The organism is Pseudomonas sp. SWRI179 (assembly GCF_014268705.1).
GTDB lineage: Bacteria > Pseudomonadota > Gammaproteobacteria > Pseudomonadales > Pseudomonadaceae > Aquipseudomonas > Aquipseudomonas zanjanensis.
Genome location: NZ_JABWRA010000008.1, coordinates 1 through 54,638, shown reverse-complemented (window position 1 = coordinate 54,638; position 54,638 = coordinate 1). Strand labels below are relative to the sequence as shown.

Sequence of the window (54,638 nt, the reverse complement as noted above, 5' to 3'; positions counted from 1 at the left end):
AAGATGCCACCGGCGCCGTGGAAGTGCGTACCGAAAGTTCGGACCTGGGCGGCACCATGCGTCTCGGTGCCCAGGAATGCCTGCTCGAAGCCGGCTCCAAGGTGCACGATTGCTACGCCAAGGATGTGATCGTCGAGCGTCACCGTCATCGCTACGAAGTGAACAACAACCTGCTGCCACAACTGATCGAGGCCGGCCTGAAGATTTCCGGTCGCTCCGGTGACGGCGCGCTGGTGGAAGTGGTGGAGTCCCCGGACCATCCATGGTTCGTCGCCTGCCAGTTCCACCCCGAGTTCACCTCGACGCCACGGGACGGTCATCCGTTGTTCAGCGGTTTCGTGAAGGCCGCTTTGGCTCAACACCAGAAAAAGGCATAAGACGATGGCCCAGAAAATCATCCGCGTCGGCGATATCGAGATTGCCAACGACAAGCCCATGGTGCTGTTCGGCGGCATGAACGTACTGGAAAGCCGCGACATGGCGATGCAGGTCTGCGAGGAGTACGTGAAGGTCACCCAGAAACTGGGGATCCCTTATGTGTTCAAGGCCAGTTTCGACAAGGCCAACCGCTCGTCCGTGACGTCCTACCGTGGCCCGGGCCTGGAAGAAGGCATGCGAATCTTCCAGGACATCAAGCAAGCCTTCGGCGTGCCGATCATCACCGACGTCCACGAGCCTGCCCAGGCCGCGGTCGTCGCCGAGGTCTGCGACATCATCCAGTTGCCGGCCTTCCTGTCGCGCCAGACCGACCTGGTGGTCGCGATGGCCAAGACTGGCGCGGTGATCAACATCAAGAAGGCCCAGTTCCTCGCGCCCCAGGAAATGAAACACATCCTGAGCAAGTGCGAAGAGGCTGGCAACGACCAGTTGATCCTCTGCGAGCGGGGTTCGAGCTTCGGCTACAACAACCTGGTGGTGGACATGCTCGGCTTCGGCATCATGAAGCAGTTCGAGTACCCGGTGTTCTTCGACGTGACCCACGCGCTGCAAATGCCTGGCGGTCGCTCCGATTCCGCGGGTGGTCGTCGTGCCCAGGTCACCGACCTGGCCAAGGCCGGTATCAGCCAGTCCCTGGCTGGCCTGTTCCTTGAAGCCCACCCTGACCCTGACAACGCAAAGTGCGACGGCCCTTGTGCCTTGCGCTTGAACAAGCTGGAACCTTTCCTGTCTCAGCTCAAGTCGCTGGATGAGCTGGTCAAGGGTTTTCCGACGATAGAAACCGCGTAACGCGGTTTTCTCCGGTAAAGTACCGCTCGATTATCGCTCTGGCCCGCTGGCCGCACTGCTCTTGTGGGAGCATGGCTTGCTGTGGCGAGGGAGCTTGCTCCCATTCGGTCTCTTTTGGCTGAATCGCAACTGAGAGCGAGCACGTTTTCTGCAACGTCTAGTCAACTTTGGAGTGTTTACAACAATGGCAAAAATCGTCGACATCAAAGGTCGTGAAGTTCTCGACTCCCGTGGCAACCCCACTGTTGAAGCGGACGTGCTTCTCGACAACGGCATCATCGGCAGCGCATGCGCGCCGTCCGGTGCTTCCACTGGCTCGCGCGAAGCGCTGGAGCTGCGTGATGGCGACAAGAGCCGTTACCTGGGCAAGGGCGTGCTCAAAGCCGTTGCCAACATCAACGGTCCGATCCGCGAACTCTTGCTGGGCAAGGATCCTGCCGACCAGAAAGCCCTCGATCACGCGATGATCAAGCTCGACGGTACCGAGAACAAAGCCACCCTGGGTGCCAACGCAATCCTCGCCGTGTCCCTGGCCGCCGCCAAGGCCGCCGCCCAGGACCAGGACCTGCCGCTGTACGCCCACATCGCCAACCTCAACGGTACCCCAGGTGTCTATTCGATGCCGGTGCCGATGATGAACATCATCAACGGCGGCGAGCATGCCGATAACAACGTCGACATCCAGGAATTCATGGTGCAGCCGGTTGGCGCCAAGACCTTCTCCGAAGGCCTGCGCATGGGCACCGAGATTTTCCATCACCTCAAGGCCGTGCTGAAAGCCCGTGGCCTGAGCACCGCCGTTGGCGACGAAGGCGGTTTCGCACCGAATCTGGCGTCCAACGAAGACGCGCTGAAAGTGATCTCCGAAGCCGTGGCCAACGCTGGCTACAAGCTGGGCACCGACGTCACCCTGGCCCTGGACTGCGCCGCCAGTGAGTTCTACGAAGACGGCAAGTACAACCTGTCCGGCGAAGGCCAGGTGTTCACCGCCGAAGGTTTCGCCGACTACCTCAAGGGCCTGACCGAACGCTACCCGATCATCTCCATCGAAGACGGCCTGGACGAGTCCGACTGGGCCGGCTGGAAAATCCTCACCGACAAGATCGGCGAGAAAACCCAGCTGGTGGGTGACGACCTGTTCGTGACCAACACCAAGATCCTGAAAGAAGGCATCGACAAGAAGATCGCCAACTCGATCCTGATCAAGTTCAACCAGATCGGCACCCTGACCGAAACCCTGGAAGCCATCCAGATGGCCAAGGCTGCCGGCTACACCGCCGTGATCTCCCACCGCTCCGGTGAAACCGAAGATTCGACCATTGCCGACCTGGCCGTGGGCACCGCGGCAGGCCAGATCAAGACCGGTTCGCTGTGCCGCTCCGACCGCGTTTCCAAGTACAACCAACTGCTGCGTATCGAAGAGCAGTTGAATGGCAAGGCCAAGTACAACGGTCGCGCCGAGTTTCGCGGTTAAGCGGTAAATGGTAAAAAGACAGCGGGTTAGGTCGTAAAGGTCGCCATGACGGCGGTTTTGCCTCTAACCTGATGCCTTATCAAGCACAAGCCTGGGTTCTCCAGGCTTCGTGCTATCAGACGCTTCAAAGTTTGGCATGGCGGTCTTTTTTCACTGGATACCTGATATTCGATGCGCAGTCCCAATTGGTTGTTTCTTGTCTTGCTCCTGTTGCTGGCCGGCCTGCAGTACCGCCTGTGGGTGGGTAATGGCAGCCTGGCGCAAGTGGCCGACCTGACTCAGCAAATTGCCGATCAACACGCTGAGAACGAGGCGTTGCTGGAACGTAATCGGGTGATGGACGCCGAAGTGACCGAGTTGAAAAAAGGCATGGAGACCGTTGAAGAGCGGGCTCGCCATGAATTGGGCATGGTCAAGGAGGGCGAAACCCTCTACCAGTTGGCCCAATGAGCATTCGTCTACCGGCCTTCTGGGCCGTGATTCCCGCCGCGGGCATTGGTGCCCGGATGGCCGCCGACCGTCCCAAGCAATACCTGCAGTTGGGCGGACGCACAATTCTTGAACACAGCCTCGGCTGTTTCCTCGATCACCCCACCGTCAAGGGTGTGGTGGTCAGCCTTGCCCACGACGATCCTTACTGGCCGACCCTGGCCTGTGCCAACGACACACGCATCCAGCGCGTCGACGGTGGCGAGCAACGTTCGGACTCGGTACTCAATGCCTTGTTGCATCTTCACGAGCAGGGCGCCGATGATTTCGATTGGGTGCTGGTGCACGACGCCGCCCGGCCCAACCTGTCCCGAGACGACTTGGACACATTGCTTAGCGAGTTGGCGAACGACCCGGTGGGCGGCCTGCTGGCCGTCCCGGCGCGCGACACCCTCAAGCGCGTCGACAAGCATGGCCGTGTGCTGGAAACCGTTGATCGCAGCGTGATCTGGCAAGCCTACACGCCGCAGATGTTCCGCCTCGGTGCCTTGCATCGGGCCCTGGCTGACAGCCTGGTGGCGGATGCGGTGATTACCGACGAAGCCTCTGCCATGGAATGGGCGGGGCAGGCGCCTCGGTTGATTGAAGGGCGCTCGGACAACATCAAGGTCACCCGGCCGGAAGACCTGGAGTGGTTGCGTCAGCGGTGGGCGAATCGTCGCTAGTAAATTCCTATCTATGTTCGAACACCGCGTCGCGCCCTTCGCGAGCAAGCCCGCTCCCACAATAGGTCTATGTTGATCATAAGAGTGTGGCCAGACACAGGGTCAATGTGGGAGCGGGCTTGCTCGCGAAGGCGATCATGCAGGCACCGGATAAACTCCGGGCAGAAACTGGCCTAACCCCGATATTCAGGCTGCTCAGCCAACCCCCCCTTCAAATAATCCACCAACTTGCGCACCTTCGGCGATAGGTGCCGCTGCTGCGGATACAGAGCCCACACCGCCGTATTCGGCGGTTGATGCGCCTCCAGCAGCGAGATCAACGCACCGCTGTGCAAATGTTCCAGCACGTAATAGTCCGGCAATTGGCACAAGCCCACCCCTTGCAGCGCCGCGTCGAGCACCGCTTGCCCACTGTTGCAGCGCCAGTTCCCCTGTACTCGCTGGGAAAACTCCCGCCCGTTCTGCTCCAGTTGCCAGATGTCGGAGCTGCCGATCAGGCAATTGTGGCGGCTCAGCTCCGACACGCTATGGGGGCGGCCGTAGCGTTCCAGGTAAGAGGGTGAGGCGCACAAATACATGCGCCTTGGTGCCAGGCGCGTGGCGACCAGGCGCGAGTCCTGCAAGCGGCCAAGGCGAATCGCCAGGTCCAGGCCCTCATGCACCAGATCCAGCGGGCGATTACTCAGCTCGATGTCGACCCGCAGCTGCGGATAAAGCCCCATGAATCGCGTCACCAGCGGCACGATAAACCGCTCGCCATAGGCCACGGCACAGGTCATGCGCAGCATGCCCTTGGGCTCACTGGTCAGGTCGCCGACGGCTCGCAGTGCTTCCTCGCGTCCGTCCTGCAGGCGCTGGCAGTGCTGCAAAAAGGTTTGTCCGGCTTCGGTCAGTGTCACGCGGCGGGTACTGCGGTAGAGCAAGCGCGTCTGTAGACGCTCTTCAAGCCGTACGATTTGTCGACTGATATGGGAAGACGACACCCCGAGGCGTTCGGCGGCGGCAGTGAATTGGCTGCATTCGGCCACGGCGACAAACTCGTCGATGCCTTCCCAGCGGTTATCAGACATGCAGGATTATCCCTATACAGCAATAATGTTTTGCTTTTGGCTGGATTATTCATTGTCCGGTGGAGGATTACACTCCCGGTCTTGTTTTTATTTGCTGGAGAATCCGGATGATCAAGTCGCGCGCTGCCGTTGCCTTCGAGGCCAAGAAACCCCTGGAAATCGTTGAAGTCGACGTGGCCATGCCCAAGGCGGGCGAAGTGCTGTTGCGCGTGGTGGCTTCCGGTGTTTGCCACACCGACGCCTACACCTTGTCGGGCGCTGACCCGGAAGGGATCTTCCCGTCGATCCTGGGTCATGAAGGCGGCGCCATTGTCGAAGCCATCGGCGAAGGCGTGACCTCGGTGGCGGTGGGTGACCATGTGATCCCGCTGTACACGCCGGAGTGCGGCCAGTGCAAGTTCTGCAAGTCGGGCAAGACCAACCTCTGCCAGGCGATTCGCGCCACCCAGGGCAAAGGCCTGATGCCGGACGGCACCTCGCGCTTTTCCTACAAGGGCGAGACGATTTTCCACTACATGGGCACCTCGACCTTTTCTGAATACACCGTGCTGCCAGAAATCTCCGTCGCCAAGATTCCAAAAGAAGCGCCGCTGGAAAAAGTCTGCCTGCTGGGTTGTGGCGTCACCACCGGCATCGGCGCGGTGCTCAACACTGCCAAAGTCAAGCCGGGTGACACCGTGGCGATCTTCGGCCTGGGCGGCATCGGCCTGTCGGCCGTGATCGGCGCCGTGAAGGCCAAGGCCGCGCGCATCATCGCCATTGACATCAACCCGGCCAAGTTCGAAATCGCCAAGCAACTGGGGGCCACCGATTGCGTCAACCCGAAAGACTTCGACCGTCCGATCCAGGAAGTCATCGTCGACATGACGGACGGCGGCGTGGACTTTTCCTTCGAGTGCATCGGCAATGTCCAGTTGATGCGTGCCGCCCTGGAATGCTGCCACAAAGGTTGGGGCGAGTCGGTGATCATCGGCGTGGCCGGGGCCGGCCAGGAAATCGCCACCCGTCCATTCCAGTTGGTAACCGGGCGCGTCTGGCGCGGTTCGGCCTTTGGCGGCGTGCGTGGTCGCAGCGAGTTGCCAAGCTACGTGGAAATGGCCGGGAAGGGCGAGATCCCGCTGGATACCTTCATCACCCACACCATGGGCCTGGAAGATATCAACAAGGCGTTCGACCTGATGCATGAAGGCAAGAGCATCCGTACCGTCATTCATTTTTAAGGAGCAGCCGCAAGCTTCAAGCCATAAGCTGCAAGTTGGTTCACCGCCCACTTGCAGCTTGAAGCTTGTCGCTTGCAGCTGAAATGCCAATGAACCTCGAAAACATCTCTTGCCAGAAAAGCTTCGGCGGCTGGCACAAGCGTTACCGGCACCGTTCCGACGTGCTCGGTTGTGACATGGTGTTTGCCGTGTACCTGCCGCCGCAAGCGGAGCAGGGCGGCAAGTTGCCGGTGCTGTATTGGCTGTCCGGGCTGACCTGCACCGACGAGAACTTCATGCAAAAGGCTGGCGCCCAGCGCATGGCCGCCGAGCTGGGCCTGATCATTGTCGCGCCGGACACCAGCCCCCGCGGCGCTGACGTGCCCGGCGACCCGGACAATGCCTGGGACTTCGGCCTGGGGGCTGGTTTTTATCTGAACGCCACGCAGGATCCGTGGGCGCGGCACTATCGGATGCATGACTACGTGGTGCAGGAATTGCCGGCGCTGGTCGAAGCGCATTTCCCGGCTTCGGACAAACGCGGCATCAGCGGTCACTCCATGGGCGGCCACGGCGCGCTGGTCTGCGCCTTGCGCAACCCGGGGCGTTACCGTTCGGTGTCGGCCTTTTCGCCGATCAACAACCCGATGGATTGCCCATGGGGCCAGAAGGCTTTCTCCCGTTATCTGGGAGAGGACCGCTCGAAATGGCGGGAATGGGATGCCTGTGCATTGATTGCCGAGGCGCAGGAGAAGCTGCCATTGCTGGTGGACCAGGGCGATCGCGATGATTTCCTGGCCAACCAACTCAAGCCCGAAGCGTTGCAACAGGCGGCCAAATCCGCCGATCATCCGTTGGAGCTGCGCCTGCAACCAGGCTACGACCACAGCTACTTCTTCATCGCCAGCTTCATTGACGACCACTTGCAGCATCATGCGCGCGCTCTAAACGCCTAATGCAGGTAGAATCACGCCCTGACAAAAATCGGGGCGTTTTTTTATGCGTATTGGCCACGGCTACGATGTTCACCGTTTCGCTGAAGGCGACTTCATTACTCTGGGCGGCGTGCGGATCGCACACGGCTTCGGGCTGCTCGCGCATTCTGACGGTGATGTCCTGCTGCACGCCTTGAGCGATGCACTGCTCGGTGCCGCAGCCCTGGGTGACATCGGCAAGCACTTCCCCGACACCGACCCGCAATTCAAGGGTGCCGACAGCCGTGTGCTGTTGCGCCATGTGGTCGCGCTGATCCACGCCAAGGGCTGGAAAGTCGGCAATGTCGATAACACCATCGTGGCCCAGTCCCCAAAAATGGCCCCGCACATCGAGGCGATGCGCCAGTTGATCGCCGAGGATCTTCAAGTTGAGTTGGACCAAGTGAACGTGAAAGCCACCACCACCGAGAAGCTGGGTTTCGTCGGTCGCGAAGAAGGCATTGCCGTCCACTCCGTTGCCTTGTTGCTGCGCCCATGACCGAACTGGAATTGTTGGGGCCGCGGGCCTACGGCGAGTCGTTGGGCAGTGCGGTACTCAAGGCCAGCGCTGAAGATTTCCAGGTCGATGAAGTGCTCGATATCCCGTTGACCGGCGATGGCGAACACTTGTGGATCTGGGTTGAAAAACGCGGCTTGAATACCGAAGAGGCCGCCCGTCGAATCGCCAAGGCCGCCGGCGTGCCGTTGCGCACCGTCAGCTATGCCGGGCTCAAGGACCGTCAGGCCCTGACCCGCCAATGGTTCAGTGTGCAATTGCCAGGCAAGGCCGATCCCGACTTGTCGGCGGCAGAGAACGACACGCTGAAAATCCTCAAGACCGCACGCCATCGGCGCAAGCTGCAACGCGGTGCGCACTCGGCCAATGGCTTTACCTTGCGCCTGACTCAATTCAAGGGCGACGTGGCGGCGATCGACGCGCGGCTGCAACAGATTGTCCGCCAGGGCATCCCCAATTATTTTGGCGCCCAGCGCTTCGGCCATGACGGCGGCAATGTCGTCGATGCCCGTGCCTGGGCCGCGCGCAAGGCGTTGCCGGAACAGCGCAATGTACGCTCGCGGCTGTTATCCACCGCCCGCAGTTTCCTGTTCAACCGGGTGCTGGCGGCGCGGGTCGCCGACGGGACCTGGCAGCGTGCCCAGGTAGGCGACCTGCTCGCCTTTACCGACAGCCGCAGTTTTTTCCCCGCCGGGGAGGCTGAGTGCAGCGATCCGCGCCTGGCGATTCTCGACCTGCACCCGACCGGGCCGCAGTGGGGCGAAGGACCTTCGCCCGCCGCTGGCGTGGTCTTCGAGTTGGAGCAGGCTATCGCCGAAGGCGAAGCGGATTTGCGCGACTGGTTGATAAACGCGGGAATGAGTCACGAACGTCGCATCCTGCGACTGCCCATTGGCGGGCTGTCGTGGCATTATCCCTCGCCTGACATTCTGCAACTGGAATTCGTCCTGCCGGCCGGATGTTTCGCCACTGTCTTGGTGCGCGAACTCGTCGATCTGGTGCCGGTGGGGCAGACGGACAGCCCATGCGTATTCTGATTTCTAACGACGACGGGGTGACAGCACCCGGTCTTGCCGCGCTTTATGCTGCGCTGGCGGATTTTGCCGAGTGCGTGGTCATCGCCCCGGACCAGGACAAAAGCGGCGCCAGCAGCTCGCTGACGCTCGACCGTCCTTTGCATCCCTGCTATCTGGACAACGGCTTCATCAGCCTCAACGGCACCCCAACCGATTGCGTGCACCTGGGCCTCAATGGCTTGCTGGAGCGTGAGCCGGACATGGTGGCCTCGGGGATCAACCTGGGGGCCAACCTGGGGGATGACGTGTTGTATTCCGGCACGGTTGCCGCTGCCCTGGAAGGTCGCTTCCTGGAAAAGCCGTCGTTCGCCTTTTCGTTCGTTTCCCGGCAGGTCGATAACTTGCCGACCGCGGCCTACTTCGCCCGTAAACTGGTCGAAGCCCATGGCGAGTTGGACTTGCCGCCACGCACGGTACTGAACGTGAACATCCCCAACCTGCCGCTCGATCACATCCGTGGCATCCAACTCACGCGCCTGGGCCATCGTGCCCGCGCCGCCAAACCGATGCACGTCGTCGACCCGCGCGGCAAGGCCGGTTACTGGATCGCCGCCGCCGGTGATGCCGAGGATGGCGGGCCGGGTACTGATTTCCATGCGGTGATGCAAGGTTATGTCTCGATCACGCCGTTGCAACTCGATCGTACCTTCAACGATGCCTTCCGAAGTCTCGATGGCTGGCTGGAGGGGCTGCGCTGATGGCTCGTGAGCAAGACGATATGCTGCGCCGTGGAATCGGCATGACCTCCCAGCGCACCCGTGAACGACTGATCCAGCGTCTCTACGAAGAAGGCTTGTCCAACGCCCAAGTGTTGGAGGTGATCCGCCGCACGCCGCGGCATCTGTTCGTCGATGAAGCCCTGGCCCATCGCGCCTATGAAGACACGGCGTTGCCGATTGGCCACAACCAGACCATTTCCCAGCCGTACATGGTGGCCCGCATGAGCGAGTTGCTGCTGGAGGCGGGACCGCTGGACAAGGTGATGGAGATCGGCACCGGTTCGGGTTACCAGACGGCGGTGTTGTCGCAACTGGTCGAGCGGGTGTTTTCCGTGGAGCGGATCAAGGTCCTGCAGGATCGCGCCAAGGAACGCCTAGTGGAGCTGAACCTGCGCAACGTGGTGTTTCGTTGGGGCGATGGCTGGGAAGGTTGGCCGGCCTTGGCGCCCTACAACGGCATCATCGTCACCGCCGTGGCCACCGACGTGCCTCAAGCCCTGTTGGATCAGCTCGCCCCCGGTGGACGGCTGGTCATCCCGGTGGGTGCCGGCGAGGTTCAGCAACTGATGCTGATCGTGCGCGAGGAACACGGTTTTTCGCGACACGTCCTGGGGGCGGTTCGGTTTGTGCCGTTACTCAATGGGCCGTTGGCCTGAGCATTTATATACAGACGCTGAATTCCGTGGCCACGCCTGTGTCTTACAGCGGGATCGATTCGCTGAACAGAGCCCAATGGCGTCGAGCAAACGTGTGCGGTGGTGAGTTGCGCTTCATTAATAGAGGCGCAGTCGTCGCCAGCTATATTTGTATGAACGCTGCCTGGACAGGCAGCCTCCAATTTTTCAGCCACCACAAAGGGAGCGGCGGGTGAGTCTCACAGTCATTGCGCAGCGTATGGGTATCACGAGCTTTCAGCGCCTGGTGACTGGCCTTGTCTTGAGCACTTTGCTGGTCGGTTGTTCCAGTACGCCGTCGAGCAATGTCCGGGTTGTCGATCGCAACAGCGCAACACCTCAACGTCCTACGGTAACGACCGGCCAATATGTAGTCCGTCGCGGCGATACGCTGTTCTCCATCGCTTTTCGCTACGGCTGGGACTACAAGGCCCTCGCGGCACGGAACAACATTCCTGCGCCTTATACGATTCACCCCGGTCAGACGATTCGTTTCGATGGCCGTAGCGGTTCAACGCCTACCGCGGTGGTGACGCAGTCGGGTTCGACGCCTTCGTCGTCGAGCAAAACCACGGTCATCCGCCGGCCAGCGGGGGCTGGAACGGCTGTAGTACCGTCCGTCGCGAGCAAACCGACCCCTGCTCCGATGCCTCCCGCGGGCCCCGCCCCGACAGGCTGGGGATGGCCTTCTAATGGCGTTCTCATTGGAAAATTCTCTTCAAACGGTAGTTTGAATAAAGGAATTGATATCGCCGGGGATTTGGGACAGCCTGTTTTAGCTGCGTCTGATGGCACGGTTGTGTACGCCGGGAGTGGTTTGAGGGGCTACGGCGAACTCGTCATCATCAAACACAGCGATACCTACGTCAGTGCCTACGGTCACAACCGCAGGCTGTTGGTTCGGGAGGGGCAGCAGGTCAAGGTCGGACAGACAATTGCCGAAATGGGATCAACGGGAACAGACCGGGTGAAACTGCATTTTGAGATTCGCCGGCAAGGTAAACCAGTCGATCCGCTGCAATTCCTGCCACGTCGTTGATTTGATTGTCAGCCTGTTCCGTCACGTAGAGGGAACAGGCTCCAGCGTTGCCAAGGATAAAGGCGTCGCTCGAGCTTGAGGTCGAACTCACCAAAGGACTATAACAATGGCTCTCAGTAAAGAAGTGCCGGAGTTTGACATCGACGATGAGGTTCTCCTTATGGAGACCGGCATCGCTATGGATTCGATGTCGAATGATGAAGGGGCGACTCCACCTTCCGTTCGTGCCAAATCCAAACACTCCGCTTCACTTAAACAACATAAGTACATCGATTACACCCGGGCGCTGGACGCCACTCAGCTGTACCTCAACGAAATCGGTTTCTCGCCACTGCTCTCCCCCGAGGAAGAAGTTCATTTTGCGCGGCTGTCGCAAAGTGGTGACCCGGCCGGTCGAAAACGCATGATTGAAAGCAACCTGCGCCTGGTGGTGAAAATCGCCCGACGCTACGTCAATCGAGGGCTTTCGCTGCTGGACCTGATCGAAGAGGGCAACCTGGGCCTGATTCGCGCCGTCGAGAAATTCGACCCTGAGCGCGGCTTCCGTTTCTCGACCTACGCCACCTGGTGGATCCGCCAGACCATCGAACGGGCGATCATGAACCAGACCCGGACGATCCGGTTGCCGATTCATGTGGTCAAGGAACTGAACGTCTACCTGCGGGCCGCCCGTGAGTTGACCCAGAAACTCGATCATGAACCTTCACCTGAGGAAATCGCCAACCTGCTGGAAAAACCGGTGGGTGAGGTCAAGCGCATGCTTGGGCTTAACGAGCGGGTTTCCTCGGTAGACGTTTCCCTGGGGCCGGACTCGGATAAAACCCTGCTGGATACCCTCACGGATGATCGGCCCACTGACCCGTGTGAACTGCTTCAGGATGATGACCTGTCCCAGAGCATCGACCAATGGCTCTCGGAGTTGACCGACAAGCAACGGGAAGTGGTGATTCGCCGCTTTGGCTTGCGGGGGCATGAAAGCAGCACGCTTGAAGATGTCGGGCTGGAAATTGGATTGACGCGTGAGCGGGTCAGGCAGATCCAGGTTGAAGGTCTCAAGCGTTTGCGGGAGATCCTGGAGAAGAACGGCTTGTCGAGTGAGTCGTTGTTTCAATAACACCGAGGTAAGTGCATCAGAAACGCGCCCTTGCTGGCGGTGATGCTGTGCAGTTTGAAAAAGCGGTGCTTCCCAGAAATGGGAAGTGCCGTTTTTTTGGGCTTGGGTTTGGGGGTATATCCGTTTCAAAAACGATGTGGCCTTGTCGCCGACCTGGTTCTTGGTGAGACCGCATTTCCCCTGTGGGAGCGGGCTTGCTCGCGAAGGCGGTGTGTCAGTTTGCAGTGATGTGGAGGTGCCGGTGTCATCGCGAGCAGGCTCGCTCCCACAGGTGATCCAGGTGCCCATGAGTCTCGTGTCTGGCTGCAGGCCTATTGTGGGAGCGAGCCTGCTCGCGAAGACGATGTCACAGTCGATGAAGATGTTGGACGGGCTGGCCTCTTCGCGAGCAAGCCCGCTCCCACAGGTTTTGCGGTGCACATGAATTTTGTGTCCGCTGAAGATCCAGTGTGTGCGAGCTTGCTCGCGATAGCGGTGGCTCAGCCACATAAGTGCCGGCCTATGCCCCGTTTGCTCTTGCTCTTGCTTTGGATCTTGATCTTGATCTGGACGCCCCGTTAAACCACGCTGGCCGAACGCAGGCATTGCGTAGTGGGCATCCCGGCATGGATGCCGGGATAGCCGCGCTGGGCCATGGATGGCCCTTCGCGGCGGCCCACGGAGCAATGCCGGAGTGAGGGCACACCGAGCCTAAGCGAGGTGCCGAGTGGTGGGGCAAAGCGTTTTTGGTTACTTTTGGCTGGTCCGGCTCCCGGCTCTTCCAAAAGTGACCCGCCGTAAGGGCGGAACCCTAAGTGGCCGTTACCGCAGCAACGGATATACACACCACCCCTGACCCCCCCGCTCGTAAAACTATAGAACATCACGACTGGTTCGAATGCTTCTGCATATCTGAAGCATCGTTTCCCCAACCCAGCTCCATTTATAGGTTCAGCTTGTAAGCATTTGCCTAGTGTTGCGTAAGCGATCGGTTTCTCATCGCCAGGACAGACAGCTATAAATCCCGTGATCTTTTTATATTTAACTGATTTATAAGGAAAATTTGTTGATGAATATCGTGTTACAGAGCAAGCCACCTGTATCACCCGCGTTGCACTCGCCTGGGAAGACACTAATATCAGCCCTGTGTCGACGGACAGACACACCCGTCAAGGACGATGGGAACGGAAGGACATCGCAGGATGCGATTCATCAGGACGATGAATAGGATTAAAGGGATTAGGGAAAAAATGTGGGCGGGTCAAACCGCCCCTTTTTTTTGCCTGCGATTTCTTGATCCGAAAAAGCAAAAAGGCCCGCAAGGGGCCTTTTGGTGACGCCGGAAAGATCAGCGCTCGAGGTCTGCGATCTTGCCTGGTTTGCCATCCCACTCTTCAGCGTCCGGCAGGGCGTCTTTCTTCTCGGTGATGTTCGGCCAGATGTCCGCCAGTTCGGCGTTCAGCTCGATGAAATTCTCCATGCCGGTCGGCACTTCGTCTTCCGAGAAAATGGCATTTGCCGGGCATTCCGGTTCACACAGGGCGCAGTCGATGCACTCGTCCGGGTGAATGACCAGGAAATTCGGCCCTTCGTAAAAGCAGTCCACCGGACACACTTCTACGCAGTCGGTGTACTTGCACTTGATGCAGTTGTCGGTGACGACGAAGGTCATTTCTAATTCTCTCCTCAGGCGGCTGTCGCGAAGCCCCTTCACGGCGGGGTCGCGAGGTTTGGGAGCGGTAGTCTGCGAACCAGGCTAATAGTCCGCAGCATCCCAAACCGCGCGAGATTCTAACAGCTTGAAAGCCTGTGCGTTAGATCCGTGTCTTCAATGTATAGAGCAATTCGAGCGCCCGACGCGGAGTCAGGTCGTCCACATCGAGCTTGGCCAGTTCATCGAGCACCGGATGCGGCAGGCTGGCGAACAGGTCGCTTTGCTGTGGCGCGGCCGGTTTGCCTTTGGTCGGGCGTGGTGCTTCGTGGGGCAGGCTGGTGGTTTCCAGGCGGCTCAGGTGCTCGCGGGCACGGCTGATCACTTCGCTCGGCACGCCGGCCAGTTGCGCCACCGCCAAGCCATAGCTCTGGCTGGCCGGGCCGGGCAGCACGTGGTGCAGGAAGACGATGCGCTCGTTGTGCTCGGTGGCGTTGAGGTGGACGTTGGCCACCAGCGGCTGGCTTTCCGGCAACACGGTGAGTTCGAAATAATGGGTGGCGAACAATGTGTAGGCCCGCAGGTGCGCGAGGCGTTCGGCCGCGGCCCAGGCCAGGGACAAGCCGTCGAAGGTGCTGGTGCCGCGGCCGACTTCGTCCATCAGCACCAGGCTGCGTTCGGTGGCGTTGTGCAGGATATTCGCGGTTTCGCTCATTTCCACCATGAATGTCGAGCGCCCACCGGCCAGGTCATCACTGGAGCCGATCCGGGTAAAGATGCGGTCCACCAAGGACAATTCGCAACTGGCCGCCGGGACGAAGCTGCCAATGTGGGCCAGCAGCACGATCAACGCTGTCTGGCGCATGTAGGTGGATTTACCGCCCATGTTCGGACCGGTGATCACCAGCATGCGGGTGTTGTCGTCCAGGCTCAGGTCGTTGGCCACGAACGGCGTGGTCAGGACTTGCTCGACCACGGGATGACGACCCTGGCTGATGCGCATGCATGGTTCGCTGACGAAGCGTGGGCAGTTGAGGTCCAGGTTCAAGGCCCGTTCAGCCAGGTTGCTCAGCACATCCAGTTCCGCCAGGGCGCCGGCGGTGTCCTGCAGGGGCGGCAACTGGCTGATCAGATCCTCGAGCAGCGCTTCGTAGAGCATCTTTTCCCGGGCCAGGGCGCGACTCTTGGCCGACAGCGCCTTGTCTTCAAACGCCTTGAGTTCCGGGGTGATGAAGCGCTCGGCGCCCTTGAGGGTCTGGCGGCGGACGTAGTCGGCCGGGGCTTGCTCGGCCTGCTTGCTTGGCAGTTCGATGAAGTAACCGTGAATTCGGTTGTAGCCGACCTTGAGGTTGGCCAGTCCGGTGCGGGCTTTTTCCCGGGCCTCGAGGTCGATCAGGAACTGGCCGGCGTTCTCGCTCAGCGCTTGCAGCTCGTCGAGTTCGGCGTCGTAGCCGGTTTTCAGCACGCCACCGTCACGGATCACCGCCGGCGGGTTGTCGATAATGGCTTTTTCCAGCAGCGCGGCCAGCTCCGGGTAGGTGCTGGTGGTGCGTGCCAGTTGTTGCAGGTGCGGCGCTTCGAGGTCGGTCATCGCCACCTGCAGTTCAGGCAACGCGCCGAGGGCATCGCGCAAGCGCGCCAAGTCACGGGGACGGGCGTTGCGCAGGCCGATACGGGCGAGGATCCGCTCGATGTCGCCGATTTCCTTGAGCTGCGGTTGCAGCTGCTCGAAGCGATAGCGGTCCAGCAGGCAAGTAATGGATGACTGGCGCGCTGTCAGTACCGTCAGGTCCCGCAGCGGACGGTTCAGCCAGCGGGTCAGCAGGCGGCTGCCCATGGCGGTCTGGCAGCGATCCACCACCGATTGCAAGGTGTTGTCGCGCCCACCGGCCAGGTTGGTGTCCAGCTCCAGGTTGCGTCGGCTCGCGCCGTCCAGCACCACGGTGTCATCCAGGCGCTCGTGACGCAGGCTGCGCAAGTGGGGCAGGGCGGTGCGCTGGGTTTCCTTGGCGTAGGCCAGCAGGCAACCGGCCGCGCCGATGGCCAGGGTCAGGTTCTCGCAACCGAAGCCCTTGAGATCCTGGGTGGAGAACTGCTGGCAGAGACTTTTCAGCGCCGAGTCGCGCTCGAAATCCCACGGCGCCCGCCGACGTACGCCACGGCGTTTTTCCGCTGGCAGGTCTTTGGGCCAGTCATCGGGAATCAACAGCTCTACCGGATTGACCCGCTCAAGCTCCGCCAGCAGGTTTTCCCAGCCCTTGATTTCCAGCACCGAGAAATTGCCACTGGTGATGTCCAGGACCGCCAGGCCGAACAGGCGTTCGTCGCCCAGCACCGCGGCGATCAGGTTGTCCCGGCGTTCATCGAGCAAGGCTTCGTCACTGACGGTACCCGGTGTGATGATCCGCACGACTTGGCGTTCCACAGGCCCTTTGCTGGTGGCCGGGTCACCGACTTGCTCGCAGATCACCACGGATTCGCCGAGCTTGACCAGCTTCGCCAGGTAACCTTCCGCCGCGTGGTAAGGAATCCCACACATCGGTATCGCCATGCCCGCCGATTGCCCACGCGCCGTCAGGGTGATGTCCAATAGCTTGGCGGCTTTCTTCGCGTCCTCGTAGAAGATCTCGTAGAAGTCGCCCATGCGGTAGAACATCAGCTGGTCGGGGTGCTGGTTCTTCAGGCGCCAGTATTGCTGCATCATCGGCGTGTGGGAGGACAAGTCGTTCACGGCGGTATTCATGGGTGTCAGGGAAGCTCGTTGAAAGGTGTGGGGCAAAAGGAGGGGCATTGGCCCGGCTTTTCCGCGATGGGCGCAAGGTTAACATGGGTGGTCGGGGGGGACCCAGGGGATGACTGTTTTTGGGATTGGGTGAATATCCGTTGCTGCGGTAATGGCCACCTATGGTTCCGCCCTGACGGCGGGTCACTTTTGAGAAGCCCGGAAGCCGGCCCAGTCAAAAGTAACCAAAACGCTCCTGCCCCACCACTCGGTGCCTCGCCTAGGCTCGGCATGCCTGAACGAAGGCATTGCTCCGTGGGCCGCCGCGAAGGGCCATCCATGGCCCAGCGCGGCTAACCCGGCATCCATGCCGGGTTGCCCACTGCGCAATACCTTCGTTCAGCCAGCGTGGTTAATGGGGCGCCGAGATCAACGTCTACCGCGAGGCGGCCTGGTAGCCGACCTGGCTCTCCCGGTCGTACACCCATCATATCTGTAGGAGCAAAGCTTGCTCGCGAGGCGGCCTTACAGCCGACCTGTCTCTCCGGCTGTACCCCGATCCAATTGTGGGAGCGAGCCTGCTCGCGATGACGGCTGGCAATACAACTTAGTTGTAACTGGACTACCGCCATCGCGAGCAAGCTCGCTCCCACAGTGATGACTCGGGTTTCTCTTAGGTCTTGGCTTGCATCATGAGTGCTACCTCACCTCAACCACATCCAACGCCCGGTTCGCCAGCAACTGGCTCAACTCGATCATCTGTTGAACCCCCAGCAAGATATTCCGCCGCGAGCCCTTCAGGTCGAATGCCAGGTCACTGACCATGGCGTTGGCCGAGGCCAGGGTTTCGCTGAGGTTGGCGAGCAGGCATTCGGCGTCGACGTTGGGGGCGATGATGAAAAGGGTGTCGGGCGTGTCAGCGGTTTCCTTGTCGGTTTTCGGCTTGAGGTAATAGTCCAGGGCGCGGGTTGCCGCGTCGTCGAGTTTCTTGGCGTTGGCCGATTGGCTGCGGGAGACGTGATCGTCTGGGGGATTTGGGGTGTTCTTGCTCATGATGCTTGGATCCTCGAAGTGGGAGCCATCACCGATTCGCTACTAAACGAAATGGGTGGCAGCTGTACGCAGGTTAGTAGACCGGGGATCCAAGAAACCGGCGCACCCGAGGGCGCCCTGCGCACAGCTACCATCGAATGCAGGAATAGGAATACCTGACTTGGATGGAGCGATGTACATCTTGGAAATACCGGGCTACTAAACCCGATCACTGATGGGCAGTGACAGGATCAAAAGTACCGGTGGCCCCCAAGGCGCACAAGCCGGCGGATTCTGGCGTAGTTGTAGGCAGAGGCGCAAGAAAACGTAGCCTTGCGTCGCATATTTGAAGGACGGCTTTGGAGCCTTTTCCCAACGGCGTGTAGGGCGATTCCGTGGCGAGGGAGCTTGCTCCCGCTGGGCTGCGCAGCAGACCCTTTTGTGAGCGCTTCGCACTGGAGCGCCAGCCCGGTCAAGCGGGAGCAAGCTCCCTCGCCACAATGAATGCAACTGGTTGGAATTGCATATTTATGCAAAACAGCATTTGTCTTCTGCGAAAAGAACAAGCACTATGCGCGTTATGCAAAAACGCAACGTTTCGACCGTATTAAGAGCATTGCTCGATCAGCACGGGATCTCCCCCACGGAGCTTCACCGGCGTACCGGCGTGCCTCAGTCCACCCTCTCGCGGATCCTCAGCGGCAAGATCGTCGACCCTTCGGATAAACACATCTCGAAGATCGCCGAATATTTTGCCGTGAGCACCGACCAGTTGCGCGGGCGCGCCGACGTTGTGCCCGTCGGCAATGCCCGCCGCGACGAGCCGCATTCCGAACTCAAGGACATAAGCCTGTGGGACGACGAAACACCCGTCGAAGAAGACGAGGTGTCGGTCCCTTTTCTGCGTGAGGTTGAATTGGCTGCTGGATCAGGAAGATTCGTCATCGAGGAGAGCGAGCGCTCCAGCCTGCGGTTCGGCAAGCGCAGCCTGCGCCACAACGGTGTGCAGTTCGACCAGGCCAAATGCGTGACGGTGCGCGGCAACAGCATGTTGCCGGTGCTGCGCGACGGCGCCACGGTAGGAGTGAATGCGGGCAAATGCGGGATCGGCGACATCGTCGATGGTGACCTCTACGCCATCAATCACAACGGCCAACTGCGGGTGAAGCAGCTTTACCGCCTGCCCACCGGCATCCGCCTGCGTAGCTTCAATCGCGATGAACACCCGGATGAGGACTACACGTTCCAGGAAATGCAGGACGAGCAAATCGTCATCCTCGGTCACGTCTTCTGGTGGGGCATGTACGCCCGTTAACCCCTCCGCTGTCAGATAAAACCCGCCGCCGCGCGGGTTTTTTTTCGCCTCCTGAAACCCGCGACCCCGCATTTACAAGGGCTTCATGCATTTGCGCATTCGACACGCATAAATAAATGCATTTACGCATTGACTGTATATGCATCCATGCATATTCTGTGTCCAAGCCGCTCGACAAAGCGGCTGGCAACAAAGCTCTTTAGTTCCACCAACAGGCAGCGATGAACCGGCCTTAACGGTTCAGAGGGTTGGCAACTGGCCCGGGTGTGCAGCGTAAAGCACCAGAAGCAGTTATCCGGCGGGCAGGGACCGCGGCTGGAGGAACAATTTGAATGGATCCGTACCGCGCCAGTCGCGCCGAAAGATCAAGCGTATTACTGAAAAGCCTGGGCAACCGGGCTTTTTGGAATGCCTGTGCCGCGAGGCACTTCAAACCGCTGCCAATGGGAGGGCTTTCGATGCTGAAGGATTTCAGATGCGGTCACTGTAAAAAACTTCTGGCCCGCATGGGCGAGAACACCGAACTCCAGATCAAGTGTTCCCGATGCGGGACGTTGAATCATGTGAAGGCCGTTGAGCTTCGAGTGAACGCCGTCGAGCGACATGAGCGTTAAAGCCGCGCAGTTCAAATTATCCGACTCAAAAGGTGATCTCATGAAAAAACTTACGATTGCTGCATTGTTGGGCTTGTTTCTATTTTCTGGTGCATCCGTTAACGCTTGGGCAGAAACCGCCCTGTCTTGGAACTTGGCAAAAGATGTGATCTTCGCAAAGGAGCGTGTTGCGACAGGCTCGCCTTGGGCGTTCATGGAAAACGCCTCTGGCGTGAATAATCCCGACAACTACATCCTTCTGCCTTCGTTTACGGCCGATGTGTGTGGTGGAAAACCTGCGACCTGCTGGCAAGACATTCCATCCGGGGCTCATGTAACCGTTCACAAGGAAACCTATAACTACAGCGGGAACGGCAGCTTTACTGTTCCGCCAGGTAACGTGATTTTTCATCCAGGCATGAATAGTCAAACCATCATCCGCTGGACCAGCCCTGTCACGGGTGCCGTCAATATTCTGGGCCGCATCAACAGTATCCACAGCGCCTGCGGTGATGGTGTCGCATGGTCGCTTAATCAGGGCGGTGCAGTTTTGCAGTCGGGTAGCTTGGCCAAAGGTACGGGGGCTGTTTTTTCCCTTAACAATGTACCGGTCACCGCCGCTGCGCCCATTTACTTCGTCCTTGATAAAAAGACCAATTACTCCTGCGACTCAAGCACCATCGACATGCTGATTACCAAATAACATTCATCGATATATGAAAATACCGAACTCCAGATCAATGTTCCCGGTGCGGGACGTTGAATCATGTGAAGGCCATTGAGCCTCGAGTGAACGCCGTCGAGCGAACTGCGTGCGGAATAAACCGTGCTGCCAGTACTCAATGACACTCACCGAGGCAAGAAGATGAAACTATTGCAAAAAATCCTGATGGCGACGGTGTTTCTGTCGTCCTTCGTATCCCTGAGTGCCATGGCTGATACGGCCCTGTCGTGGAACCTGGCCCGGGACATGTACCTGATGACCGAAGCGGCAACGGCAGGTTCGCCTTGGTCGTTCATGCAAAACAAATCGGGCGTGAATGCCTCGGCCAACTACACGCTCTTTCCGACGTTCCAGGCCGAGGTGTGCAACGGTAATCCAACAACTTGCTGGCGGGACGACGTCCCGGCTTCCTGGATCGCTATTCCCAAGAAAAGCTTCACCTTCACCGGCTCGGGCACCAGTTTCGTGTTCAAGCAGGGTGATGTGGTCGCTCATCCCGGCACCAACAGCCAGAGCATCTTCCGCTGGGCCAGTCCTGTCACCGGCAATATCAACGTACTGGGCCGGGTTAATGACCTGCATAACGCCTGCGGGGACGGTGTCGGCTGGTCGCTGAACCTGGGCGACATCGTGCTTCAGTCCGGGAGCCTGGCAAACGGCGGTAGCGCCACGTTCATGTTGAACAGCGTCGCCGTCACGCCGGCGTCTTCGCTTTATCTGGTCATCGATAGGAAAGCCAACAACTCCTGCGACGCGACCAGCCTCGACATGCTCATCACTCGATAGCGTGATCGATTCTCTCGTTCTAACCCACCCCCCAGGAAGCCTGACATGACAAACGAGCAACAAGCGTTGCTGGACATGCCGATCTGGCTGGTCATCGTGCTCGCTCTGGTGGGCGGGGTGTCCGGCGAGATGTGGCGCGCCGACAAGGAGGGCGCCCGTGGCTGGCCGTTGCTGCGCCGCGTGGTTCTGCGCTCCGGTGCCTGCGTGGTCTGCGGCGTATCGGCAACCATGCTGTTGTACGCCCTCGGGATGTCGATCTGGAGCGCTTGCGCCCTGGGTTGCCTGACCGCCATGGCCGGTGCCGATGTGGCCATCGGTCTTTACGAGCGCTGGGTCGCCAAGCGGATCGGCGTGTGTGAAGTCCCTCCGCGAGACGTTCCTCCCGACCAGCCGTGAATCGACAGCGCTGATCCCTACACAAGGAGGCGATCAATGCCTGCCCTTATCGAAAAACCGTCGCAGTTGTTCTCGGCCATTGCCCAGACGCTGCGCGCCACTTATCCCACCTTGAAAGTCGGCAGCCCTCAGGAGTTCGATGGCACCGACGATCAACCCTGGGTACTGATTGCCATCGAGCGTGATGCACCCGGCCACCGCGCCAACGATGGACGTATCGCCCATGTCCTGACGGTTTCCCTGCAAGTGGTCATGGCCGTTCCGGGATGGGAGGCCTGCGATTTGGCCGCTGAGCTGAAGCACTTGGTCATGGATAACCGCTGGGGTCTGTCGGGCGATCAATGCGACTTGCCCACGGAGATCGATGGCCTGCCATCCACGTTTATCAACCCGACAAGGTCATACACCGCCTGGACCCTTTCCTTCAGCCAAACCCTGTACCTCGGCCCGACGCTATTGGATGACCCGTTGGGCATCCCGAAATTCGCCCGCACCTGGGAAGTGTCGAACATCGACGACCCGGACCAATACACCGCACTCGAGGGCTAAGCCATGTTTGATGCGCTGTTACGGATGCATCTGGGGCCGATCATCGAGCGCCTGGCGCAGATGGAAACCGAGCTGGAAGACTTGCATCGACGTGCGGAGAGTTTCTGCCGCATTGGCGTTTGCCAGGAAGTCGATGCGGCCAGCAACACCTGCAAAGTCAGCCATGGCGGACTGCTCACGCCGGCGATCCGCTTTTTCAACCCGAGCGCCGGCGCCCAGAGCGAGTCGCGGATTCCCTCCGTGGGCGAGCAATGCCTGTTACTCAACCATGGCGGCGGCGAGAGCGGTGGGCAGGCGGTGGCGTTGTTTGGCCTCAATGGCGGTCAGTTCCCGCCCGTCTCGACCCAGGCCTCGCTGACGCGTCGCCTCTATCAAGACGGCACGGAAAACGGCTACGACCACGCCAGCCATGTCCTGCATTGGAAGAACGGCCCGGCGATGTTCAGCGGTTCCCGCGAATCGCTCCAGTTGAGCATTGGCCCATCGAGCCTGGTGATGACGCCGCAAATCATCGAATTAAAACTGGGCGCCGTCGGCATTCGACTCGACGCCTCCGGTGTGCACCTGAGCGGCCCGGTGGTGGATCACCAGGGACGCGTCATCAGTACCGCATAAGAGATTTCCTCATGATTGGAATCGATCGAAATACCGGCGCCACGGTCGACGACTGGCCGCAGTTCGTGCAGCGCGCCACCCGTGCCTTGACCACGCCGCTGGGCACTCGCCAGAAGCGACCGTTGTATGGCTGCGCACTCACCCAGTTGCTGGGGCAGAACCTCGGCGACGACCTGCTGATCCTCGCCCAGAGCCATGCGGCCCAAGCGTTCTACAACCCCCATAACGGCATCGACGATTTCGAGCCCCAGGTCATCGTCGCCAGCCGGCACGGTGCCGGATTGCTGCTGCGTTTCGCCGGCACCTGGAAAAACCGCAAGCAGACATTCGAGGTGATGACATGAGCATGTTGATACCCGGCCAGAACCAACTGGCCGAACCGGCCATCGTCACCGTCGAAGCGTTCGAGGACTTGCTCGCCGAGTTCAAGACCTTCGTGGTCGAGTACGTCGCCGCACGCTCGCCCACCAGCGCCGCCAAGTTGGTGGACAGCCTCGAGAACGAAAGCGAACTGCTGACCCTGGCCCTCGAGGCGTTCTGTGTCCGGCTGCAAACCCACGAACGCAAATACAACGCCCGCATCAAGCAGATGTTGGCGTGGTGGGCCACCGGCACCAACCTCGACGCTCGCCTCGCGGACATGGGGCTCGAACGCCAATTGCTCGACCCGGGCGACCCGGCGGCGTTCCCGCCCGTCCCCCCTGTCTACGAGAGCGATGACGATGCGCGGTTGCGCTACTACCTGGCACCCCACGCCCCAGCGGCTGGCTCGCGCATGCAGTATCGGCGGGAGATTTTTACCCTGGGGCAGCGTCCCGTCGTAAAAGTCGAGAACGCCTCGGCGGGTGTGGTGACGGTCACCTACACCTTCGACCCGGACAGCTACGCAGCCCAGATCAAGGACGGTAACGGACGCCGTACCGCGCCCGGCGAAGTCACGGTCACGGTGCTGTCCCGAGACGGCAATGGAACGCCGTCCGAAGCGTTGCTCGACGGCGTCCGCGAGCACTTCGCCCGACCGGATGTACGGCCCGAGACGGACTTGGTCATCGTGCAGGCCGCGCAAATCAAACCTTACAAAATCCGCGTCGTGGCGAAGATCAATCCCGGGCCTGACTCGGGCCTGACCCAGGTTGCCGCACAGCAGCAATTGCAGGAATACGCCGAGGCGTGTCATCGCCTGGAAGGCCGAGTGGACCCGAGCTGGATCGACTACACCCTGCACAGCGCTGGCGCGGTTCAGCTGCAGATTCTCGAACCGCTTGCGCCGATTGTGACGACGGCTTTCCAGGCGCCGTACTGCACGGGCGTCGAGGTCGAGGTGGATACGTTATGAGTGACGACACTTCTCGACCGAGCCTGCTGCCGGTCAACAGCTCACCGCTGGAGCGGGCGCTGGATCTCGGGTTTGCCCGGCTGCTGGAACGCATCGATCCGCCGTTTCCCGAACTGATGAACCCGGCGGCGACGCCTTTGGCGTTCTTGCCTTATCTGGCGGCGGATCGTGGGGTCAGTGAATGGGACGCAGCAGCCGACGACCTGGAAAAGCGCCTGACCGTTTCGTTGTCCTGGCAGATCCAGCGTCAGGCGGGTACGCGTCGAGCCCTGAGCCATGCCGTCGAGTCCATGGGGTTTATCCCCCATGTCGTCGCCTGGTATGAGCAGCAACCTCCTGCACATCCCTACACCTTTGATGTGCAAGCGATCATCGGCCATAGCTGGTCCAGCGGCGACCACAATCGCTTGATACGGCGCATCAATGCCGCCAAGAGCGAACGCGACCAGGCCACTATCACGCTCGTACATCAAACGAGGGGCAGTCTGGCGCTCGCGTCAGCTCCCCATGGACCATTAAGCGAAGCAGAGCTATTTCTGTGGGGGGCGCTGCCATCACTTGATCTTGATGCACGACTTATCAGCACCGGCTTTTTCCAACCTTACACCATTAACGATTACGACCTCAGGGCGCAGCCATGACAGAAGACATTACGCGCTTGGTTCGCTTCACTTCCGCCGGCCTGGCCGAAGTGTTGCAGGCGAAAAACCAAGGCTTGAAAGGTGAGATCACTCACATCGGGGCCGGCACCGCCCGCTACGATCCCAATGGATCGGAAACGGCGCTTCGCAATGAACGACAGCGTGTGCCGATCGTGGATTACGAAGATCTGGATCCAGGGCAACTGAGGATGGCTGCGCTGTTTGAAGGGCCAGATGAATATGAAATTGGCGAGTTCGGTTTCTATCTTTCCACGGGCACGTTGTTGGCAGTGTATTCGGTGGCTGGAAAGCTGCTGACCTACAAAGCGGCCGCCGCGCGAGTGTTGCAAAAGTTCACGCTGGATATCTCCCCGTTGCCGGCACAAAGCGTCACGGTGGTGGTCGGGTCCGACAACCTGAACATTCTCATGAGTGAGGAAATCGCCACGTTGGCTACCGCCAATATCGACAACATGGCGCGACACGTTGGCCTGATGTTTCGGGTTATGGCGCTCGAAGCCAAATAATCAAATAGCACAAGGAACTTGAATGTGAGTCTGGAAACCACTATCGCGTCGCTGGTATCAGCGGCCAACAACTTGACCACGACGGTCAATGGAAAAATTGGCAGTATCAATACGACCATGGCCACGGCGTTGACGCAGTTCAACGAATGGCGAAGCCAGAAGGATGTAGAAGGGGATCCAAGTGCCCTGGGCACGATTCGTCGCAACGTTTTGCAGGGACACGTCTACGGAACTGGCGGCGTCTATGGCGCAACGGCGCAGGGTGATTTTGTTTCCACCAACCTGGGTGCCAGCGCAAATGTGTACATGCATTTCAAAGTGCCGCTTAACATCAATGTTCATTCGGAAATGTTCTGGTTCAACATCAAGGGTTACAGCTACGGCACAGCCAAAATAATCGACGAAACGTTGGTGGGGTATTGCTATCAGCCCACTCGGGTTCTGCAAAACGCTTCGACGTTTGGAAACATGACCCCTTCTGTCTATGTCGATACAAACGGCAATATTGTCATGCGCATTCTCATTCCAAACATTTATTACACCACCGTGCGCATTGACACCATGCGTGTGGGCAATGGTCGGTTGTTCAACCTTGGGGATTTGGTCACCAGGTTGTCACTGGCCGAAACCGTTGTTTTCAGCTAAGGAACGAACATGTCTGATCTGTCCAACAATGACCTACCCGAAATTCCACTTGCCGTACCGTCGCCTGAAATCGAATGGGCCGCCATTCGCACGCGCCGTAATCAACGGTTGCGAGACACGGATTTCACTCAATTACCGGACTTCCCCGCAACGGAAGCCCAGCTTGCCGAGATCAAGGCTTATCGCCAGGCCTTGCGAGACATCCCGGAAACGGATGAAGAACCTTCCAGGCTGCTCTGGCCCGAGCTGCCAGATTTCATCAAGTAAACACGACCGCGAGAGCGGTTTTTTTTCGCCCACATCGAGCCCCTTTTATGGGGCTTTTGTGTTTTCGCATCTGGAGAGACCGTAGATGCCCATTCGTAAGCAATACACCGTGCTGCTGCCATTTCCTACCAGTGGCGGCCATTGGTCTAGCGCCGGCCAGACATTGGATTTGTTGGATGTCGAGGCCAGCGCTTTGCGCAGTGCCGGTCGCCTCGAACTGACCAGCGTCCTGAATGCGCAGCAGTTGGCTGCTGACACGCAAGCCACCCCAATCACCAAGGCCGTGAAGGCCACCACCAAGAAGGCTGAATAACCATGGCTGAGGTTTTGAACTTCGAGCACAACGGCATTACCGTCAATGCCACCGAATCTCCCGAGGCCATGGGTGGCCTGGGTGACAACGTCATCGGTCTGGTCGGCACCGCGCCGAATGCCAACCCGCTGATTCCGAAAAACACCCCGTTCCGTATCAACAGCTTCACCACCCAGGCCCAGTTGGACCCGACCGGTGCCGAGGCGGGTACGTTGTTCCAGGCGGTCTACCAGATCCTCAAAGTGGTCAAGGTGCCGGTCTATGTGGTCATCGTCGAAGAGGGCGCGACACTGGCCGACACGCAGAACAACGTGATCGGCGGCATCGAGGCGCAGACCGGGCGCAAGTTGGGCCTGGCCGCGTTGAGTGGCGTCGCGGAAGACCTGACGATTATCGGCGCGCCGGGCTTCACCGGCACCAAGGCCGTGGCCAGCGAATTCGCTTCGTTTGGCAAGCGCATCAAGGCTCGTGTGGTGCTCGATGGCAAGGACGCCGCGGTCGCCGACCAAGTGACCTACAGCCAGGAGCTGGGCGGGGCCGACCTCGGTTTCGACCGTTGCCTGGTGGTGCACAACATGCCGGCGGTGTATTCCAAGGCGGCGAAGAAAAACGTCTTCCTGGCCCCGTCGAGCCTGGCCATCGCCGCGCTTGCCAAGGTCAAGCAGTGGGAGAGCCCGGGCAACCAGGTGACCTTCGCCGAGGACGTTTCGCGCACCGTCGAATACAACATCCTCGACACCTCCACCGAAGGCGATCTGCTCAACCGCTACGGCGTCAGCTACTACGCCCGGACCATCCTCGGCGGCTTCTCGCTGCTGGGCAACCGCTCCATCACCGGCAAGTTCATCAGCTACGTCGGCCTGGAAGATGCCATCAGCCGCAAGCTGGTGAAGGCCGGCCAGAAAGCCATGGCCAAGAACCTGACCAAATCGTTCATGGACCAGGAGGTCAAGCGCATCAACGACTGGCTGCAAACCCTGGTGGCCGACGAAACCATTCCGGGCGGCAGCGTGTACCTGCACCCGGAATTGAACAGCGTCGAGAAGTACAAGAACGGCACCTGGTACGTGGTCATCGACTACGGCCGCTACGCACCGAACGAACACATGATTTATCAACTCAATGCCCGCGATGAAATCATCGAGCAGTTCCTGGAGGACGTTCTCTAATGTTTACCAACCGCGTAAGACAGGCCATCGCGGCCACCCTGCAAGGCCTGCCGTTGTCGGCGACCGTGGAAGATTTCACCCCGCCGAAAATCGAATTCGACATGGAAGAGATGCGTGGCGGCCGTTTCATTGGCGAGGAAATGGCCAAGGGCGGCAAGGTGCTGACGGCCAAGCTGACCCTGCAAGGCCTCGGTCCGGAAGTCATGCTGGCGTTGGGCGTGACGGTGGGCGAGGACATTCTGCTCAACGTGCGTGAAGCCGGCCAGGACCAGGACGGCAACACCTGGTTCACCTATCACACGGTGGGCGGCAAGTTGAAATCCCTCGAGGAAACCCCGCTGAAAATGAATGAGAAGCCCAAGACCAATCTTGAGCTGTCCTGCCGCACTTACAACCGTCTGGAAAATGGCGTGCCGGTGATCGACATCGACGTGCGCACCCAGAAGTTCGTGCTCAACGGCGTCGACATTCTTGGCGATGCGCGCCGTGCGGTGTTGCTGCCTTAAACAAACCCGTCGGTTAGACACAGTCCCTGTGGGAGCGGGCTCGCTCGCGAAGAGGCCATCAGCTTCAACAGCAATGTTGACTGACACACCGCTTTCGCGAGCAAGCCCGCTCCCACAGGTGGCTCGCCCACCATGATTCACCAAGGAACTGATTTCATGTCCTGGATGCCTCCTACCCATGAGCTGCTGTCGCCGATCACCGGTGACGATGGCTCGCAGATCGAGCAGCTCCCACTCAAGCCTCTGTACTACGCCGCGCAAAAAGAGGCCCTGGCCCGCGCTGGCGATGACGAAGACGATCAGTTCTTCGAACTGGCCAAACTGGCCACCGGCCTGTCGGTCAAGGAACTCGACCAGCTCAAGCGCCCGGACTACGTGAGCATTGCCCAGTACGTGCACGAAATGTCCACCCGCCCGGCGTCGCACTTCCTGGAGTCGGTGGACAGCGCAGCGGTCGATCCCGATCAGGTGCAGCTGCTGCAACCGCTCGACATCGCGGGCCGCAGCCTGACCTCGTTGACCCTGGAAATGCCGGTGCTGCGTGCCACCAAGGCGATGAAAAAACTGAAGACGGCCAAGGAACGCGCCGAGTTCATCACCGCCCATTGCACTGGCCTGATGATCCCCGACCTCGATCACCTGACTGTGCCCGACTGGACACAACTTCAGGTACGCATCGACGATTTTTTAAACAAACCGGCGGACTTCTTTCGGAGCGCGACATCGAAGTGATCCTCGATGTGGTGCCGCTCATTTACTCGGTAAGTGAGGCGGAAATCCTGGAGTGGGACGCCGGCAAGGCCTTGCGCCGCTACGACATCGCGATCACTCGCCTTGGCGTGAAACAGGAGTAGAGCGGGATGGCGGACGATAGATATTCGCTCAAATACGCAACCTTCAATGAGCCTGGGTTGGCGTTCGGTAATGCCAGCCTCACCAGTGGCGTGTCGGCACAAGGCGCGTTCGCCAGGGATCAACTGGCGAGCCTCGATCTGGCATTGGAGACACTCGGTCTCAAGCTCGGACTGCTGACCACGGCGATCGAATCGCTGACCGTGAAGCTTTCGGCGCAACGATTGTTCTCCCAAACAATGGGCGCCGGCGCCAAGGGCGAGTCGGCTGGTGAGTCAAAGGGCAAGTCCAGTGGCGGTATTGAACCACCGGCGCTGCTCAAACCTGCGATAGCGATGGACTCGGCCATGGCCGATCTGAAGCAGGTCACCGGATTTAGCCCTCGCCAGATCGAACAGACGACTGAGTCAATCCGGCATGTCGCCACCGCTCAGTTGGTGGCGGCCGGGGGCACCACGGCGGTTGAAGTGGTGAGAATGCAAAGCCTGGCGGCCAGCAAAGGCATCGGCAACGATTTAGCCAAGGCCTCGGACCGACCGTCGGAGCTGTCGCGTTTCGCCTCGGATGCTGCCGTCATCGCGACGGCGTTCAGGAGGCCGGCCATGGAGGTTGCCGAGATGCTGGCCGACTGGCGCATCTCCATGAAGCTCAGCGGCGCTCAAGCCTTTGACTTGGCGGATGCAACCAACCAGTTGGGCAAGCTACCCGATGGTGCGAAACCGGCCGAGATCGGCGCGGTCTTGCAGCGTGACGGTGCGGCTGCAACGACGGCAGGCCTGGCCCCTGCCCAAGCCGCAGCGGTAACGGCGGCATTGCTCAATACCGGGACCAAACAAGCGGAAGCCGGCGTGGCGCTGGATAGCTTCGCGACGGCCCTGGGCAAGGGTGGCCAAGTCTCCGCCACCGAGCAAACGGCTTGGAAACAGTTGGGCCTGGAACCCACGGCGGTGGCGAGCGGCTTGCGTGACAAGGAAACGGCGCCTGGCACGATGATGACGGTGCTGGCGGCCTTGAACGCGCAACCGGCCGAAAGGCGCTCGGCCCTTGCCACGACGTTATTCAGCAATGGCGATGAAGCCGTGCTGCGCATGGCGCAGAAGCTGTCCGATGTGAACGCAGCTTTCTTGCAGGTGAAAGACCCAGGCCAATACGCCACTTCACAATTGGGCAACGACGGTTCGGTGCGGCAGGATGCATTGGCGCTTTCGAAAACCCATCAAGGCCAACTGAATATCCTCAACGCCCGTAACGAGCGTTTGTCGTTGGCCACGGGAAACGCGCTGATGCCTTCGGCGGGTAGCTCATTTCAGGGGCTGGGTTCGCTCGCCGATGGCATGAGTGAATTGGCAGAGTCCTCACCCAAAGCCGCCGCGGCCATCGTGTTGATCGGCGCGGCGATCAAACCGCTGGTGGGCGCGTTGCTCAAGGCGGTAGGGGATGAGATCTCCAGTCAGGTGGCCAAGCGGGTGTTGGGTAGGGCCGCTCCGCACCTTCCCGGTCGATTGGGTGAAGCGATCTCCGAAGATTTCAGAAATCCTCGGGTGGGCAAGCTGGATACAAGCAATGCCAACCAGCGTCCCGAATCCCCGAGAGGGTCGAAAATACGCGTCAGTACACGAGGCTCACTGGGAGGCGCAGGGCGTTTTTCACTCGCGCCAACCGCCTCGTTACGCTCGATGACTCGCAGGGCGCCAGGCCCATTAAAAGTCGTTGGTGCCGTCGCTGATGTGGCCGAGGGAGTGCTGACCGGCGACAAACGAATGATGGGCGCAGGCCTGGGCGCCGCAGGTGGCGGCTGGGCCGGCGCTGCTGCGGGGGCTGCGGCCGGTGCTGCGTTGGGGAGTGTCGTGCCGGTGCTCGGCACTGCCATTGGTGGCGTGCTTGGCGGACTGCTAGGCGGCTGGCTGGGGAGCGATGCCGGCGCGTCACTGGGCGAAAAACTCGTCGCCCCGGTCGACAGGCTCGCCGCGCCAGAGCAGGTCAGCAAAGACCTGGCCAGCACCCAGGCAACCACCCAGCAAAACACCATGACCGCCAACATCTACATCAACGGCCAGGACCAGGCCAGTGCGAGCCAGTTGGCGAACCTGGTGGTGCAACAGATCACCGGCCAGTTCGGCCTGACATCCATGCCCAACTCACTGGCCATGCGCAGTGACGCGGCCCTGACCGACGGAGGTACGTGATGCGTCAACAAATGGCCCTCGGCAGTTTCATCTTTGGCCTGTCGAGAAATTTTGCGTACCACCAGTTGGTACACACCTCGGATGGCGGCTGGAAAAACATCGACATCCTCACCAGCAAGCCCAAGTCCAGCCAGATCGGCCAAGGCCTGCAAGGGCTGACGATCACCGGCAAATCGATGTACGCCACCGCCATGGATCGCCTCGATGAGTTGCGCGCGTTGCAGGCGCAGCGCGTCCCACTGCCGTTGGTCGATGGCATCGGCCGCAACTGGGGCCTGTGGCAGATCAACAATGTCACGGAAACCCAGACCGCAATCATTGATGACGGCACGGCGATGGTGGTGGGCTGGGTGGTTGATTTGAAGGAGTTCGCCAATGCGTAGGGTTCGAAGTATCGCCGGTGATTCGGTGAATCTATTGCTCTATCGGGAGCTGGAACGTTGCGACGACCTCGTCGAGGAGGCGCTCTGGCGTCTCAATCCCGGATTGGCTGAATGGGGCCCGGTATTGCCGGCGGGTGTGTGGGTGGTCTTGCCGGAAGTGGACCTCAAGCCCGTGGCAACCCCACCGGTTTCGGCCTGGGATTAAGGAGGCGACATGGCATTGGGTTTTACGCCGGCGGTGGAGATTTATGGCGCGAACGCCGCGCTGCTCAACGAACGCCTGCTCAAGTGGGAGCATGTCGACGCGGCGGGCATCGAGTCCGATCAGCTGACGCTCACCATCAGCCTGGACGGTCTGGAAGGGTTGCCCAGCCTGGGTGGGAAAATCGGCCTGCGGGTCGGTTACCTGGAATCGGGCCTGGTGGACAAAGGCGAGTTCGTCATCACTCGGCGCACGCCGTTCCTGTTTCCGCTGCAACTGGTGCTGGTGGCCATGGCGGCGCCGTTCAGCGCGGCGGACCAGACAGGCTTCAAGCAGCGCCGATCCGTCAGCCATGGTCCGACGACCCTGGGGGCGCTGTTTCGTCAGCTGACTTCCAGGCACGGGTTTTCGCCCCGTGTGGCGCCGGACCTGTCGCTGATAAAAATCGAGCACATCGATCAGTCCAACGAAACCGACATGGGGTTCCTCACGCGCCTGGCCCATCGTTATGACGCCGTCGCCAAGCCGGTCAACGAGCTGTATGTGCTGGCCCGGCGCGGCCAGGCGAAGTCGTTGTCGGGCAAAGTCCTGCCCGAGATGAAATTGTCGGTGACGACCAACAATCGCCCGGGCGACCACGCTTTCATTTCGGCCAAGCTGGATGAAACCGCGCGGGCGAAGTACGACGGCTGCAAGACCAGTTGGTGGGATGCGGCGGCGGGCAAGCTGCGGGTCGAGGAGAGCGGCATCGCGCCGTTCAAGACCTTGCGCCAGCGCTTCCAGAGTGCAGAAGAAGCCCGCGCCGCCGGTGAAGGCGAGGTGCGCCGGATGTTGCGCGAAGCCCTCAAGGTGACGATCGAATGCCCTGGTAACCCGGGGCTGTGCGCCGAGGGCATCGTACTGCTGGACCCGTCCTGGCCGGATTTCATGCGCGGTCGCTGGTCGATCGACAAAGTCACCGCCAGCGGCGACCGAGAAAAAAGCTACCGCTGCACCATGGACGCAACCTGCCTGGACGCCAAGGCCTGATCCCACCACTCCCTGTGGGAGCGGGCTTGCTCGCGAAGACACCAGAACATCCAGCATCAATGTTGCCTGACACGCCGCTTTCGCGAGCAAGCCCGCTCCCACAGGTCGCCCTCGACTGCAACTTCTCAATAACTGGAATTCCTCCATGAAGATCACACCGATCCTCACGCAGTTTTTCTGAAGCCGATCCAGCATTGGGACAATCAAGGAGAATGCCATGCTCGTCACGCGAGCCCAACTGCTGCAAATCCTCCCGAGCGCCGGCGCCAATGCCAGCGTTTTTGCACTGGCCCTGAACGCTGCCATGGACCGCTATCGGATCACCAGCGTCAAACGCATGGCCGCGTTCTTGGCCCAGGCCGGTCATGAGTCGGGACAATTGCGTTATGTACGCGAGCTGGGCAGTGAGCAATACCTGAGCAAATACGATACCGGAACCCTGGCCGTTCGCCTGGGCAACTCGCCCCAGGCTGACGGTGACGGTCAAGAATATCGTGGCCGAGGACTGATCCAGATTACCGGCCACGACAACTATCTGCGTTGCAGCCTCGGCCTGTTCGGCGATGAACGCCTGCTGGCCTTGCCCGAGCTTCTTGAACGGCCGCAATGGGCCGCCGAATCCGCCGCCTGGTTCTGGGAGCAGAACGGCTTGAACGAATTGGCCGACCGCGATCAGTTCAACACCATCACCCGCCGTATCAACGGCGGTTTGAACGGCCTGGAGGACCGCCTGCAATTGTGGGCGCGGGCGAAGGAGGTGTTGTGCCAACCTTCGACCTGATGCCCTTTTCATCCCGTGCCCTGGGCGTTGTCGTGTTGCTCGCGCTGCTGGCCGGCGGTTCGGCGCTGCTTGCGTGGCGGGTCCAGGATTGGCGTTACGGTCACCAGTTGGCCCGGCTCGCACAGGCCCAGGCCGAAACGCTGAATCAAATCACCCAGGCGGCTGCGATGCAGCAAAAGGCCGAGCAAGACAAACGCCTCACCCTGGAACAACAACTCGCTGCCAGCGAACAAACCCATTACCGAGCCTTGAGCGATGCCCAACGTGACCAGGATCGCCTGCGCGATCGCCTTGCTACTGCCGATGTCCGGCTGTCAGTCCTCCTCGACGCCGACGAGGTTGCCGCCGGTTGTGCAGTGCCTGCCGCCGCCCGCGCCAGCGGCGTGGATCATGGCGCCCCACGCGCCCGACTTGACCCGGCGCATGCTCAACGAATTATCGCCATCACCGACGCCGGTGACCGCGGATTGATCGCGTTGCAGGCTTGCCAGGCCTACATCAGGGCCCTGGGTCAGTAGTCTGGCGAGCCTTGCAAGCTTCGATCGCTCGTGTACGGTAGGCCCCAATTGCGTGGAATCAGGAGAGCACCATGGACGACATTACCGAACTGGCCGCGGAACTGGGCAGGCGCCTGCAGCGGCTCAATGCCCATGTGACCACAGCCGAGTCCTGTACGGGCGGAGGGATTGCCGAGGCCATCACGCGGATCCCCGGGAGTTCGGCCTGGTTCGAGGCCGGTTATGTCACCTATTCCAATCGTCAGAAGAGCCAGCAGTTGGATGTGCCCGCCGAGTTGTTCGAAAAGGTGGGGGCGGTCAGCCGCGAGGTGGTCGAGGCCATGGCGCTAGGTGCCCAGCGCAAAAGCCTGGCGCGGTTTGCCGTGGCGGTCAGCGGCGTGGCCGGGCCGGACGGGGGCTCGCCGAGCAAACCGGTGGGTACCGTGTGGATCGCCTGGAGGGTCGGCGAGGCGGTGTACAGCGAGCGGAAACTCTTCCCAGGCAACCGCGACGAGGTCCGCCGACAAACGGTGAAGGCCGCGCTAGACGGGCTGTTACAACATGCCGCCGTAGAAATCTCAAATCAGGGGTAGGCGATCCCGGATCGCTGTGGAATAATACTGGCTACTTATACAGGTGTTGGCCGCCAGGCCTTATTGATTACGTGAGGACTTTAATGGACGACAACAAGAAGAAAGCCTTGGCTGCGGCCTTGGGTCAGATCGAACGTCAATTCGGCAAGGGTGCCGTAATGCGTATGGGCGATCAGGACCGTCAGGCTATTCCTTCCATCTCCACCGGCTCCCTGGGCCTGGACATTGCGCTAGGCATTGGCGGTCTGCCAAAAGGCCGAATCGTTGAAATCTACGGTCCTGAATCGTCCGGTAAAACCACACTGACCTTGTCTGTGATCGCCCAGGCCCAAAAAGCCGGTGCGACCTGCGCCTTCGTCGATGCCGAACACGCCCTGGACCCGGAATACGCCGGCAAACTGGGTGTCAACGTCGACGACCTGCTGGTTTCCCAGCCGGACACCGGCGAACAAGCCCTGGAAATCACCGACATGCTGGTGCGTTCCAATGCGGTTGACGTGATCATCGTCGACTCCGTGGCTGCACTGGTGCCAAAGGCTGAAATCGAAGGTGAAATGGGCGACATGCACGTGGGCCTCCAGGCTCGCCTGATGTCCCAGGCCCTGCGTAAAATCACCGGTAACATCAAGAATGCCAACTGCCTGGTGATCTTCATCAACCAGATCCGTATGAAGATCGGCGTGATGTTCGGCAGCCCGGAAACCACCACCGGTGGTAACGCACTGAAGTTCTACGCCTCGGTTCGCCTCGACATCCGCCGTACCGGCGCGGTGAAAGAAGGTGACGAAGTGGTCGGCAGCGAAACCCGCGTCAAGGTCGTGAAGAACAAGGTGGCTTCGCCGTTCCGTCAGGCCGAGTTCCAGATTCTTTACGGCAAGGGAATCTACCTCAATGGCGAGATGATCGACCTGGGTGTGTTGCACGGTTTCGTCGAGAAGTCGGGCGCCTGGTACGCCTACAACGGCACCAAGATCGGTCAGGGCAAGGCCAACTCGGCCAAGTTCCTGGCGGATAACCCGGAAGTTGCCGCGGCCCTCGAGAAGCAGCTGCGTGACAAGCTGTTGAGCCCGGTGGCAGACGTCAAGTCCGTGGCTAATCGCGAGCCCGTTGACGACCTGGCTGATGCCGACATCTGATTGATCCGATGACCGTCGTACTCGATACCCTCGTCGCGGTGCGGCGAACCGCGATGGACCTGCTCGCCAGACGCGAGCACGGTCGGGTCGAGCTGACGCGTAAACTGCGTCAGCGCGGCGCAGCCGATGAGTTGATCGACACAGCCCTCGACCGCTTGACTGAAGAGGGCTTGCTGTCGGAGTCCCGTTACCTGGAAAGCTTCGTCGCTTATCGTGCTCGCTCCGGCTATGGTCCTTTACGCATTCGTGAGGAACTGGGCCAACGCGGCTTGCAACGCCCGGACATCGAACTTGCCTTGCGCGAAAGCGGTATCGATTGGCAGGAGCAACTGACGGACACCTGGCGTCGCAAGTTCTCAGGGCATTTGCCCATCGATGCACGGGAGCGAGCCAAGCAGGGGCGTTTCCTGGCGTACCGAGGGTACTCCATGGAAATGATCAACCGCTTGTTCAGCGGTCGCGGTATGGATGATTAATAAAAACGGCCCGCTATTTCGATAGCGGGCCGTTTTTTTATGGCTCAGGTTACCTTGATCGGCTCCCATGTGAGGGGGTGGGTCTTCTGGGTGGGCTGGGCCCAGTTTTCCGGCAGGTTGATGTAATCCACCAGCTCCCTCAAGCGACCGTGGTTGCGAGCGTTGAAGGTGAACGTCAGCCGTGTCAGATGACTGAATCGGGCCTCGTCGTGCTCTTCACCGCTGTAGTCATGTTGATGAAAACAGTCGTTCAGGCACAGGTCGGCAAAATCCACCTGCATCTGCTGCACCGCCTGTTCGCTTAGCTTGTGATTCATGCGGATCACGAACTGGTGCTTGAGCCAGCGACTGGAATGGAAGTTGCGGTAGAACTGGTTGATCTCTTCCACGGCCTCCTCGGCGTTGTATACCAGGCGCATGAGCTTCATGTCTGTGGGCAGGATGTAGCGATTCTCCTCCAACTGCTCGCGGATAAAATCCAGGGCGCCTTGCCAGAACTTGCCTCCGGGAACATCCAGCAGGACCACCGGTACCAATGGGCTTTTACCGGTCTGGATCAGCGTCAGGACTTCCAGCGCCTCATCAAGCGTGCCGAAACCGCCGGGACAGAGCACCAGTGCGTCGGCCTCCTTGACGAAAAACAGTTTGCGGGTAAAGAAGAAGTGGAATGGCAACAGATTCGACGTGCCTTCAACGGTCGGGTTTGCGTGCTGTTCGAAAGGCAGGGTGATATTGAATCCCAGGCTATGGTCACGCCCTGCGCCTTCATGGGCCGCAGCCATGATGCCACCGCCGGCACCGGTGATGACCATCATGTCCGAGCGGGCCAGCGCAGCGCCCAACTCTCGGGCCAGGCCGTACAGAGGATGTTCGATGGGCGTTCGGGCCGAGCCGAAGACTGTAACCTTGCGCCGGCCCTTGAATTGTTCGAGCGTACGAAAGGCCTGTTCCAATTCCCTTAGGGCTTGCAGCGTAATCTTGGCATTCCAGCGGTTGTGATCCTCCTGGGCCATGCGCAGCACAGTCAGGATCATGTCGCGGTAAATGGGGAGGTTGGGGCTGTCGGGGGATACCAGGTTGAGTTGTTCTTCGACCTTGCGGGTGAGGTCGTGGCCGTGATTCTCAAAATGACGATTGAGCAGGTCATTCGGTTTATAAGGCATTCAGCTTCTCCTTCTTAACAGGACCCCGGCCCGAACGAGAGATTCGTTCGGGCCACGACACTCCGTGTGTCGTTGTCAGCCCAGGCATCGGCTGGCGGCTGACCTGGCTTGACGCGGTCTGAGGCAGGGCGACCAAGCCATCCAACGGGTTCTGTTTTTCCCTTTGATAAAAACAAGCACGCCAAAGTGTTGGCCGGACAGGCTCTTTCTGCCCGGTGCAACTGCTAAGAATACTTTTGAATCTAGCCGATCTTTGCTGTCCTGATCATGGCGCTCAAAAGTGACCGTTGGCAACCGCTGGATAAGCGCACGGCAATATCGCGCCGCTCGTCAGATTGCCGGCCGACTGCGTGTCGCTCTGATTTACTGATAACAAGCGTGCCAACGTAATTGACGCCCAGGGCTGGGTGCCACGTGATGGATTGAAGCGGATCGGGCAGGGAGGCGGGAGAGATGGCCAGGGTGACTCTGGAACTCGACAGGCAGTTGTACTTGATGCTGTTGGAATCGGCACAGGCCAATCGGGTGAGTCTTGAGGAAGAATGCTGTCGCCGGCTGGGCGGGCGAGCATGGCGCTCGCGCTATCTGCAGGCGCTGGTGGCGGAACTGCGCGCCGACGATGAGCAGCGGCGCGCAAGCTCGGGTTGATTACTTCTTCGTCTTGGCGGGTTTCGGGCAATCCGATTCCTGGAAGCGTTCGGTCGCGACCGGACGGTTGGTCTTAACCTCGGTAAATTCATAGCGCATCGTCGCGCCCTTGGCCATCAACTTGCGAAAGCCCGGATTGGTGCACACCGTGGAACCCAGTTGGAAATACACGGCCTTGGGGTCTGCGCGCATTTTCTGGGCATGGCTGCTTTGCACGCTGAGGTGGTTGATCAGCTCGGTGCCTTCGACGGTATAACCTTGGTCGAGAATGTCTTCGTTGATCGCCCGTGGCGTGCCGACGCTGCTTTCCTTGGCAACGTTCTGCAGCATCTTGTTCAGTTCGAGTTCTTTCAGCGACGCGGCCTGAGCGCTGATGGACGTCGCCAGCAAAACGGCAACGGTAGGGACGATAAGGCGCAGCATGAAACTCTCCTGGTTCAGTGACTGGTGGTTCGACCGATCACATGACTGTGCGTTCAGTGGCCGGGGATTATAGGGGAGCCCGTGTGGACGGTACAGGTTCGTGCGCTCTGGTAGAATGCCGGCCTTTATTGCCCTGCCGAGTGTTGTTCGTGTCGAGTTTTCCTGTCCGTCGGCGTTGCCCACGATGAATCACGCCCCTAACGCCGTAGCCCGCCTGCGCGACCAGCGCATCGATGAAGGCATCAAGCCGATTCAGGCCCGGGGCTGGCGCGCGCCCCGTTGCAGCGCCTGCCGTGTGATCGAGAGCCATTGCCTGTGCGCCTGGCGTCCGAGTGTCGAGACCCGTTCCGGGGTTTGTTTGATCATGACCAACAAGGAAGTGTTCAAGCCCAGCAATACCGGTTGGCTGATTGCCGATGTGGTGCGCGACAACCATGCGTTCATCTGGTCGCGCACCGAGGTCGATGAGCAACTGCTGGCGTTGCTGAACGATCCGCAATGGCAACCGTACCTGGTGTTCCCCGGCGAATATGTCGAGCCATCGCGAGTCACCCATACGGTGGATCTCGATCACGCCAAGCGTCCGCTGTTCATCCTGCTGGACGCGACCTGGACGGAGGCGCGGAAGATTTTCCGTAAAAGCCCGTATTTCGACCGGCTGCCGATCCTGAGCCTGCTCCCCGACAAACTGTCGCGCTACCGCTTGCGCCGATCGACCCGCAGCGAGCACTTGTGCACCGCTGAGGTGGCGGCGTTGTGCCTGGAGTTGGCGGGGGACAGCGACGCCGCGTCGGCCCTGGATGCCTATTTCGATGTGTTCAGCCAGCATTACCTGGGCGCCAAGGGCCAGCGGGAGGTGAACCTGTCGACCCCGGCCCATGCCGAGTTGCAACCCTTCATCCGTACGCCGCAGGCAGTATTGGCCCAATAGTGGCCCATACTGGACAAAGGGGCGGCCGTGCTGCTTGACCACCCTGGCTTCGCTGGGCATGCTTGGCGCCGACCAGGGCGCCGCCCACTGTTTGAAACGCTATGTTTGGCGTTGAACGTGCCCCTGTGGATGCCGTCGCCGGGCGGTGTCTCGAGTTGTCTTGGCGAGGCGCGAATGCATCGGGCCTGCCATTAAAAACAGGATCATTTGAAAAATGGCCACATACGAAATCCTGATTGCCGATGACCACCCGCTTTTTCGCAGCGCGTTGCATCAGGCAGTGACCCTGGGCCTTGGCCCGGCTGTCCGGTTGACGGAGGTGGCCAGCATCGCGGAACTGGAGGCCCGGCTGACGGACAAGGCCGACTGGGACCTGGTGCTGCTGGACCTGAACATGCCCGGTGCCTATGGTTTTTCAGGGCTGGTGCTGTTGCGCGGCCAATATCCGCAGATCCCCGTGGTCATGGTCTCGGCCCAGGAAGAAGCCTCGGTGATGGTCAAGGCCCGGGAGTTCGGCGCCAGTGGCTTCATACCCAAGTCCAGTTCCCTTGAAATGATTCAAAAGGCCGTGAAGGCGGTCCTGGACGGCGACGTCTGCTGGCCTCCCCAGGCGTTCGAAGCGGTGAGTGTGTCCGAAGAAGCCAAGGCCGCCAGCGCGGGCCTGGCCAGCCTTACACCGCAGCAGTTCCGGGTGTTGACCATGGTCTGCGAAGGCTTGCTGAACAAGCAGATTGCCTATGAACTGAACGTGTCGGAGGCCACCATCAAGGCCCACGTCACGGCGATCTTCCGTAAACTGAACGTACGCACCCGGACCCAGGCGGCGCTGTTGCTGCAACAACTTGAGTCAATTTCGCCGCAGGCTTGATGCGCTGCTTCACGCTTTTTTGACCGGGTTTGAATTAGTTTCTCCACTCCTTTTCGATCAGTTGCCCACTCTATGTCACCTTTTAAAGGCCAGACCGGCCTGAAACGCATCCTCAACGCCTCCGGCTATTCCTTGGACGGGCTGCGCGCGGCTTTTGTCGGCGAAGCGGCTTTCCGTCAGTTGGTGCTGCTCAACGTCGTCCTGATTCCGTTGTCGTTCTTCCTGAACGTCAGTCGTGTCGAACAGGCGCTACTGATTGCCGTGTGCCTGCTGGCACTGATCGTGGAGTTGCTCAACTCGGCGGTGGAGGCGGCCATCGACCGCATCTCCCTGGAGTTGCACCCGTTGTCGAAAAACGCCAAGGACATGGGCAGCGCCGCCCAGTTCGTCGCCCTGACGATGATCGCATTGGTGTGGGGCCTGATCCTGCTGTAACGGGTCAGGCAATGGCCGGCAGCACGATTTCGTCGCTGCGTTGGGCCCCGGCGGTGAAGGCCCGGCACAGTTCGAGGAATTCGCGCATGGCCGAGGTCTGGTACTTCTGTTTGTGCCAAATGAAATAAAACTGCCGCGCCAGGTCCATGTCCGGGGTTTCCACCGCGACGAGGCTGCCGCGGCGAAAGGCGTCGCGCAAGGCCAGGCGGGAGATGCAGCCAATGCCCAGGCCGGATTCCACGGCGCGCTTGATCGCTTCGGTGTGTTCCAGCTCCAGGCGGATATTCAACGCGCTACGGTGGTGGCGCATGGCCTGGTCGAAGGTCAGTCGCGTGCCCGAACCCTGCTCCCGCAGAATCCAGGCTTCATGGGTCAATTCCTCCATGGTTGCCTGGCCGCGCTTGGCCAACGGGTGTTGAGGGGCACAGAACACTACCAGTTCGTCCTCGACCCAGCTTTGCACTTCGATGTCCGGGTGGCTGCAGTCGCCTTCGATTAGACCCAGATCAATTTCATAGTGGGCAACCTGGTGCACGATATTGGCAGTGTTCTGCACATGCAGCTTCACCTGGCTTTCCGGATGGCGTTGCATGAAACCGCCGATCAACAAGGTCGCCAGGTAATTGCCAATGGTCAGTGTCGCGCCGACCGCCAGTGAGCCGAAACCGGATTTGCCGTTGAGCAGGTCTTCGATCTCCTTGGCCTGGTCCAGCAGCGCCACGGCCTGGGGCAGCAGTTGTTTGCCCAGGGCATTGAGGCTCAGGCGTTTGCCGGCACGGTCGAAGAGCTGGCAGCTCGATTGCCGCTCCAGTTCGGTGATGGAGGTGCTGGCCGCCGACTGCGACAGATTGAGCTGGCCCGCAGCGCGAGACACGCTTTCCTGCTGGGCGACGGCGACGAAGACTTGAAGTTGACGTAAAGTAAATCGCATATCTATATAACCGATAACCCTTATCTTAATAATCCATTTAACAGATATTGTCGCCGCCATTAGAATGCGATGCAATTGCGCAGATTATCGGCGCAGGCATCATTCCCAGGAGTCCCCGTACATGAGCAACATGAACCACGAGCGTGTCCTCAGTGTTCATCACTGGAACGACACTCTGTTCAGCTTCAAGTGCACCCGCGATCCGGGCCTGCGCTTCGAGAACGGTCAGTTCGTGATGATCGGCCTGCAACAGCCCAACGGCCGCCCGCTTATGCGCGCTTACTCGATTGCCAGCCCGAACTGGGAAGAGCATCTCGAATTCTTCAGCATCAAGGTGCCCGATGGTCCGCTGACTTCCCAGCTGCAGCACCTGAAGGAAGGCGACGAGATCATCATCAGCAAGAAACCCACCGGCACCCTGGTGCTGGACGATCTCAAGCCTGGCAAGCATCTGTACCTGCTCAGCACCGGTACTGGCCTGGCGCCGTTCATGAGCGTCATCCAGGATCCGGAAACCTATGAGCGTTTCGAAAAAGTGATCCTGTGCCACGGTGTGCGCTACGTCAATGAAGTCGCCTATCGCGAGTTCATCACCGAGCACTTGCCGCAGAACGAGTTCTTCGGCGAAGCCCTGCGTGACAAGCTGATCTACTACCCGACCGTGACGCGCGAGCCGTTCGAGAACGAAGGCCGCCTGACCGACCTGATGCGCAGCGGCAAGCTGTTCCGCGACATCGGCCTGCCACCGATCAACCCGCAGGACGACCGCGCCATGTTGTGCGGCAGCCCGAGCATGCTCGACGAGACCAGCGAAGTGCTCAACAGCTTCGGCCTGACCGTTTCGCCGCGTATGCGCGAGCCGGGTGACTACCTGATCGAGCGGGCGTTTGTAGAGAAGTAAACTGTTGCGATAAGTGTGAAATGGGGTGTCAGCCAACATAGTGGTTGAATGTCGGACCGCTTTCGCGAGCAAGCCCGCTCCCACATTAGATCGCGGTGAGCGCGAATTTTGTGTTCACCACAGATCCACTGTGGGAGCGGGCTTGCTCGCGAAGAAGGCGACTCGGTCCAACAGGCACGCCCCCACAAAAAAGCCCGCGCCGCCTGATGAAGGCCGCGCGGGCTTTTTCGTTTCTGGTGTTTACGGTTTCGCCGGAATCACTTCCAGCACCCGGATCAACCCCGGCTCCGGGTAATGCCAACGCACATCCAGATCCCAGAACTGCGCACCATATTCCCGTTCGGCTGTAGGAGTCTGGTACGCCGGGCGTGGGTCTTGGGCCAAACATTGCTCAATCAACTCCACCAAGGGTTCTTCCAGGCGCGTGGCATGCTTATGGGCTTGAAGCAGCGCAGTGTCAGCCCATTGCACCGGAATCAACTCAGGCGCGGCGCTGGCGATGCTGTTGGTGGCCGAGCCGATGATGTCGGCGTAGGGCACGTAGGGCTTGATGTCCAGCACCGGGGTGCCGTCCAGCAAATCGATGCCCGAGAGCCACAGGCGTCCGGCTTCCACCCGTTCCAGCTTCACCACCGACTGGCCGATGCCGTTGGGGCGATGGGTGGCGCGAGTGGCGAAAACACCCATGGACTTGTTGCCACCCAGGCGTGGCGGCCGCACTTTCAGGCGTGGCTTGTCTTCCAGGGCCTGGTGGAACAGAAACAGCAGCCAGACATGGCTGACCTGCTCCAGGCCCTGCACCGCCTCGCCCTGGTCGAACGGCGCCACCAGTTCCAGCACACCGCGTGCGGCCGGCGCCAGTTGCGGTTGGCGGGGAATGGCGAACTTCTCCTTGAAGCAGGAGCGTAGGAAGCCGATGGGGGAGACGCTGTAGGTCATGGGTTGGGATCGGGGCGAGGTTGAAAAGGCATCATAACGCGAGGGACCAGGTTGGCACTGTTCTCTGTGGCGAGGACGCTTTTGTGGCGAGGGAGCTTGCTCCCGCTGGGCCGCGAAGCGGCCCCCCTGGTTTTGTCTGACACACTGCGAGGGGACGCTGCGCGTCCAGCGGGAGCAAGCTCCCTCGCCACAAAGGCCCAGGAGGCCTGGGAAGTCAGCCGCGAACGCGCAGCGTCAGGCCCTTGAGGAAGTTGCGCAGCAGCTGGTCACCGCACGGTCGGTAGTTGGTGTGGCCGAACTTGCGGAACAGCGCGCTCAGTTCCGGCTTGGACACCGGGAACTCGGCGGCCTTGAGGATGGCGTGCATGTCGTCTTCCTTCAGTTCGAAGGCCACCCGTAGTTTCTTGAGGATGATGTTGTTGGTCACCGGCACTTCGATTGGCTGCGGCGGACGGCTTTCGTCCTTGCCGCGCTTGAAGATCACCAGGCCATCGAGAAAATGCGCCATGACCTCGTCGGGGCAGAACACGAAGCCTTCTTCCTCGTCTTTCTTGAGGTAGCCCGCCAAGTCCGCCAGGGAGACGTCGAGGCCGCCCAGCTTGATGATCTCGATGACTTTCTTGTCGCTGATGTCGAGCATGTAGCGCACGCTGCGCAGTACGTCGTTGTGAATCATGTGTGCGGTCCTGATCAATCGGCAGTGGGCGCCTGCGTTCGGTGCGGCGCCGGGGAAATTAGAATTTTTCTTTGGTAGACAAGTAGCGCCACTGGCCCAGCGGCACTTTGCCGATGGAGACGCCGCCGATGCGGATGCGGCGAATGGCGACGACCTTGAGGCCGACCGCCTGGCAAAACAACGCGATCACGCCGGGCTGCGGGTTCTTCATGGCAAAGCGCAGGCGGTTCTCGTTCTGCCAACTGGCCTTGACCGCCGGCAGTTCCTTGCCCTTGTAGGTCAAGCCATGGTTCAGGCGATTGAGGCCATGGGCGACCATTTCGCCTTCGACTTCCACCACGTATTCCTGCTCGATCTTGGCGGCGTCGGCGGTGAGTTTGCGCAAGATCTTCCAGTCCTGGGTGAACACCAGCAGCCCGCTGGCGTTGGCCTGCAGGTCGGCGCTGGCGGTCAGGCGCAGGAAATGCCCCTTGAGCGGGCGCTTGCCGAAGCGATGTTCTTCGCTCAGGGTCTGCGGTCCGAGGGAAGCCATTGCGGTGTCTACATCCATGCCTGCCGGGACGTTCAGCAGGAGCGTCACCGGCTCCGGCGCGGTGGCCTTGGCCTCGGGGTCGAGTTCGACTTTCTGGGTCGTCACCTTGAACTGCGGCTCATCGATCACTTCGCCGTCCACGGTGACCCAGCCGCCCTCGATGAACAGCTCAGCCTCCCGACGGGAACAGCCGACGAGTTCGATGAGGCGTTTGGAGAGACGAATCGGGTCAGTCATGACGGGGGCCGTAACAAAAAGAGGGTGGGCATTGTACCTGCCTGGCGCCGGTTAATCGCGGGTCCATTTGCCTCATGCAACTTTTAGCCGCGTCCCGCCTTCAGGTCAGGCTGCTTGTAGCGCATGTGCAGCAGCGGGTAGGGCTGGTTCATGCCATCTTTTGCCGAGCGCCCGACCACTTCGAAGCCTTGCTTGAGGTAAAAGCCCAGGGCTTGCGGGTTCTGTTCGTTGACGTCCAGTTGATCGGCGTTCAGGTGTTCCATGGCGTAGCGCAGCAACAGCTTGCCCAGGCCCTGGCCACGGTGTTGCGGGTCGATAAAGAGCATCTCGATCTTGCCCGCCGCGACACCGGCGAAACCGGTGATCCGTTGGCGTGCGTCACGGGTGCAAATGAGCATCACCGCATCCAGGTAACGAGTGAGTACCAGGTTTTTCAGCAATTCGATGTAGCTGTCCGGTAGAAAGTCATGGGTGGCCCGCACCGACGCTTCCCAGACCTGGGTCAGTTCCTGGTAATCGCTCGGTTTCGGTGTGTGGATGACCGAATGCTGGCGCATGTCCATCAGTTCCTTGTGCTGGATGTGCTGGGTTTCTCCATACGATAGCCGTAAAAAAGCCCCGCATCTCGTTACAAGAGCGGGGCTTTTCAATTTTTCGGCTTGTAAAAGAACCTGTGGGAGCCGAGCTTGCTCGCGATGGCGTCGTGTCAGCCAACATTCATGCTGGCTGATGCACCGCTATCGCGAGCAAGCTCGGCTCCCACAGGTCTTGCAGCGGCCTGAAAAGCTCAATGGATCAACCGATCTGCTCAGCCCACAAATCGTACTCATCGGCGTCGGTCACCTTGCACCAGACCTTGTCGCCTGGCTTGAGGTTGCTGCCGTTGTCGATGAAGACGTTGCCGTCGATTTCCGGCGCGTCGAAGAAGCAGCGGCCCACGGCGCCTTGCTCGTCCACTTCATCCACCAGCACTTCGATTTCACGGCCGACGCGCATTTGCAGGCGCGCCGAGCTGATGGCCTGCTGGTGCGCCATGAAACGCTCCCAACGGTCCTGCTTGACGTCGTCCGGCACCACGTCCAGGTCCAGGTCGTTGGCCGGTGCGCCTTCGACAGGGGAGTACTGGAAGCAGCCGACGCGGTCGAGCTGGGCTTCGGTCAGCCAATCCAGCAGGTACTGGAAGTCTTCTTCGGTTTCACCGGGGAAGCCGACGATGAAGGTTGAACGGATGATCAGGTCCGGGCAGATTTCACGCCAGTTCTTGATGCGGGCCAGGGTCTTGTCTTCGAACGCCGGGCGCTTCATGGCCTTGAGGACTTTCGGGCTGGCGTGTTGGAACGGGATATCCAGGTACGGCAGGATCTTGCCGGCCGCCATCAGCGGGATCAGCTCGTCGACATGGGGATACGGGTAGACGTAATGCAGGCGGACCCAGACGCCGAGGGTGCTGAGGGCCTCGCACAGCTCGGTCATGCGGGTTTTCACCGGCGCGCCGTTCCAGAAGCCGGTGCGGTATTTCACGTCGACGCCGTAGGCGCTGGTGTCCTGGGAGATCACCAGCAGCTCCTTGACGCCGGCCTTGACCAGGCGCTGGGCCTCGTCGAGGACATCGCCCACTGGACGGCTTACCAACTTGCCGCGCATCGACGGGATGATGCAGAAGCTGCAGCTGTGGTTGCAGCCTTCGGAAATCTTCAGGTAAGCGTAGTGGCGCGGGGTCAGCTTGATGCCTTGTGGCGGCACCAGGTCGATCAGCGGGTTGTGGTCCTGGCGTGGCGGCACCACCTCGTGTACGGCGTTGACCACCTGTTCGTACTGCTGCGGGCCGGTCACGGACAGTACGCTTGGGTGCACGTTGCGGATGTTGCCTTCTTCCACGCCCATGCAGCCGGTGACGATGACCTTGCCGTTTTCCTTGATGGCTTCGCCGATCACTTCCAGGGACTCGGCCTTGGCCGAATCGATGAAGCCGCAGGTGTTGACCACCACCACGTCGGCGTCTTGGTACGTGGACACGACGTCATAACCTTCCATGCGCAACTGGGTCAGGATGCGCTCGGAGTCGACCAGAGCTTTTGGGCAACCCAGGGATACGAAGCCAACCTTCGGATTGGCGGGCGCGGGAGTGGTGGACATGTCTAACCTCGGTGTAGGGGGATCGTCTCTTGTCGAGACAGGGCGCCTGGCGCGCCTCTGATCAAAAAGTGCGCAATTCTATCTGTGGCCGGGCTGCTTGACCAGCTTTATACCGGGAAATACGACGAGTGCTGCGCTATGCTTCGCGCCTTTGCGCTCTGGCGATTGCTACAGTCAACAAAACATCTGTAACAATGCGTAAAACTGCGCATGCTGCCTCAACAAAGCATCGTGTTTCGTTCAAGAAGACAGGTCAGGGAATCGGGAGTGTTGGATGGGTCATGCAAGTAGTCAGGTGGCAGGTGCCGAGCATTCGGCAGCGAAGCCGCTGAGCATGCTGGTCGCGGCGGTCGGAGTGGTTTATGGCGACATCGGCACGAGCCCGTTGTACACCCTCAAGGAAGTGTTTTCCGGGGCCTATGGCGTACCCGTCAATCACGATGGGGTGCTGGGGATCCTGTCGCTGATTTTCTGGTCGCTGATCTGGGTCGTGTCGATCAAGTACATGATGTTCGTCCTGCGCGCCGACAACCAGGGCGAGGGCGGGATCATGGCGCTCACCGCCCTGGCGCGGCGAGCGGCGGCGGGGAGGGCGCGGCTGCGTACATTCCTGGTGATCTGCGGCTTGATCGGCGCGGCGCTGTTCTACGGTGACAGCATGATCACCCCGGCGATCTCGGTGCTTTCGGCGATCGAGGGCCTGGGCCTCGCATTCGAAGGCATCGACCACTGGGTGGTGCCCCTGTCGCTGGTGGTGCTGGTGGCGTTGTTTTTGATCCAGCGCCACGGCACTGCAAGGATCGGCATTCTGTTCGGCCCGATCATGGTGACCTGGTTCCTGGTGCTCGGCGCCCTGGGGGTGTACGGCATCGTGCAGCATCCGGAAGTGTTGCAGGCGGTGAACCCGGCCTGGGCCGTGCGCTTCTTTGTGGTCCATCCGGGCATGGGCGTGGCGATTCTCGGGGCCGTGGTGTTGGCACTGACCGGCGCCGAAGCGCTGTACGCCGACATGGGCCACTTCGGTCGCAAACCGATTGCCCGTGCCTGGTTCATCCTGGTGTTGCCAGGCCTGATGCTCAACTATTTCGGTCAAGGTGCGTTGCTGCTCGGTGACCCGGAAGCGGCACGCAACCCGTTTTATCTGCTGGCGCCGAGCTGGGCGTTGCTGCCGTTGGTCGGCCTGTCGACCCTGGCCACGGTCATCGCTTCGCAAGCGGTGATTTCCGGCGCGTTCTCCCTGACGCGCCAGGCCATCCAACTCGGTTACATTCCGCGCATGTACATCCAGCACACCTCTAGCGCCGAGCAGGGCCAGATCTACATCGGCGCGGTGAACTGGTCGCTGATGGTCGGCGTGGTGCTGCTGGTGCTGGGCTTCGAATCGTCCGGCGCGCTGGCTTCGGCTTACGGCGTGGCGGTGACCGGTACCATGTTGATGACCACGATCCTGGTGTCCGCGGTGATCCTGCTGTTGTGGAAATGGCCACCGCTGCTGGCAGTCCCGTTGTTGTTCGGTTTCCTGCTGGTGGACGGTCTGTACTTCGCCGCCAACGTGCCGAAGATCATCCAGGGCGGTGCGTTTCCGGTCATCGCCGGTATTGCCTTGTTCGTGCTGATGACCACCTGGAAGCGCGGCAAGCAACTGCTGGTTGATCGCCTGGACGAAGGGGCGTTGCCACTGCCGATCTTCATCAGCAGCATCCGCGTGCAACCCCCGCACCGCGTACAGGGGACCGCCGTGTTCCTGACCGCGCGTTCGGATGCCGTGCCTCATGCCCTGTTGCACAATCTATTGCACAACCAGGTGCTGCATGAGCAGGTGGTGCTGCTGACGGTGGTGTACGAGGACATTCCCCGGGTACCGCCGCAACGGCGCTTTGAGGTCGACGCCTACGGCGAAGGGTTTTTCCGGGTGATCCTGCACTTCGGTTTCACTGACGAGCCGGACGTGCCCGAGGCGCTCAAGCTCTGCCATCTGGATGATTTGGATTTCAGCCCGATGCGCACCACCTACTTCCTCAGCCGCGAAACCGTCATTGCCTCCAAGCTCGAAGGCATGGCCCGCTGGCGTGAGTCGTTATTCGCCTTCATGTTGAAAAACGCCAACGGCAACCTGCGCTTCTTCAATCTACCGTTGAACCGGGTGATCGAACTGGGGACGCAGGTCGAGATGTAGTAGCACCAGGAAAACAAAAAAGCCCTCGTTGCCTTGCGGCGGCGAGGGCTTTTTTATGGGGGTGTATTTTCAATACAGCAATTGGTCGGGTGATTTTTTCCAACTTGATTTATACACGTTGTCGCGCAACACTTTGCGCATCAAGGTATGTATAAAGATATGCAGTATTCATGCGGCAGGAGGTAAGACATGGCAGCGTTACTGGAGCGGGCTGATCAAGCAGTATCCGTTACGGCAATGGTCAGGGGGTTCAGCGCGAAGCTCAAGGAAGTATCGAGCCGTGCAACCGAAAAGCTGGTCATCTTCAAGGACAATGAGCCGGCAGCAGTGATTATCAACGTCGATGCCTATCAGGAAATGCTCGATGAGCTGGAAAACCTTCGCGTCGAAGCGACGGCTCGCGAGCGCCTGATCGGTTTCGACCAGGCCAAGGCTATCAGCCATGAGGATATGCGGGCACGGTACGCCAAAAACGACTGAAGGAGCGGTGAATGGCTTGGGGTGTTATTTACCATCCGGAGGTTCAAGACGATTTGGATCAGTGGGGTGCGGCGGCCGCGAACCGGATTCTCGATGTCATCGAAGCGCGGATTATGAATGGTGAACCGGACAAAACCGGTAAGCCGCTCAGAGCCAGCCTGGCGGGATGTCGAAGAATTCGAACAGGTGATACCCGTATCGTGTACAGGGTCGACGGGAAAGCGATTCAGGTGTTGATCGTGGCCGTTGGCGCTCGGCGGGATAAGGAAGTGTACGACGCGGCAGAACGTCGTCTTTAAAAAGCCCTCGTTGCCTTGCGGTAGCGGGGGCTTTTTTATGAGCTACACAATGTCGGCGCCAGGCGAACCTTGTGGGAGCGGGCTTGCTCGCGAAGGCGGCGTGCCAGTTGGCGATGATGTCGACTGACACGCCGCCTTCGCGAGCAAGCCCGCTCCCACAGAGGGTTGTGTGTAAGCCGGGCGGTACAAAAAAAGCCCCGGCAACCGTAAGGCTGCCGGGGCTTTTGTCAGGCTGGTATCTGTTTACTGTTCGGCTGTCTTGTTCTGGCGCTTGTTGATCTCATCGATCAAGCGCTTGGCCAGGGCCGGGTAGTTTTCGTCGAAGTGGTGGCCGCCAGGCAGCTTGATGGCTTCCCCTACGGCGGTCTTGTCGGTGCAGCCGCTTTCGTCGGCTTCTTCGCCGCCGTAGATGCACACCACTTTGTCGGCTGGCAGCTTGGCCATTTCCGGGCCGGTGGCGGCTTCAGTGCCGGCGTTGCCGAGCCAGCCTTCGACTTCAATCTCGAAGCTGCCGGTGCGGGCGAAGGCCAGCAGGATGATCGCGTCGACCCGCTGTTGTTCGGTGGCCGGCAGGCGGTTGTAGATCGCCGGCAACACGTCGGCGCCGAAGGAGTAGCCGGTCAGGATAAAGCGCTTGGTGCCCCAGATCTGCCGGTAGTGTTGCATCAGCTCGGTCAGGTCCGCCGCGCTCTGCTCAGGGCTCTTGTGCTGCCAGTAGTAGCGCAGGGTGTCGATGCCGACCACTGGGTAGCCGATCTTGGCCATTTCATCGGCTACATCGCGGTCCAGGTCACGCCAGCCGCCGTCTCCGGAGAGGAACAGGGTCACGGTATCCCGCGCCTGGCTGGCAGGCACTTCCACCACGGGAATGCTCAGGCCGCCCTTGGCCTTGTCGGTGCCCACCAGGATCTTGCGCAGCTCGTTGTTCAGCACTTGCGGCAGGTTGATGTCGTAGTCGCTGATGCTGGTTTCGGCGTTTTTTTGATCCCTGACGAAACCGGCGCTGGTGTCGTCGGGGTTGTCGTTCCAGGCCACCAGCCAATGACCATGGGCTGCGCTTTTAGGCAACAGGTGGGTGCAGCCGGGTTTTTCCAGGGCCAGGTCCACCGACACGGCCTTGGCCTTGTCGTCCTTCTGCTCGGCCAGCCAGCGCCAGGCCAGCACGGCGCCAGGGCCGATGCCGCTGACCAATGTGGCCGGGCCTTGCAGTTCTCTCAGGCCGGCTTGCAGGGCGCGGCCTTGCAGCATGCAGTCCTTGGGCAGGATCACCTGGACGATCTGCGCCGAGCCGCTGCGGCTGAGGGTCGTCAATTGCGAGTCGCTGAGCTTCTGGTCCTCATTGACCGCCACCAGTACCCGGGCAAGCGTCTTGGCGCCGGGGGTGACTCGGGTCAGTGCTGCGCCATCGGCGGGCGCCAGTTGTTCCAGGGTGGGTTGTGGGGCCGGGCGGTTCCAGTACCAGTAACCGCCACCGAGAATCACCGCCAGCACCAGCAGGGCGGCCACTACGTATCGCCAGGAGCGTTGCATCATCAGCGTTTCACCAGTCCAGTCAGGCCGCCCGCAATCAGGGCGGCAGTATCGGCCAGCGCTACCAACGGATCGAGTCCGGCGGGCACGGCCATGTAACGAGGTTCCCAGTCAGGCTGGAATTTGTCTTTGAAGCGGCGCAGCCCCTGGAAGTTATAGAGCTGCTCGCCACGGCGGAACACCATTGAACCCAGGCGCTGGGTCAAGGGTGCGCCGCGCCGCGGTTGCAAGCCCGACAGCGGGACCATGCCGAGGCTGAAGCGGGCGTAGTCATGGTTTTTATAATGCTGGATGAGGCCGACCATCATGAATTCCATGGTCAGTTTCGGCGCCTCGGGGTGGGCACGCATCAGGTCGAGGCTGGCCAGGTCGTGGCTGTGGGTTTCCAGCAGGTTGGCGAACGCCACCGGCCGGCCCTCGAAACGAATCACTGCGATGCGGAAATGCTTGAGGTAGTCGTCGCTGAAACGCCCCAGGGAGAAACCTTTTTCCCGCACGTTCTTGCCGGTCAGCCAGGCGTCGGAAATGACCTTGAGTTCGTCCATCGGCGCCTGGCCTGGCTCGTGGATCTCCAGCGACAGGCCATCACGGGTGCCGCGGTTCCAGGTGTAGCGCAAATCCTTCATCTCTTTGCCCTTGGCTTCGAGATCGAAACGCTTGAGGTCGACCCGTGCTTCCTCGCCCAGCTTGATGGCCGTCAGGCCGATGTCCATGTAGTAGGGCAGGTTTTCGGCGCGCACCTGATAGAACACGGGACGGGCATGGTGGATGTCGCACAGGTCGCGGAACTGCCAGATCATTTCGGCCCGCTGCTGGGTAGGGCCGATCGGGTCATACAACGCCACCAGGCTGCGACCACGGCGGGCATACATCAGGAATGCCTCGTCGTTGGGGTGGAACAGCAGCGCCTTGTCACCGGTCAGGGCCAGGCCGCCGTCGGGTTGCGACGATGCCATAAGGACCGTTTTGGCCCGTTCCAGTTCTCCTGCCGTCGGCAAATGGATCACCGGCCGTGCCGTGCGCAGCAGCCAGGTGAGCGACACCACCACCAACAGCACGGCCGCCCCCAAGAGGGAGCGCAAGCCGCGAGGGGCGTCGGCATCGAGGGTAAACTGCCACCAAAGTTGATGGCTGTAGGGCACGTCCTGGTAGGCAAAAAGCAACAACCAGATCGACGCGCCGAGGACGCAGAGGCTGGCGATCAGGAACAGCGGGGAGAAGGGCAATTCGGTCAGGCGGCTTGGACGATAAAAGGAGCGCCGGAATACAGCCAGCAAGGCCGCCGTCAGCGTCAGCAGCGTGGCTTCTTCCCAATCGAAGCCCTTGAGCAGCGAGAGCAGGGCGCCCACCAGCAGCAAAACCGTGGTCAGCATCCAGGCGGCCGACAGGCGACGGCGCAGGCCTTGGGCGAGCAGCAGGCACAACACGCCCACCAGGCTGGCACCGAAGTGCGAAGCGTCCACCAGCCGATGGGGAATCAGGAAACCGATGTGCTCCAGGCGGGTGTCGATTTCCGGTGTCACGCCGGAAAACAGCAGCACCACACCGGAGAGAAACACCAGTACCGCCAGGATCGGCGCGGCAAGCCCCGAGGCTGCCCGCAGGGTCTGGCGCGTCTGGAACAGCCGTTGTGCCTCATTGATCAGCAGCAACACGCAGGCCACCAGCATCGGCAGCAGCACGTAGATCAAGCGGTACAGCAACAGCGCCGCGGCTAAGGGGGCGGCGCCGAGTTTGTCGGCAAACGCGGCCAGCAGGATCGCCTCGAATACCCCGACTCCGCCCGGCACATGGCTGAGCACCCCGGCGGCCAACGCCAGCAGGTACACCAGCAGGAAGGCGCCGAACGGCGGTGCCTCGGGCAGCAACAGATACAACACCGTGGCGGCCGCGGCCACATCCAGCGCGGTAATCACCAGTTGCAAGAAGGTCAGGCGCCGGCCCGGCAGGCGCAGGGTGCGACGCCCGGCCTTTACCAGAAGGCTGTCCCGATGGGGCTGCTCCGACAGGCGCCGGCGGTAAATACCGATGGCCAAGGCGCTGGTGAGCAGCAGCACCGCCACGGAAATCGCCCCAAGCAACGCGGCAGGTAAATGCAGCGCGGCAGACGCGGCGGGCAGGTTGCTGAGTGTTGCCAGGGCGGCCAACGGCGGCAACGCACAGCCCAAGGACAGGCTGGCGAACAGCGTCATGTGGGCGACATCCGATGCCCCGAGGCCATGACGCGCATATAGGCGGTAGCGAACCGAGCCGCCCGACAGCAGCGACAGGCCAATGGCGTTGCCAATGGCGAACGCCGTGAACCCGCCGAGGATCATGGTTTGCGGTGGGAGCGTCACACCGGCATAGCGGCTGGCGGACCATTCGTAGCCCAGGAGAAGGATGAAGCCGACGACCGTGGCGGCGATCGCGCCGAGCAGGGCAGGCCGGGGCACTTCCAGAATCGAGTCGTGCAGGGCGTAGAGATCGAGCTCGCTCAGCAAGTGGCGGCAGGCGATCAATGCAATCGCAAATAGCAGCAGCGTGACGGCGAGACCGATGGGCTGGCGGTACTGACTGATCCGATCCAGCCAGCGCAGTCGCTCGGCCTTGATCGGTTGTGTCGCAGTAACGGAGTCTTGCGGGTCTGACGAGTGGGCGCGCATCAATCACCTCTTGAGCTATGCGCGACAGGATGGGGGTAACCAGCGAAGTTACCAATCCCTGCGGTAGAAAATAATTACAAAATATTTGTAATGAAGCCTTTTTTCATCAGGCACAAAAAAGGCCACTCTTTCGAGTGGCCTTTCTTGATATTTGGTTGCGGGAGCCGGATTTGAACCGACGACCTTCGGGTTATGAGCCCGACGAGCTACCAGACTGCTCCATCCCGCGTCTGTGTGGCGGCATTCTACAGGCGAACGCCCGGGTGTCAACCGTTAAAAGGCGAAGGGGCGAAATAAACCACTGATCCGTCCCTTGCCTGGCTAAATGCTCGGAATCTAAAGAAAATTGTCCTACAACCTGCGGCGCGTGGGGTGTCGTAGGCGGCGTCTCTCTGATCGAGTGGTCAAAAAACGAGCAGGCACAAAAAAGGCCACTCTTTCGAGTAGCCTTTTTTGATGTTTGGTTGCGGGAGCCGGATTTGAACCGACGACCTTCGGGTTATGAGCCCGACGAGCTACCAGACTGCTCCATCCCGCGTCTGTGTGGCGG

At 60.3% G+C, this 54,638-nt stretch carries 61 protein-coding genes and 2 tRNA genes (1 of these 63 running past the window's edge); 47 read left to right on the top strand and 16 right to left on the bottom strand.

Annotated elements, in window-relative coordinates; translation table 11 throughout:
• From HU767_RS06625 to ispD, 5 genes are all read left to right on the top strand, one after another.
• Nucleotides 1-377 carry the 3' end of a CTP synthase gene (locus HU767_RS06625; protein WP_003184880.1) on the top strand. 1,255 nt of this gene lie to the left of the window's left edge, so only the last 377 of its 1,632 coding nucleotides appear in the window; its start codon lies off the left edge, out of view; its stop codon occupies nucleotides 375-377.
• A gap of 4 nt (nucleotides 378-381) precedes the next feature.
• Nucleotides 382-1,227, top strand: coding sequence for a 3-deoxy-8-phosphooctulonate synthase (gene kdsA, locus HU767_RS06620; protein WP_053118876.1), 846 nt, complete (start codon nucleotides 382-384; stop codon nucleotides 1,225-1,227).
• 184 nt (nucleotides 1,228-1,411) lie between these two features.
• On the top strand, nucleotides 1,412-2,701 hold the full coding sequence (gene eno, locus HU767_RS06615; protein ID WP_013692387.1) for a phosphopyruvate hydratase: 1,290 nt from the start codon (nucleotides 1,412-1,414) through the stop codon (nucleotides 2,699-2,701).
• Nucleotides 2,702-2,872: 171 nt separating this feature from the next.
• Nucleotides 2,873-3,151, top strand: coding sequence for a cell division protein FtsB (gene ftsB / locus HU767_RS06610; protein WP_003184873.1), 279 nt, complete (start codon nucleotides 2,873-2,875; stop codon nucleotides 3,149-3,151).
• The gene (ispD, locus tag HU767_RS06605; RefSeq protein ID WP_186728906.1) at nucleotides 3,148-3,855 is read left to right on the top strand and encodes a 2-C-methyl-D-erythritol 4-phosphate cytidylyltransferase; all 708 of its coding nucleotides are present in this window, start codon (nucleotides 3,148-3,150) and stop codon (nucleotides 3,853-3,855) included. The genes ftsB and ispD overlap by 4 nt, the downstream gene beginning before the upstream one ends.
• Nucleotides 3,856-4,028: 173 nt before the next feature.
• Here the strand turns inward: ispD and HU767_RS06600 are convergent, their stop codons facing one another.
• Entirely contained in the window at nucleotides 4,029-4,925 is an 897-nt protein-coding gene (locus tag HU767_RS06600; RefSeq protein ID WP_186728904.1) for a LysR substrate-binding domain-containing protein, read from the bottom strand.
• A gap of 107 nt (nucleotides 4,926-5,032) precedes the next feature.
• Between HU767_RS06600 and HU767_RS06595 the strand changes: the two genes are divergently transcribed.
• The 8 genes from HU767_RS06595 to rpoS all read left to right on the top strand — a co-directional run bounded on the left by HU767_RS06595 (nucleotide 5,033) and on the right by rpoS (nucleotide 12,237).
• Nucleotides 5,033-6,145, top strand: a complete 1,113-nt coding sequence (locus HU767_RS06595) for an S-(hydroxymethyl)glutathione dehydrogenase/class III alcohol dehydrogenase (RefSeq protein WP_186705510.1) — start codon at nucleotides 5,033-5,035, stop codon at nucleotides 6,143-6,145.
• 83 nt (nucleotides 6,146-6,228) lie between these two features.
• The gene (gene fghA, locus HU767_RS06590; protein WP_186728902.1) at nucleotides 6,229-7,080 is read left to right on the top strand and encodes an S-formylglutathione hydrolase; all 852 of its coding nucleotides are present in this window, start codon (nucleotides 6,229-6,231) and stop codon (nucleotides 7,078-7,080) included.
• Nucleotides 7,081-7,123: 43 nt separating this feature from the next.
• Nucleotides 7,124-7,597, top strand: coding sequence for a 2-C-methyl-D-erythritol 2,4-cyclodiphosphate synthase (gene ispF / locus HU767_RS06585; RefSeq protein ID WP_186705512.1), 474 nt, complete (start codon nucleotides 7,124-7,126; stop codon nucleotides 7,595-7,597).
• Complete coding sequence (gene truD / locus HU767_RS06580) at nucleotides 7,594-8,652, top strand: tRNA pseudouridine(13) synthase TruD (RefSeq protein WP_186728900.1); 1,059 nt, start codon at nucleotides 7,594-7,596, stop codon at nucleotides 8,650-8,652. Before ispF ends, truD begins: the two co-directional genes overlap by 4 nt.
• A complete protein-coding gene (gene surE, locus HU767_RS06575; RefSeq protein ID WP_186705514.1) occupies nucleotides 8,640-9,389 on the top strand; it encodes a 5'/3'-nucleotidase SurE in 750 nt (249 codons plus the stop codon). Before truD ends, surE begins: the two co-directional genes overlap by 13 nt.
• A gap of 41 nt (nucleotides 9,390-9,430) precedes the next feature.
• Nucleotides 9,431-10,066, top strand: a complete 636-nt coding sequence (locus HU767_RS06570; protein WP_170862085.1) for a protein-L-isoaspartate(D-aspartate) O-methyltransferase — start codon at nucleotides 9,431-9,433, stop codon at nucleotides 10,064-10,066.
• 211 nt (nucleotides 10,067-10,277) lie between these two features.
• On the top strand, nucleotides 10,278-11,123 hold the full coding sequence (locus tag HU767_RS06565; RefSeq protein ID WP_186705515.1) for a peptidoglycan DD-metalloendopeptidase family protein: 846 nt from the start codon (nucleotides 10,278-10,280) through the stop codon (nucleotides 11,121-11,123).
• 106 nt (nucleotides 11,124-11,229) lie between these two features.
• Nucleotides 11,230-12,237 (top strand): RNA polymerase sigma factor RpoS, encoded by a 1,008-nt coding sequence (rpoS, locus tag HU767_RS06560; protein ID WP_003198289.1) that lies wholly within the window; start codon nucleotides 11,230-11,232, stop codon nucleotides 12,235-12,237.
• 1,327 nt (nucleotides 12,238-13,564) lie between these two features.
• Here rpoS and fdxA read toward each other — a convergent pair.
• The 3 genes from fdxA to HU767_RS06545 form a co-directional block, all read right to left on the bottom strand.
• A complete protein-coding gene (gene fdxA, locus HU767_RS06555; protein ID WP_181289193.1) occupies nucleotides 13,565-13,888 on the bottom strand; it encodes a ferredoxin FdxA in 324 nt (107 codons plus the stop codon).
• A 142-nt stretch (nucleotides 13,889-14,030) separates the two neighbouring features.
• A complete protein-coding gene (gene mutS / locus HU767_RS06550) occupies nucleotides 14,031-16,598 on the bottom strand; it encodes a DNA mismatch repair protein MutS (RefSeq protein WP_186705573.1) in 2,568 nt (855 codons plus the stop codon).
• A gap of 690 nt (nucleotides 16,599-17,288) precedes the next feature.
• Entirely contained in the window at nucleotides 17,289-17,642 is a 354-nt protein-coding gene (locus tag HU767_RS06545; protein ID WP_186705517.1) for a DUF6124 family protein, read from the bottom strand.
• 559 nt (nucleotides 17,643-18,201) lie between these two features.
• Between HU767_RS06545 and HU767_RS06540 the strand changes: the two genes are divergently transcribed.
• The 26 genes from HU767_RS06540 (at nucleotide 18,202) to recX (ending at nucleotide 36,138) form a co-directional block, all read left to right on the top strand.
• On the top strand, nucleotides 18,202-18,936 hold the full coding sequence (locus HU767_RS06540) for an XRE family transcriptional regulator (protein ID WP_028237204.1): 735 nt from the start codon (nucleotides 18,202-18,204) through the stop codon (nucleotides 18,934-18,936).
• A 458-nt stretch (nucleotides 18,937-19,394) separates the two neighbouring features.
• A complete protein-coding gene (locus HU767_RS06535; protein ID WP_186728984.1) occupies nucleotides 19,395-19,550 on the top strand; it encodes a Com family DNA-binding transcriptional regulator in 156 nt (51 codons plus the stop codon).
• Nucleotides 19,540-20,232, top strand: a complete 693-nt coding sequence (locus HU767_RS06530; protein ID WP_238349421.1) for a hypothetical protein — start codon at nucleotides 19,540-19,542, stop codon at nucleotides 20,230-20,232. The genes HU767_RS06535 and HU767_RS06530 overlap by 11 nt, the downstream gene beginning before the upstream one ends.
• A gap of 162 nt (nucleotides 20,233-20,394) precedes the next feature.
• A complete protein-coding gene (locus tag HU767_RS06520) occupies nucleotides 20,395-21,039 on the top strand; it encodes a hypothetical protein (protein ID WP_186728898.1) in 645 nt (214 codons plus the stop codon).
• A 45-nt stretch (nucleotides 21,040-21,084) separates the two neighbouring features.
• On the top strand, nucleotides 21,085-21,435 hold the full coding sequence (locus tag HU767_RS06515) for a phage holin family protein (RefSeq protein ID WP_123342521.1): 351 nt from the start codon (nucleotides 21,085-21,087) through the stop codon (nucleotides 21,433-21,435).
• 36 nt (nucleotides 21,436-21,471) lie between these two features.
• Nucleotides 21,472-21,984 (top strand): hypothetical protein, encoded by a 513-nt coding sequence (locus tag HU767_RS06510; protein ID WP_186705519.1) that lies wholly within the window; start codon nucleotides 21,472-21,474, stop codon nucleotides 21,982-21,984.
• Between the two features lie 3 nt (nucleotides 21,985-21,987).
• Entirely contained in the window at nucleotides 21,988-22,599 is a 612-nt protein-coding gene (locus HU767_RS06505; protein WP_186728896.1) for a phage baseplate assembly protein V, read from the top strand.
• Nucleotides 22,600-22,610: 11 nt separating this feature from the next.
• Nucleotides 22,611-22,943, top strand: coding sequence for a phage baseplate protein (locus HU767_RS06500; RefSeq protein WP_186728895.1), 333 nt, complete (start codon nucleotides 22,611-22,613; stop codon nucleotides 22,941-22,943).
• Complete coding sequence (locus HU767_RS06495) at nucleotides 22,940-23,935, top strand: baseplate J/gp47 family protein (RefSeq protein ID WP_186728893.1); 996 nt, start codon at nucleotides 22,940-22,942, stop codon at nucleotides 23,933-23,935. The genes HU767_RS06500 and HU767_RS06495 overlap by 4 nt, the downstream gene beginning before the upstream one ends.
• A complete protein-coding gene (locus HU767_RS06490; protein ID WP_186728891.1) occupies nucleotides 23,932-24,576 on the top strand; it encodes a phage tail protein I in 645 nt (214 codons plus the stop codon). The genes HU767_RS06495 and HU767_RS06490 overlap by 4 nt, the downstream gene beginning before the upstream one ends.
• Nucleotides 24,573-25,103 carry a hypothetical protein gene (locus HU767_RS06485; RefSeq protein ID WP_186728889.1) on the top strand — a complete coding sequence of 177 codons (531 nt, stop codon included), beginning with the start codon at nucleotides 24,573-24,575 and terminating at the stop codon, nucleotides 25,101-25,103. The genes HU767_RS06490 and HU767_RS06485 overlap by 4 nt, the downstream gene beginning before the upstream one ends.
• Before the next feature lie 24 nt (nucleotides 25,104-25,127).
• Nucleotides 25,128-25,748, top strand: a complete 621-nt coding sequence (locus HU767_RS06480; RefSeq protein WP_186705525.1) for a hypothetical protein — start codon at nucleotides 25,128-25,130, stop codon at nucleotides 25,746-25,748.
• 9 nt (nucleotides 25,749-25,757) lie between these two features.
• Nucleotides 25,758-26,015, top strand: a complete 258-nt coding sequence (locus tag HU767_RS06475) for a tail fiber assembly protein (protein ID WP_186705526.1) — start codon at nucleotides 25,758-25,760, stop codon at nucleotides 26,013-26,015.
• Between the two features lie 85 nt (nucleotides 26,016-26,100).
• Nucleotides 26,101-26,328: a hypothetical protein gene (locus HU767_RS06470; protein ID WP_186728887.1), complete on the top strand. Its 228-nt coding sequence runs from the start codon at nucleotides 26,101-26,103 to the stop codon at nucleotides 26,326-26,328.
• 2 nt (nucleotides 26,329-26,330) lie between these two features.
• On the top strand, nucleotides 26,331-27,497 hold the full coding sequence (locus HU767_RS06465) for a phage tail sheath protein FI (protein ID WP_018607964.1): 1,167 nt from the start codon (nucleotides 26,331-26,333) through the stop codon (nucleotides 27,495-27,497).
• Entirely contained in the window at nucleotides 27,497-28,003 is a 507-nt protein-coding gene (locus HU767_RS06460) for a phage major tail tube protein (protein WP_186705528.1), read from the top strand. The genes HU767_RS06465 and HU767_RS06460 overlap by 1 nt, the downstream gene beginning before the upstream one ends.
• A gap of 156 nt (nucleotides 28,004-28,159) precedes the next feature.
• Entirely contained in the window at nucleotides 28,160-28,735 is a 576-nt protein-coding gene (locus HU767_RS06455) for a phage tail assembly protein (RefSeq protein WP_186705529.1), read from the top strand.
• Between the two features lie 128 nt (nucleotides 28,736-28,863).
• The gene (locus HU767_RS06450; protein WP_186728885.1) at nucleotides 28,864-31,041 is read left to right on the top strand and encodes a phage tail tape measure protein; all 2,178 of its coding nucleotides are present in this window, start codon (nucleotides 28,864-28,866) and stop codon (nucleotides 31,039-31,041) included.
• On the top strand, nucleotides 31,041-31,424 hold the full coding sequence (locus HU767_RS06445; RefSeq protein WP_186705531.1) for a phage tail protein: 384 nt from the start codon (nucleotides 31,041-31,043) through the stop codon (nucleotides 31,422-31,424). The genes HU767_RS06450 and HU767_RS06445 overlap by 1 nt, the downstream gene beginning before the upstream one ends.
• On the top strand, nucleotides 31,417-31,629 hold the full coding sequence (locus HU767_RS06440) for a tail protein X (RefSeq protein WP_186728883.1): 213 nt from the start codon (nucleotides 31,417-31,419) through the stop codon (nucleotides 31,627-31,629). The genes HU767_RS06445 and HU767_RS06440 overlap by 8 nt, the downstream gene beginning before the upstream one ends.
• Nucleotides 31,630-31,638: 9 nt before the next feature.
• Nucleotides 31,639-32,655: a contractile injection system protein, VgrG/Pvc8 family gene (locus HU767_RS06435; RefSeq protein WP_186728881.1), complete on the top strand. Its 1,017-nt coding sequence runs from the start codon at nucleotides 31,639-31,641 to the stop codon at nucleotides 32,653-32,655.
• A 217-nt stretch (nucleotides 32,656-32,872) separates the two neighbouring features.
• On the top strand, nucleotides 32,873-33,436 hold the full coding sequence (locus tag HU767_RS06430; RefSeq protein WP_186728879.1) for a glycoside hydrolase family 19 protein: 564 nt from the start codon (nucleotides 32,873-32,875) through the stop codon (nucleotides 33,434-33,436).
• Nucleotides 33,418-33,954, top strand: coding sequence for a lysis system i-spanin subunit Rz (locus HU767_RS06425; protein ID WP_186705551.1), 537 nt, complete (start codon nucleotides 33,418-33,420; stop codon nucleotides 33,952-33,954). The genes HU767_RS06430 and HU767_RS06425 overlap by 19 nt, the downstream gene beginning before the upstream one ends.
• 71 nt (nucleotides 33,955-34,025) lie before the next feature.
• Nucleotides 34,026-34,526 (top strand): CinA family protein, encoded by a 501-nt coding sequence (locus HU767_RS06420; protein ID WP_186705552.1) that lies wholly within the window; start codon nucleotides 34,026-34,028, stop codon nucleotides 34,524-34,526.
• Nucleotides 34,527-34,609: 83 nt separating this feature from the next.
• Nucleotides 34,610-35,662 (top strand): recombinase RecA, encoded by a 1,053-nt coding sequence (gene recA / locus HU767_RS06415; protein WP_014336835.1) that lies wholly within the window; start codon nucleotides 34,610-34,612, stop codon nucleotides 35,660-35,662.
• A gap of 8 nt (nucleotides 35,663-35,670) precedes the next feature.
• Nucleotides 35,671-36,138: a recombination regulator RecX gene (gene recX, locus HU767_RS06410; protein ID WP_186705553.1), complete on the top strand. Its 468-nt coding sequence runs from the start codon at nucleotides 35,671-35,673 to the stop codon at nucleotides 36,136-36,138.
• A 44-nt stretch (nucleotides 36,139-36,182) separates the two neighbouring features.
• Here the strand turns inward: recX and HU767_RS06405 are convergent, their stop codons facing one another.
• Nucleotides 36,183-37,301 carry a TIGR00730 family Rossman fold protein gene (locus tag HU767_RS06405; RefSeq protein ID WP_186728877.1) on the bottom strand — a complete coding sequence of 373 codons (1,119 nt, stop codon included), beginning with the start codon at nucleotides 37,299-37,301 and terminating at the stop codon, nucleotides 36,183-36,185.
• A 453-nt stretch (nucleotides 37,302-37,754) separates the two neighbouring features.
• On the opposite strand from HU767_RS06405, the gene HU767_RS06400 reads away from it, so the two are divergent.
• Complete coding sequence (locus HU767_RS06400; protein WP_186705555.1) at nucleotides 37,755-37,949, top strand: hypothetical protein; 195 nt, start codon at nucleotides 37,755-37,757, stop codon at nucleotides 37,947-37,949.
• Here HU767_RS06400 and HU767_RS06395 read toward each other — a convergent pair whose 3' ends face one another.
• On the bottom strand, nucleotides 37,950-38,372 hold the full coding sequence (locus HU767_RS06395) for a quorum-sensing-regulated virulence factor family protein (protein WP_039594352.1): 423 nt from the start codon (nucleotides 38,370-38,372) through the stop codon (nucleotides 37,950-37,952).
• Between the two features lie 184 nt (nucleotides 38,373-38,556).
• Between HU767_RS06395 and HU767_RS06390 the strand changes: the two genes are divergently transcribed.
• The 3 genes from HU767_RS06390 (at nucleotide 38,557) to HU767_RS06380 (ending at nucleotide 40,606) form a co-directional block, all read left to right on the top strand.
• A complete protein-coding gene (locus tag HU767_RS06390; RefSeq protein ID WP_186728875.1) occupies nucleotides 38,557-39,303 on the top strand; it encodes a tRNA-uridine aminocarboxypropyltransferase in 747 nt (248 codons plus the stop codon).
• A gap of 214 nt (nucleotides 39,304-39,517) precedes the next feature.
• Nucleotides 39,518-40,171 (top strand): response regulator transcription factor ErdR, encoded by a 654-nt coding sequence (gene erdR, locus HU767_RS06385; RefSeq protein WP_186705557.1) that lies wholly within the window; start codon nucleotides 39,518-39,520, stop codon nucleotides 40,169-40,171.
• A gap of 72 nt (nucleotides 40,172-40,243) precedes the next feature.
• The gene (locus tag HU767_RS06380) at nucleotides 40,244-40,606 is read left to right on the top strand and encodes a diacylglycerol kinase (RefSeq protein ID WP_053118952.1); all 363 of its coding nucleotides are present in this window, start codon (nucleotides 40,244-40,246) and stop codon (nucleotides 40,604-40,606) included.
• 4 nt (nucleotides 40,607-40,610) lie between these two features.
• Here HU767_RS06380 and HU767_RS06375 read toward each other — a convergent pair whose 3' ends face one another.
• On the bottom strand, nucleotides 40,611-41,537 hold the full coding sequence (locus HU767_RS06375; protein WP_024617637.1) for a LysR family transcriptional regulator: 927 nt from the start codon (nucleotides 41,535-41,537) through the stop codon (nucleotides 40,611-40,613).
• A 121-nt stretch (nucleotides 41,538-41,658) separates the two neighbouring features.
• Here HU767_RS06375 and fpr point away from each other — a divergent pair, with 121 nt between their 5' ends.
• Nucleotides 41,659-42,438, top strand: coding sequence for a ferredoxin-NADP reductase (fpr, locus tag HU767_RS06370; protein ID WP_003184787.1), 780 nt, complete (start codon nucleotides 41,659-41,661; stop codon nucleotides 42,436-42,438).
• 240 nt (nucleotides 42,439-42,678) lie between these two features.
• On the opposite strand, the gene tsaA is transcribed toward fpr, so the two are convergent.
• From tsaA to rimO, 5 genes are all read right to left on the bottom strand, one after another.
• Nucleotides 42,679-43,377: a tRNA (N6-threonylcarbamoyladenosine(37)-N6)-methyltransferase TrmO gene (gene tsaA, locus HU767_RS06365; RefSeq protein ID WP_186728873.1), complete on the bottom strand. Its 699-nt coding sequence runs from the start codon at nucleotides 43,375-43,377 to the stop codon at nucleotides 42,679-42,681.
• Between the two features lie 214 nt (nucleotides 43,378-43,591).
• Nucleotides 43,592-44,053 (bottom strand): DUF1456 family protein, encoded by a 462-nt coding sequence (locus HU767_RS06360; RefSeq protein ID WP_053182473.1) that lies wholly within the window; start codon nucleotides 44,051-44,053, stop codon nucleotides 43,592-43,594.
• Between the two features lie 58 nt (nucleotides 44,054-44,111).
• On the bottom strand, nucleotides 44,112-44,822 hold the full coding sequence (locus HU767_RS06355; RefSeq protein ID WP_186728871.1) for an rRNA pseudouridine synthase: 711 nt from the start codon (nucleotides 44,820-44,822) through the stop codon (nucleotides 44,112-44,114).
• 83 nt (nucleotides 44,823-44,905) lie between these two features.
• Nucleotides 44,906-45,379: a GNAT family N-acetyltransferase gene (locus HU767_RS06350; RefSeq protein ID WP_186705560.1), complete on the bottom strand. Its 474-nt coding sequence runs from the start codon at nucleotides 45,377-45,379 to the stop codon at nucleotides 44,906-44,908.
• A 238-nt stretch (nucleotides 45,380-45,617) separates the two neighbouring features.
• Entirely contained in the window at nucleotides 45,618-46,958 is a 1,341-nt protein-coding gene (gene rimO / locus HU767_RS06345; RefSeq protein WP_186705561.1) for a 30S ribosomal protein S12 methylthiotransferase RimO, read from the bottom strand.
• Between the two features lie 274 nt (nucleotides 46,959-47,232).
• On the opposite strand from rimO, the gene HU767_RS06340 reads away from it, so the two are divergent.
• The 3 genes from HU767_RS06340 to HU767_RS06330 all read left to right on the top strand — a co-directional run bounded on the left by HU767_RS06340 (nucleotide 47,233) and on the right by HU767_RS06330 (nucleotide 49,913).
• Nucleotides 47,233-49,134, top strand: coding sequence for a potassium transporter Kup (locus HU767_RS06340; protein ID WP_186728869.1), 1,902 nt, complete (start codon nucleotides 47,233-47,235; stop codon nucleotides 49,132-49,134).
• 189 nt (nucleotides 49,135-49,323) lie between these two features.
• Nucleotides 49,324-49,614 carry a type II toxin-antitoxin system Phd/YefM family antitoxin gene (locus tag HU767_RS06335; protein WP_186705563.1) on the top strand — a complete coding sequence of 97 codons (291 nt, stop codon included), beginning with the start codon at nucleotides 49,324-49,326 and terminating at the stop codon, nucleotides 49,612-49,614.
• A gap of 11 nt (nucleotides 49,615-49,625) precedes the next feature.
• A complete protein-coding gene (locus HU767_RS06330) occupies nucleotides 49,626-49,913 on the top strand; it encodes a type II toxin-antitoxin system RelE/ParE family toxin (protein WP_186728867.1) in 288 nt (95 codons plus the stop codon).
• A gap of 243 nt (nucleotides 49,914-50,156) precedes the next feature.
• Here HU767_RS06330 and HU767_RS06325 read toward each other — a convergent pair whose 3' ends face one another.
• From HU767_RS06325 to HU767_RS06310, 4 genes are all read right to left on the bottom strand, one after another.
• Nucleotides 50,157-51,446: a virulence factor family protein gene (locus HU767_RS06325; protein ID WP_186728865.1), complete on the bottom strand. Its 1,290-nt coding sequence runs from the start codon at nucleotides 51,444-51,446 to the stop codon at nucleotides 50,157-50,159.
• Nucleotides 51,446-54,088: a bifunctional lysylphosphatidylglycerol flippase/synthetase MprF gene (gene mprF / locus HU767_RS06320; RefSeq protein ID WP_186728863.1), complete on the bottom strand. Its 2,643-nt coding sequence runs from the start codon at nucleotides 54,086-54,088 to the stop codon at nucleotides 51,446-51,448. Before mprF ends, HU767_RS06325 begins: the two co-directional genes overlap by 1 nt.
• Nucleotides 54,089-54,240: 152 nt before the next feature.
• Nucleotides 54,241-54,317, bottom strand: a tRNA-Met gene (locus HU767_RS06315).
• 232 nt (nucleotides 54,318-54,549) lie between these two features.
• A tRNA-Met gene (locus HU767_RS06310) sits at nucleotides 54,550-54,626 on the bottom strand.
• Nucleotides 54,627-54,638 lie beyond the last annotated feature (12 nt).

Bases quoted from the DNA above. Each gene is read 5' to 3' on its own strand.
- kdsA (WP_053118876.1), top strand. From the start codon at position 382: ATGGCCCAGAAAATCATCCGCGTCGGCGATATCGAGATTGCCAACGAC.
- eno (WP_013692387.1), top strand. From the start codon at position 1,412: ATGGCAAAAATCGTCGACATCAAAGGTCGTGAAGTTCTCGACTCCCGT.
- ftsB (WP_003184873.1), top strand. From the start codon at position 2,873: ATGCGCAGTCCCAATTGGTTGTTTCTTGTCTTGCTCCTGTTGCTGGCC.
- ispD (WP_186728906.1), top strand. From the start codon at position 3,148: ATGAGCATTCGTCTACCGGCCTTCTGGGCCGTGATTCCCGCCGCGGGC.
- HU767_RS06600 (WP_186728904.1), bottom strand. From the start codon at position 4,925: ATGTCTGATAACCGCTGGGAAGGCATCGACGAGTTTGTCGCCGTGGCC.
- HU767_RS06595 (WP_186705510.1), top strand. From the start codon at position 5,033: ATGATCAAGTCGCGCGCTGCCGTTGCCTTCGAGGCCAAGAAACCCCTG.
- fghA (WP_186728902.1), top strand. From the start codon at position 6,229: ATGCCAATGAACCTCGAAAACATCTCTTGCCAGAAAAGCTTCGGCGGC.
- ispF (WP_186705512.1), top strand. From the start codon at position 7,124: ATGCGTATTGGCCACGGCTACGATGTTCACCGTTTCGCTGAAGGCGAC.
- truD (WP_186728900.1), top strand. From the start codon at position 7,594: ATGACCGAACTGGAATTGTTGGGGCCGCGGGCCTACGGCGAGTCGTTG.
- surE (WP_186705514.1), top strand. From the start codon at position 8,640: ATGCGTATTCTGATTTCTAACGACGACGGGGTGACAGCACCCGGTCTT.
- HU767_RS06570 (WP_170862085.1), top strand. From the start codon at position 9,431: ATGACCTCCCAGCGCACCCGTGAACGACTGATCCAGCGTCTCTACGAA.
- rpoS (WP_003198289.1), top strand. From the start codon at position 11,230: ATGGCTCTCAGTAAAGAAGTGCCGGAGTTTGACATCGACGATGAGGTT.
- fdxA (WP_181289193.1), bottom strand. From the start codon at position 13,888: ATGACCTTCGTCGTCACCGACAACTGCATCAAGTGCAAGTACACCGAC.
- HU767_RS06545 (WP_186705517.1), bottom strand. From the start codon at position 17,642: ATGAGCAAGAACACCCCAAATCCCCCAGACGATCACGTCTCCCGCAGC.
- HU767_RS06540 (WP_028237204.1), top strand. From the start codon at position 18,202: ATGCAAAAACGCAACGTTTCGACCGTATTAAGAGCATTGCTCGATCAG.
- HU767_RS06535 (WP_186728984.1), top strand. From the start codon at position 19,395: ATGCTGAAGGATTTCAGATGCGGTCACTGTAAAAAACTTCTGGCCCGC.
- HU767_RS06530 (WP_238349421.1), top strand. From the start codon at position 19,540: ATGAGCGTTAAAGCCGCGCAGTTCAAATTATCCGACTCAAAAGGTGAT.
- HU767_RS06520 (WP_186728898.1), top strand. From the start codon at position 20,395: ATGAAACTATTGCAAAAAATCCTGATGGCGACGGTGTTTCTGTCGTCC.
- HU767_RS06515 (WP_123342521.1), top strand. From the start codon at position 21,085: ATGACAAACGAGCAACAAGCGTTGCTGGACATGCCGATCTGGCTGGTC.
- HU767_RS06510 (WP_186705519.1), top strand. From the start codon at position 21,472: ATGCCTGCCCTTATCGAAAAACCGTCGCAGTTGTTCTCGGCCATTGCC.
- HU767_RS06505 (WP_186728896.1), top strand. From the start codon at position 21,988: ATGTTTGATGCGCTGTTACGGATGCATCTGGGGCCGATCATCGAGCGC.
- HU767_RS06500 (WP_186728895.1), top strand. From the start codon at position 22,611: ATGATTGGAATCGATCGAAATACCGGCGCCACGGTCGACGACTGGCCG.
- HU767_RS06495 (WP_186728893.1), top strand. From the start codon at position 22,940: ATGAGCATGTTGATACCCGGCCAGAACCAACTGGCCGAACCGGCCATC.
- HU767_RS06490 (WP_186728891.1), top strand. From the start codon at position 23,932: ATGAGTGACGACACTTCTCGACCGAGCCTGCTGCCGGTCAACAGCTCA.
- HU767_RS06485 (WP_186728889.1), top strand. From the start codon at position 24,573: ATGACAGAAGACATTACGCGCTTGGTTCGCTTCACTTCCGCCGGCCTG.
- HU767_RS06475 (WP_186705526.1), top strand. From the start codon at position 25,758: ATGTCTGATCTGTCCAACAATGACCTACCCGAAATTCCACTTGCCGTA.
- HU767_RS06470 (WP_186728887.1), top strand. From the start codon at position 26,101: ATGCCCATTCGTAAGCAATACACCGTGCTGCTGCCATTTCCTACCAGT.
- HU767_RS06465 (WP_018607964.1), top strand. From the start codon at position 26,331: ATGGCTGAGGTTTTGAACTTCGAGCACAACGGCATTACCGTCAATGCC.
- HU767_RS06460 (WP_186705528.1), top strand. From the start codon at position 27,497: ATGTTTACCAACCGCGTAAGACAGGCCATCGCGGCCACCCTGCAAGGC.
- HU767_RS06455 (WP_186705529.1), top strand. From the start codon at position 28,160: ATGTCCTGGATGCCTCCTACCCATGAGCTGCTGTCGCCGATCACCGGT.
- HU767_RS06450 (WP_186728885.1), top strand. From the start codon at position 28,864: ATGGCGGACGATAGATATTCGCTCAAATACGCAACCTTCAATGAGCCT.
- HU767_RS06445 (WP_186705531.1), top strand. From the start codon at position 31,041: ATGCGTCAACAAATGGCCCTCGGCAGTTTCATCTTTGGCCTGTCGAGA.
- HU767_RS06440 (WP_186728883.1), top strand. From the start codon at position 31,417: ATGCGTAGGGTTCGAAGTATCGCCGGTGATTCGGTGAATCTATTGCTC.
- HU767_RS06435 (WP_186728881.1), top strand. From the start codon at position 31,639: ATGGCATTGGGTTTTACGCCGGCGGTGGAGATTTATGGCGCGAACGCC.
- HU767_RS06430 (WP_186728879.1), top strand. From the start codon at position 32,873: ATGCTCGTCACGCGAGCCCAACTGCTGCAAATCCTCCCGAGCGCCGGC.
- HU767_RS06420 (WP_186705552.1), top strand. From the start codon at position 34,026: ATGGACGACATTACCGAACTGGCCGCGGAACTGGGCAGGCGCCTGCAG.
- recA (WP_014336835.1), top strand. From the start codon at position 34,610: ATGGACGACAACAAGAAGAAAGCCTTGGCTGCGGCCTTGGGTCAGATC.
- recX (WP_186705553.1), top strand. From the start codon at position 35,671: ATGACCGTCGTACTCGATACCCTCGTCGCGGTGCGGCGAACCGCGATG.
- HU767_RS06405 (WP_186728877.1), bottom strand. From the start codon at position 37,301: ATGCCTTATAAACCGAATGACCTGCTCAATCGTCATTTTGAGAATCAC.
- HU767_RS06400 (WP_186705555.1), top strand. From the start codon at position 37,755: ATGGCCAGGGTGACTCTGGAACTCGACAGGCAGTTGTACTTGATGCTG.
- HU767_RS06395 (WP_039594352.1), bottom strand. From the start codon at position 38,372: ATGCTGCGCCTTATCGTCCCTACCGTTGCCGTTTTGCTGGCGACGTCC.
- HU767_RS06390 (WP_186728875.1), top strand. From the start codon at position 38,557: ATGAATCACGCCCCTAACGCCGTAGCCCGCCTGCGCGACCAGCGCATC.
- erdR (WP_186705557.1), top strand. From the start codon at position 39,518: ATGGCCACATACGAAATCCTGATTGCCGATGACCACCCGCTTTTTCGC.
- HU767_RS06380 (WP_053118952.1), top strand. From the start codon at position 40,244: ATGTCACCTTTTAAAGGCCAGACCGGCCTGAAACGCATCCTCAACGCC.
- HU767_RS06375 (WP_024617637.1), bottom strand. From the start codon at position 41,537: ATGCGATTTACTTTACGTCAACTTCAAGTCTTCGTCGCCGTCGCCCAG.
- fpr (WP_003184787.1), top strand. From the start codon at position 41,659: ATGAGCAACATGAACCACGAGCGTGTCCTCAGTGTTCATCACTGGAAC.
- tsaA (WP_186728873.1), bottom strand. From the start codon at position 43,377: ATGACCTACAGCGTCTCCCCCATCGGCTTCCTACGCTCCTGCTTCAAG.
- HU767_RS06360 (WP_053182473.1), bottom strand. From the start codon at position 44,053: ATGATTCACAACGACGTACTGCGCAGCGTGCGCTACATGCTCGACATC.
- HU767_RS06355 (WP_186728871.1), bottom strand. From the start codon at position 44,822: ATGACTGACCCGATTCGTCTCTCCAAACGCCTCATCGAACTCGTCGGC.
- HU767_RS06350 (WP_186705560.1), bottom strand. From the start codon at position 45,379: ATGCGCCAGCATTCGGTCATCCACACACCGAAACCGAGCGATTACCAG.
- rimO (WP_186705561.1), bottom strand. From the start codon at position 46,958: ATGTCCACCACTCCCGCGCCCGCCAATCCGAAGGTTGGCTTCGTATCC.
- HU767_RS06340 (WP_186728869.1), top strand. From the start codon at position 47,233: ATGGGTCATGCAAGTAGTCAGGTGGCAGGTGCCGAGCATTCGGCAGCG.
- HU767_RS06335 (WP_186705563.1), top strand. From the start codon at position 49,324: ATGGCAGCGTTACTGGAGCGGGCTGATCAAGCAGTATCCGTTACGGCA.
- HU767_RS06330 (WP_186728867.1), top strand. From the start codon at position 49,626: ATGGCTTGGGGTGTTATTTACCATCCGGAGGTTCAAGACGATTTGGAT.
- HU767_RS06325 (WP_186728865.1), bottom strand. From the start codon at position 51,446: ATGATGCAACGCTCCTGGCGATACGTAGTGGCCGCCCTGCTGGTGCTG.
- mprF (WP_186728863.1), bottom strand. From the start codon at position 54,088: ATGCGCGCCCACTCGTCAGACCCGCAAGACTCCGTTACTGCGACACAA.